The following is a 57,671-nucleotide window of genomic DNA, read 5'->3' as shown; positions in this document are numbered from 1 at the left end:
TTTGTGCCGTGATGATAGGTTTTACTCCACAGGAAGCAGGTGCGCTGGGTATTATCGGTGGTGCCGATGGTCCGACGGCTATCTTTACTACGATTAAGCTGGCTCCTCATTTGTTGGGACCGATCGCTATTGCCGCTTATTCTTATATGGCTTTGGTGCCGGTGATTATTCCGTTGGTAGTAAAACTGTTCTGCTCCAAAAAGGAACTGATGATTAATATGAAAGAACAGGAGAAACTTTATCCTTCGAAGACGGAAATCAAGAACCTGCGGGTGTTGAAGATTATTTTCCCGATTGCAGTTACTACGATTGTAGCTCTTTTTGTGCCTACTGCGGTACCTTTGATCGGTATGTTGATGTTTGGCAATTTGATTAAGGAGATCGGTTCTGATACCAGTCGTTTATTCGATGCTGCTGCAAATAGTATCATGAATGCGGCAACTATTTTCTTGGGGTTGAGTGTGGGGGCTACGATGACCAGCGAAGCGTTCTTGAATTGGACGACTATCGGTATTGTAATAGGTGGCTTCCTTGCATTTGCTTTGTCAATTACGGGGGGGATTTTCTTTGTAAAGCTGTTTAATCTGTTCTCTAAGAAGAAGATTAACCCGTTGATTGGTGCAACCGGGTTGAGTGCCGTACCTATGGCGAGCCGTGTTTGTAATGATATCGCTACGAAATATGATCCGAAAAATCATGTGTTGAATTATTGTATGTCCAGTAATATTTCGGGTGTTATCGGTTCGGCTGTGGCAGCTGGTGTGCTGATCTCGTTTCTCGGGTAAATAAGTTTGCTGAATAATATTTTTAGGCACGGATTACACGTAATCCGTGCCTAAAATTTATAATACTTTTTCTGAACAGGCATTTTTTATTCGCTAATAACTTTTCTATATTCAGCCATCGCCATTTTAGCGGCAAGATGAGCATTGATTAAATTTGTTTGGGCCTGTGTCCATGACAGTTGTGCTGAAAGTACATCGACCATACTGGATTTTCCCTCATTGTAGGAAAAGGTAACAAGATCAAGGTTTTCTTCCGCAAGCTTTGTATTTTCTTCCGCGGTTTTTACTTGTTGTTCTGTTTCCGCCAGTTTGGTGGTGGCGGCAGATAGTTCTTCCAATATATTATCAGTGACATAACTTTGTTGCAGTTTCTGAATACCGATATAGGCTTTCTGTTGGCGGTTTGTCTTGAAACGGGCACCCCATCGGAAGATAGGTATGTTAAGATTGATCCCGGCAATGGGAGTATGCGGTACATCCAATCCCATGTATGTAATTCCCGTATCCCAACCTGTAGCGAGAAACATGTTGAGTTGGGGATTATATTTACTTAGGGCGGCTTTTCGTTGTGCTTCGCTCTTGGCTATATTGACGAATGTACCGGTATAGTCGGCACGGCGTTCTAAAACTTCATCCAGATTGAGAGGAGTGACCGATGGACAGGCAACATTGATCTCATAAAGACTGTCTACTGGTTCATCCGGTTTTGCTCCCATCAGTATATTCAATTGCTGTAGGGCGAGAGTGTGGTTTTGACGGGCCTTGATGAATTGCAGTTCGGCTTCTTTCTTGCGGGTAGATATCATTAGCAGATCGGTACGGCTGATGGCGCCATCGTTGAACCGGTCTTGGATGATGTTATATTGTTGGTCGATAATCTCTTCGAACTTTGCGGCAGCTTTAAGAATGGCCCATGCGGCAGAAGCATTCCAATAAACGGCGTCGCTCTGATAGTGAATTTGGTCTATAGTCAGTTCGATGGCAAGTTTGTCCAACTCTTCATCAGCTTTAGCTATTTTTTTTTGAGCAATCAATGCGCCTCCCGTATATAAAGGTTGGCCTAATGTAACCAATGCTTGATAAGTGTAAGGACGATATTCTCCTTTCGGACTGTTCCACTTGTCCAACCGATTCAGGTTGGCAGTACCCTCACCGGTAATGTCTATCTGTGGCAGAAAACCGGTAGCGGCTATTTTTCGCGCTTCGATACTTGCAACAGACTTCAATTGTTGCTGTTTCAAAATCTGACTGTAGGCTTCTACTTTGTCACGATAGGTTTCTCGGCTCAGGTATTGTTGTGCTCCGGCATTCAAGCCGAAACATAGCCAGAATAGAATAAATATATTTGTTTTCATCATTCAAACGATAAATAGTAAATCATCAAATAGTAAAATCATTTTATCCTTTAATCTTATGTATGGCGCAATATGCTACAGGCAATACGAACAGGGTCAATGCCGAAGCCACTAATAGCCCTCCCATGATTGTGGCTGCCATACCACCGAACATGGCATCGAACAATAATGGGAGCATACCTAAAATGGTAGTACCGGATGCCATCGCTACCGGAACAATACGGGTGATGGTTGCGCTGATAACCGCTTCGCGCGGTGTTTTTCCGGTAGCAGTTTCTGCATCAATCTGATCTACCAATACAATTGCATTCTTAATATTCATGCCAATTAGTCCCAGTAAACCGAGGATAGCGAAGAAATCGAACGTTTTACCCAATAATAATAACCCCGATACAATGCCGATAAAGATAAGCGGCAACATCAGTAAAATAACAATCGGTTTACGATATGTCTTGAATAAGAATAACAGGGTGACAAACATGAGAAAGAACGTCAATGGCAAATTGGCGGCTAAAGCAGCATTAGACTCTGCCTGGCTTTCTTGTTCACCGAAAAACTTCATTTTATATCCCTCGGGGATATCAATCTCTTCCTGCACTTGTTTCCATATACGGTTGAAGGCGGCGATGGCATTCACGCCACGGCGAGGATCGGCTTGTGCCATCATTACCATTTGACGGTTGTAGTTCTTTATATTAGAGAATTTATATTGGAAATCGAAATTACTGACTACCTGTTCCAGTGTCGTCGTTTCAGGTGTAGTACCGAATACAGGCAGAGTACGTAGATCGTTGATGTGGAAAGAACCTGTAGTGTTGTTTTTCAGTAGGATAGGAAGAACTTGGTCTCCTTGACGATATTCTCCCAACGTCATTCCATTTGTTCCGATCTGAATACTCTGTGCCATACTTTGGCGGGATACTCCTAACGGCTGTGCACGTTCTTGGCTATATATCGGTTTCCACACAGGTATCTTATTTCCCCAAGAATTGCGTATATTGATAAGCTCATTATCATGGTGCATTATTTCCAATGCTTGATTAGTCAGTTGTACCAGTGTGTCTACATTGTTACCGATAAAACCGATTTCAATAGCGGCATCTACCGCAGGAGATAATTTAAACAGCGTGGTACGAGTGATGGCATTGGGATAATTCACCTTCATGTAGGTATCTAACTTTTCCTCGTATTCTTTAGTGTATTTACTTTCTGTCAACTCTACCAGAAGATTGGCAAAGTTGGGCTTTGGACCAACGGAGGTCGATGCCAGATAATAACGCAACGGAGTACTTCCGAAGGTAACGGAAACTCGTTTCACTTCCGGTTGCTGCATTAAATGAGTTTCCACTTTCTTCATTTCTTTTTCCACATCATTGATACTGTAACCATCTGGATATAATACATCTGCACGGAAATAGGGTTTGTCCAATGATGGGAAAAAATTTTGAGGCATTAATCCCATGATGACAAGGGAGAGGATAAATAAAACGACCATGCTTCCCAATGTCAATACTTTCTTTCGTATCAATACGCTGAGTATGGAGGCAAATTTGTGATAGAACGGTTTGTCATACGGATCTTTGATAATATTACCGGTTTTAGCTTTCAATATGAAATTACCGAAAGTTGTAGTCTGCGTCAATGCCAGTACCCAACTCAAACCCAGCGAAATAGCAAGAACTATAAATAAAGGTTTTACGATTTCGGCAACAGAAGAGGGAGCCAGATATAACGGTAGAAATGAACAGATGGCAATAAAAGTTGCACCCAGCAATCCCCATTGTGGCCCGGTAGCCCCTTCTATCAGGGCTTTCCGTCTGTTTACGCCACGGGCTATGGCTATTTGGGCATTATCCGTCACCACGATGGCGTTGTCTACCAACATACCCATTGCTATGATAAATCCTGCCAGTGAGGTTCGATTCAAACCAACCCCCAGAAACGACATGATAAGCAATGTACCTCCGATGGAGAATATCAGGGAAGAACCGATAAGCAAACCTGCACGCATTCCCATCACCAACATGATGATGACAATTACAATCAGGATAGATTCTATCAAATTAATGATGAAACCATTATTCGCTTCTTTAGCTATGACGTTTTCAGGATAAAGACTTTCCAGTTCTAATCCTACGGGGATGAGAGGCAATAGTTCGGCAAGCTTTTCATCAACCAGTTCACCGGTTCTCACTACATCTTTTTGCGGGTCGGTAGAGACTCCGATTCCAATGGCGCGTTTCCCGTTTACGTGCATGATGGTACTTGGAGGATCTATATAACCTTTTTCAATGATAGCTATATCACCTAGTTTGACCTGTCCGCCCGGAGTAGTGATTATCTGATTACGGATATCGTTGACAGTTGTATATGTACCATTTGCCACAATACGCAGTTGCTGTTCACCTGCACTGATTTCACCGGTATTGATAATTTGGTTTTGAGATTGCAGTAAACTTGCCAGTTGTTTAGGGTCAATACCCATCCCTGCCAGTTTGCTTACGGAAATAAAAATGTTGATTACTTCCGTCTGTGTACCGAAGAGGGCTACTTTCATTACACCGTCAGCGGTGATGACCTGAGTCTTGATACGTTCGGCCCAGTCGCGCATTTCTTCGTATGAGAAACCGTCATCGCCAACCAAACCATAATAGATACCGAACACATCACCAAAGTCATCCGAGACGGTTGGGATAGAAGAACCGACTGGTAATTGAGGTTGTATATTGAGTACTTTACGGCGTAGTTCATCCCACTTTTGCGGTATAGATGCGGCAGAAAGTGACGGTTGCAACTCGAACGTAATTTTTGAAAGCCCGTACATGGACTCTGATTTTATTTTATATACTCCACTCATACTCTGTATTTCGCGGGAGATAGGTTCGGTGATGAGTCGTTCCACTTCGGCCGGTTCGGCTCCCGGATAGCGTGTCATGATGACCGCCGTCTTGATGACGAAGGGCGCATCCTCTTTCTTTCCCAAACGGCCGAATGAGAATATACCGCCGATGAGCAATACAGCGAGGAAGAAGTAGATAATCTTTGTGTTTTCTAATGAGTATTTGGCTAAGTTCATAATGAATATCGTTTAGTTAATCACCTTTATAGTTTGTCCCTCTACCAGTTGGTGAACTCCGGCTATAACAATGGTTTCTCCCGGTTTCACTCCTTTGGAAATGAGTAGATTTGCTTCACCTGTCGGTGAATATACGGTTACTTCACGACGACTGACTTTATCATTGTTTATTATCCAAACATATGTCTTTTTATCTCCACTCTCGCCAAATACCGCACTGAGGGGAATATTCATCATTTTTTCTTCTATAAACGGAGCGATATCCGAAGCCAACTTGATGTTACACGTAAATCCCGGTTTAACATCATATATGCTACGGTCGAAGGTAGGGTCATCGATTATGATGGTAACCGGAATGCCTGTACCGTCTGTCGATATATCAAGATACTCTTCTAACCTGGCATTGAATATTTTCCCTTTATAAGTGTCGAATTCCACTTTAAACGTAACATCTTTGGCACGGAGCAGATAGAGATAATCATCGGGTATGGTAAATTTGATACGTAACTTTTGGGTATTTACCAGCTGTACGATACTTTCTCCAGAGTTGACACGTTGGTAGTTTTCTACCAAACGTTTTTCGATGGATCCATCGAAAGGAGCAGATAATTTCGTATCCCGCATGTTGTTGGAAGACAATTCGTAAGCGGATTTTGCTTTTTGGTAATTAGCTACACTGATCTCATATTCTTGCAAGGAAATGGCTTGGCGACCCAACAGGCGCTTGTTACGCTCTACTTGGGCAGCCGCCGTTTCGTATGTAGCTTTGTCTGCTGCATATTGTAAGGCAATATCCCGTGGATCGATGGCGGCAATCAGTTGTCCTTTTCTTACCCGCTGCCCTTCTACTACCGGAAGATTAATGATTTGTCCACTGACACGAAATGCCAGTTTTACATATTCTACTGCTTCCACCATACCGGAGAAATCTTTGTGAATAACCGACTGTGAGCTGACAGTAGCGTTTTTTACAGGTCGGATGAGAGGGGGATCTTCCCCCTTTTTGTGCCCACAAGACGTAATTACAAGCGTCGTAATCAGGGCGAAGAGATACATTCTTTTCATTTCCTTTTGGCTAAAAACAAGTATTTTATTGTTCTATTAGGGTATAAAGGTCTAAGCTTGAAAAACGAAAACGATTTTCAAGTTTATAATTGTACTGTCCAAACAATGTATATAAGTTTATTCTACTGTTTTGATAGTCAAATCTAACCCTTGTCTTAGCTCATAAACGTTTTGGTAGACCTGTATGTTCAGTTTATTTCCAGTAGTAAGAGAGATTTTTATTTCTTTCCCAATATGTATATGTAAGGTGTTTCCTAAGTAATTTACTTTGAATGAGTAACTATCCCATTTTTGGGGTATGACAGGGGAGAATTTCAGTATGCCGTCTAGTATTTGCATACCGGCAAAACCACGTACAATGGCGAGCCAGCTACCCGGCATACTGGTGATATGTAGTCCCTGATCGGCTTCATTATTATAATCATCCAGATCGAGACGCGTGGTATGCAGGAAAAGTTGATATGCTTTTTCTACTTTACCGATACGTGCTGCCAATATGGCGTGAATATGAGGAGAGAGTGAGGACTCATGTACGGTCATAGGTTCGTAAAACTCAAAGTTGCGGCGAACAGTATCCGTATCGAAGTTAAAATAATAAAGGTATAGGCCAAGTAAGACATCACTTTGTTTGATGTAACATGAACGGAGGATACGATCCCATGACCAATGCTGGTTAATAGGACGTTCTTCAGCGGGAATGGTGTCTGCACTTTGTAACACTTTATCCATATAACCATCATTCTGTACAAAAATACCCTGCTCTTTATCTTCGGGTAAATACATGTTTTCGATGATATCTTTCCAGCGTTCACTTTCTTCCGTATACTTGAAGTTGGTGATACGACGTATACGTGTATATTCGTCGGGGTATTCCCGAGCGATGATTTCAATGTATTCAAGGGTCGTTTTGAGACATTGTATACATGAATAATTAGTGTACCAGTTATTGTCTACATTGTTTTCGTATTCATCCGGACCGGTGACTCCCAAAATTACGTATTTCTGTTTCGGTGTTGAGAAAGACACCCGTTGGCTCCAGAAGCGGCAGATGGCAATCATCACTTCCAAACCATAGTGTGCTATGTAATTCAACGAACCATTTATTGCTGCATGTTGGATAATGGCATAAACAATGATATTATTACGATGGATTTCTTCGAACGTAATTTCCCATTCGCTATGACATTCTTCTCCATTACTGGTTACTTGTGGAAAAAGAGCTGCACCATTATTAAAACCTAGTTTCTTGGCATTCTCTATTGCGTTGGGAAGCTGGTTATAGCGATATATCAACAGGTTTTTCACAATTTCCTTAGGAGTGGAAAAGAGAAAGAACGGCACACAGCATAGTTCGGTATTCCAATAAGTATTACCACTATATTTCTCCCCTGTGAAACCTTTCGGACCGATATTCAGGCGCGGGTCATCTCCTCGGTAGGTTTGGTAGAGTTGGAAAATATTGTAACGGACACCTTGTTGGGCTTCCGGGTCGCCTTCGATAATGACATCGGTTTCATTCCAGATTTCCTGCCAGGCTTTTTGGTGTTCTTCCAATAATGTATTCCAGCCGATGAGCTTGGCTTGCGATACTTCTGAAACGGATTGTTCAATCAAGTTATGCCGTTCGTAATAAAGTGAAGATGTGATAGCTACATATTTGATAAGCGTTATAGTATCATCAGGTTTTACATCGACACCTACACTGAAACCGGTTTGTTTACCCTTCTCTATCCGTATAGGGTTATGAGTGGCTTCCTTATTATTTTTTAGTAGTTGATAGGTCATTGCATAACATATTTGCGCATCTTCCCGTCGTGTTTGCGTCCAAAGATATGCACAATCATGGGTACCTCCTGAACGGAGGATATTCCAGATTTTTTCGCCCGGTTGTTCATTATCATCTACTATATGTCCGTCAAGAATGGGAACAAATGATATCTTACCACTATAATTGAGTGAAGTAACGCTGTATTTGATGAGGCATAGATTGGGATGTGCCATATCCGTGATATGCTCCACATGTAGGCGTAGTTGGTTACCTCGTGGAGAAGTAACCTCTACGTCACGATATGAAATACCGGCTTTCATGTCGAGCCTGCGGTAAAAACTATTCACATCCCATTGGGCGAGATCCAATTCTTCATCGATTAACCGGAGACTGATACGGCTCCAGTCGGCTGCATTGGGAATACGGGTAAAAAATTGGGGAAAACCATTTTTCCACCAATTTACCCGGGTTTTATCTAAAAAAGTGATGCCCCCGACAAAGCTCCCCCGGTAACTATCACTACTATAAGGCTCCTCAAAATTTCCCCGTTGGCCGAAACGACCGTTCCCGAGACTGAATATACTTTCCGACATCCGTAGGTGATCGGCATGAAAACTATCTTCGATGATATTCCATTCATCAATTTTGAGGTATTTCTTCATGGCATGTGTTTTCTGTAGTTGTCGCCGTAAAGATAAGCAATACACAGAAATAAAAAAGAAAAGCGAGGACAAAATAAATATCAGTCTACCCTTTCTCCTTTGGTCTCTTTGATGAGATACACACAAATCGCTCCGATAATCAACATTACACCTGCCATTACCAGCATGTTGATTTCAGGAGGGAGCATACCTTTGGGGGTGAACTGGGCGAGAATAGTTCCACCTAAAGCTGCCGCTACAATTTGCGGGATACAGATAGTACCGTTGAACAGTCCTAGATAGATACCCATGTGACCACCGGAAAGTGCATTTGTCAGGATGGTGAAAGGTAGTGCCAACATTGCTGCCCATGCGCAACCGATAAGCAGGAAGGATACAAACAAGACATATTGATTGTGCACGAAGAAGGTGGATATAAAACCGATACCTCCCAATACAAGGCTGAGAGCATAAATAAAGCGGCGATCCTTGAACATCGGGATACAGATAGCCCATATTACGGAACCGATAGCTTGTACGGCAAACAGTACGCCTACCCAATTGGCAGCTTCCTGATATTGAAGACTCTTGGTGTCGAGAACTATTTTACTGATACCGTTTGTGATATGTTCCACAGTAGGAGCATCGAATACATTGGCGGCAATGCTTCCGTTCGTATAAGTCCACATGAACATGAAGGCGAACCAACAGAAAAACTGTACCAGTCCTACTGTCCAGAAAGCTTTGGGAGCTTTGATGAGTAGTCTCAGCATATTCGTTTTTTCATGTTCTTCTTCTTTCGTAATGCCGTGGTACTCTGCATATTCGGCAGGTGGCATTTCTTTTACCTTGACAGAAGTATAGATGACGCACAATATCAATATGGCCGCTCCGATATAGAATGAATAAATTACAGAGTCGGGAATTACTCCTTGCGGAGCCGTATTGCTGAGGCCTATCCAAGCAAATATGAACGGGAACAAATAACCCACTAGGCTGCCGGCGTTGCATAAGAAACTTTGGATGGAGTAGGCTAGTCCTTTTTGTTTTTCATTTACCATGTCGCCCACCATCATTTTGAAAGGTTGCATTGCCATATTGATGGAAGTATCCAGAAACATTAAAGATACCAGTCCGAAAATCATTGCTGTACTTACCGCCATGCCAAAACTTCCTGCGTTGGGTAACAAACACATTACGATGACGGCAACCAGCGAACCGATAAACAAATAGGGGATACGACGTCCGAAGCGAGTCCACGTCTTATCACTGGCAGCTCCTACAATAGGCTGTACCAATATTCCCGCCAATGGTGGCAATATCCAGAAATAACTCAGATCATGTGGGTCGGCACCCAATGTTGAAAAGATACGGCTGATATTTGCACTTTGCAAGGCATACGCAATCTGTACGCCGAAAAAACCAAAGCTGATATTCCACAGCTTCCAGAAACTTAAATCGGGTTTTGCTTTCATGGTTCTAGTATGATATTAGATATTAACTTCTTTACTTCGTCGTTCCCCTCACCACAAGATTGGTTTTCACAATTTTATTATTATTTTTTTCTTCGCCTTCCAACTTATCTATCAGGATGTCGAAAGCGCTTTTACCAACTTCTTCCCCATGTTGTTCTACGGTAGTCAGTTTAGGATCGGTATTTTGAGCTATCGCTCCGTCCGTGAAGCCACAAATAGAAACTTCATCCGGAACTTTTATTCCTACCAGTTTGCAGGCGTAGAGAATACCCGATGCCGTTTCATCGTTAATGGCAAAGAAACCATCCGGACGTTTGTCTTGTTCCAGCAGATCGGGTGTGATGGCGATAGCACGTTCTCTCGTATCACAGAACTTTATCATACTGTCATCCACCGGAATTTTATATTTCTTCATGGCATCCAGATATCCGTTACGACGATTTTTAGTGATTTCCAGATGAGGGGCGGCACCGTAGAATAAAATGCGTTTACATCCTGTCTGAATCATATATTCCACTGCGGCAAATGATCCGGCATAATCATCCACAACCACTCGTTCCGTTTTCAGTCCGGTACAGATTCGGTCATAAAATACGATAGGTATGTTATTGTTCAACAATTCCTGATAATGGTCGTATTGAGAAGTATCTTTAGCTAACGATGATATTACACCACAAACACGGGCGGCAAGGAAAGAATGCACTATTTTTACCTCCTGTTCGTAGGACTCATTACTTTGTGCTACTATTATATTATAGCCTGCTTTAGCTGCCGCAGTCTCTATCCCGCTCAATACACACGAAAAGAAATGATGTACCAGTTGCGGTACAATCACCCCGATAGTATTGCTGCGGCTTGCTCGTAGGTTGACTGCCAGCACATTCGGCTTATAATTATGTTCACGCGCGTATGCATGGATAAGATTACGAGTTTCCTGACTGATGTCCGGATTGTCTTTGAGGGCTCTTGACACAGTAGAAGGGGAGACATTCAGTGCACGGGCAATATCCTTGATAGTAATCTGTGGTTTATTCATGGGTTAGATTTTATTTTTCAGCTTCCAAAGATAATGCAAAAATAGGAGTATTGGTAGATATAGCCCTCTTCATTGATAGTTATTAAGTTAAGTTGTAATGCAAACGATTGCGTATATGTCCATTAAGGTATGCTGCTCATCAATGACCCAATGGTTATCGTTTCCTATAGGGGGGAACTCTCGTTCCCTTTCGCGGAAACGCCAGTTCCCTTTAATGGAAACGCTGGTTTCTTTTAACGGGAACGTCGGTTTCTTCTAATGGGAACGAAAGTATCTCATTACGAAAACGGAAATACTAGGAAATAGGGAGAACGGAGTGAAAAGGTTTTCAATTTAACTGAGAGGGTCTCTAATGGGTGCAATCGTTTGCGTACTAACAATTGCATATTTTGTATCATTCCTATTCTTTACTAATTTATTAAATCATATTTTTGTTGCATCACACTGTGAAGAATAAGAGCTAAACGAAACTTAGATTTCGAAGTATATATAGGTAATTAATATTGTTAACTTTAATTTATTAAATGCATGAAGCAAGTTAATCTTAGAATCTATCGAACGATTCTTCCCCTTTTATTAGGGTTATTCTTGTCTGTAGGCGCTTATGCACAGAACATCACTGTGAAAGGTAATGTAAAGGATGCAATGGGTGAACCCATTATCGGTGCTAATGTACTACAAAAAGGTACTACAAATGGAGTCATTACTGACATTGACGGTAATTTTTCACTGCAAGCTCCTAAAGGAGCAATGCTCGTCATCTCTTTCGTAGGATATGTTTCAACAGAAGTACAGGTTGCTCCAACACTCAATGTAATTTTGAAGGAAGACAGTGAAATACTGGATGATGTGGTTGTAATCGGTTATGCCACTGGAAGTCAACGTACTGTTTCGGGAGCCGTGCAAAAAGTAGGACGTGAAGAAATGAATGCCGGTGTGGTAGTAAATCCATTGGCGGCGATTAAAGGAAAAGTGGCCGGAGTCAATATCCAGAAGAGTGGTAGTGACCCGACGGCATCACCTGCCATTCGTGTGCGTGGTACAACTTCTTTGACCGGCGGTAATGATCCATTGGTTATTATTGACGGTGTTTTCGGCGATCTGGGTATGTTGAATGCGATATCTCCTGCTGATATTGAGAATTTCACAGTGTTGAAAGATGCCTCTGAAACAGCGCAGTACGGTTCACGTGGTGCGTCTGGTGTTATTGTTGTAACTACCATTAAAGGTAAAAACGGTGTGAAGAGCTTGAGTTATGATGGTAGTTTCGGTATTGAAACCGTTTATAAGAATTTGGATATGTTGAGTGCCGATCAATATAGAGCAGTTGCCGAAGCACGAGGTATCAATATTTTGGATAAGGGTTATAGTACCGATTTCATGGATGAAATGCAGCAAGTAGGATATACCCAAAACCATCGCGTTTCTTTCTCTAATGGTAATGACGATTCTAATTATCGTGCTTCCATTGGTGTTATTGATCAGAAAGGTATCATCAAGAACAATACTATGCGTAACTATACGGCTAAATTGGATGCTGTACAGAATATGTTCAACAATAAATTGAAACTGGAATTCGGCATGTTCGGTTCATTGAAGCAGAGCCGTTACGTAAACGACTATCAAAAGACATTCTATTCTGCAGCTTCTTATAATCCCACCTTCCCGAGTTTTAAGAATCCGGAAACCGGTACTTGGGATGAGAATGCTGATGCCAATGAAGTACAAAATCCATTGGGACGTTTGGATATTGATGATCGTGAGACAAATGCTTACATTAATACTAATGCCCGTATTACTTATAGTTTCACGGATGATTTGAAATTAAGCGCATTCGGTTCGTATACTTATAATGTCAAGGAAAATAAGAAGTATATTCCTACTTCCATCAAGGCAGGTATGAGTAATCGTGGTGAGGCGTATCGCGGTGATAATAAGTCACAGTCTGTTTTGGCAAACTTGATGTTGACTTATAAGAAAGCCTTCGGTAAACATTATATTAACGCTTTGGCATTAGGTGAAATACAGCGTGTCACTAATACGGGGTTTGGTGCTACGGTACACGGATTTAGTTCAGACGATTTCATGTACAATAATCTGCAAGCTGGTGCAGTACTGAAGTGGGGGGACAATACTTCTTATTTCAACAATCCAAGTTTGGCTTCCTTCATGGCACGTGTCAACTATTCGTATGCCGATAAATATATCGTGACAGTGAATGCGCGTACCGATGGTTCGTCCAAGGTGGGTGCCAATAATAAATGGGCATTTTTCCCCTCTGCTTCTTTGGCATGGGTACTGAAGGAAGAAGGTTTCTTGAAAGATGTAGATCTTGTTAGTAATTTGAAGTTGAGGGCTGGTTATGGCTTAGCGGGTAATCAGGATGCCATCAGTTCCTATAACTCTCTTTCTTTGTTGAGTCCTAATGGTGTGACTACTGTGAACGGTGTTCCTGTGGTGACTATGGGTGTTACTCGTAACTACAATCCAGATTTAAAGTGGGAGGTTAAGAAGACTTTCGATGTAGGTGTGGATTTCGGTATGTTTGACGAACGTCTGACGTTGACCTTGGATTATTACAATTCAAAGACCACTGATTTACTCTACAATTATGATGTGAAGGTTCCTCCTTTCACTCATCCCACATTACTTGCCAACATGGGTGCCATGCGTAATACCGGTTTTGAAATAGCATTGGGTATTACTCCTCTGAAAACAAAAGATATGGAATTGAATATTAATGCCAACGTCGCTTTCCAAAAGAATAAGTTGCTTTCTTTGAATGGTACATATATGGGGCAGGAAATGACTGCCAAAGAATATATGAATTTAGGAGGAATGAATGGTGCAGGTTTCATCGGCGGTTATAATCAGATTATTTATCAGATGGTTGGTCAGCCTGTAGGTGTATTCTATTTGCCCAAATGTGATGGATTGGTAGACAATGGTTTTGGTGACTATACTTATCATATCCAAGATATTGATGGAGTGGAAGGAGTTGACTTGGCAGACGGAAAGGATCGTTATGTGGCAGGTCAGGCTATGCCGAAGGCTTTGTTGGGAGCTAATGTAAGTTTCCGCTATAAACAGTTCGATATTCAGGTACAGATGAATGGCGCTTTTGGACACAAGATTTACAACGGTACTTCATTGTCTTATATGAATATGAGCCAGTTCCCTACTTACAATGTAATGACTGAGGCTCCGGCAAAGAACATCAAGGACCAGACCGTTACCGATTATTGGTTGGAAAAGGGTGACTACCTGCATTTTGACTATGTGACTTTAGGTTGGAATTTGAATACCAAGAATTTAAAGAATATCAATTCTTTACGTTTAACGTTCTCTGTGAATAATTTGGCCACAATAACAGGTTACTCCGGCCTCTCTCCAATGATTAACAGCACAACGGTAGGTAGTGACCTTGGTATAGACGATAAACGTTTCTATCCGTTGTCTCGTACATATTCATTAGGACTTAGTGTTAATTTTTAATTCAAGGAAATTATGAAAAGAAGAATATTATATAGCATGCTGATTGCAGCTGCAACAACACTTGGCTTCTCTTCCTGTGACGACTTCTTGGGAGAAAACCCGAAAGATCAGATTACGGAAGAACAGGCTTATTCCAATTCTACATTGGTATATTTAAATACGGTGGCTACACTTTATACACAAGTGGGTGCTAATGGTGGAGGTTCCGGTTTACAAGGAACTGACCGAGGACTTTATGACTTGAACACTTTTACTACGGATGAGGCCATCCTTCCTACACGTGGGGGGGACTGGTATGACGGTGGTTTGTGGCAAGGTTTGTTCAAACATGACTGGGGTACTAAAAATGATTTGGTAAAGGGTTCTTGGGATTATCTTTATAGAGTAGTGGCACTTTCTAATACTTCTTTAGATAAACTAAAAGAAATATTGGAGAATGATCCGCAAAATAAAGTTGTACCGGGCTATATATCAGAAGTTCGTGCATTTCGTGCCATGTATTACTATTATCTGCTCGATATGTTTGCTCGTGTTCCGTTGGTAACTTCATCTACCATGGCTATGGAAGACGTGAAACAGTCTGAACGTTCTGCTGTATTCAATTTTGTATGGACCGAACTACAGGAATCTGTTACTGATTTAAGTGATGCACACAGTAATTTAACTGGTGAGTATTATGGTCGTATGACAAAACCGGTGGCTTATTTCCTTTTAGCTAAACTGGCTTTAAATGCAGAAGTTTATATGGATGACAACTGGATAGATGCTACAAAATTGGACGGTAAGAATATTAAGTTGATTGTGGATGGTACTGAAATGAATGCATGGCAGGCTACTATTGCTTACTGTGATAAAATAAAGGCTCTTGGATATGATTTGGAAAAAAAGTTTGAAGCAAACTTTTCTTTAAAGAATGAGTCTTCGGTAGAAAATATTTTCACCATTCCAATGGATGCGAATTTATATAAAAATGAATTTTATAATTTAATCCGTTCCCGCCACTATAATCATGGTAATGCTTACGGGCAAGGTGGGTGGAATGGCTCTTCTGCGACAAAAGAAGCTTTGGATGCGTTTGGATATAATACAAATAAACAAGATCCGCGTTTTGAATTAACTTATTACGCAGGTAAAGTTGAAGGTCCGAATGGAGTGATAAAGATGGATGATGGTTCGGATTTGGTATATGTACCGGAAGATGTTACTTTAGATTTGTCTAACAAACCGAATGAAAAGACTGCTGGTGCGCGTATGAAGAAATATGAGTTGGATGCTTCTGCTACCAATGACGGTAAGTTGCAAAGTAATGATATTGTCCTATTCCGTTATGCTGATGTGTTATTGATGAAAAGTGAAGCGAAGGTTCGTAATGGTGAAAGTGGACAAACTGAGTTGAATGATGTGCGTAAACGTGCTGGGGCTTCTTTGGATGTAGATGCTACCTTGGATAATCTACTCGCTGAACGTTTGAGAGAGTTTGCTTGGGAAGGTTTACGTCGTCAAGATTTGATACGTTTTGGTAAGTTCACTCGTGCTTACACAGATAGGCCACAGTTGAAAGAAGAGGCAAATGGATATACTACTGTATTCCCGATTCACGAAGATGTATTAAGCTTGAACACTAAGCTGACACAAAATTATGGTTATTAAAAGTTGAACGATTTAACGGAAAATAATATGAAAAAGATATTTCAATATGTGACAACTCTTCTGTTGCTATTAGTGATAGGAACAAGTTGCGAAGAAGGTAATGATAACTGGAAAATCATTACAGAAGCACAGACGGGAACATATATCACAGGAGATGCTACTATATATAGCGCAACGGCAACTTCTTCTCAACTAACTACTGCTCCATTAGATAATGCACCTGATGGTACTAATGTAGTAGGTATTTATACATGGCTGAAGGCAAGTGGTAGCTTCAATATTTTGAATGTAGATGCTGAAGGTAATCAAACTGTTTATGGCAGAGGGGAAGTAATATCTTCTACACCTGCTGAGACAGTTGCATTATCTGCCAACGGTGAGGCTTTTAAGGTTGCAACTGATGGATTATATTATATAGCTATGAGTATGGCTGATAAGCAGTTGACTATTATTCCTGTAGGTTTTGGAATTATAGGTGATGCTACTCCATTGCAGTGGAATGGTGAAACTTCTATGGGAACAGCTTCTTATGATGAAGCTCAGGCTTCTGTGATATTTAGTTTGGAAGGTGTGACTTTGGACAAAAAGGAAATGAAGTTTCGTTATTCTGGTGATTGGGGGATGTCTATTCCTTACCAAGGGGCTACTGTCAAAATTCATACTAATATGGGGGGTACTGGCGATGCTGCAACCTCAATTTCGGAATCTTTTAGTGAATGTAAAGGTGGAGGTCAGAATTTTAAGATTGATAAAGCCGGTATTTATACTGTAACATTAAAGTTGGATTTACGTACCGGCAAATTCTCAGCCAAGGCTGTATGTACAGCAGAGGATACAACCACTGCTGAACTTCCAGAAAAGATGTATATTAACGGTGATGCATTTAGTGAGGGATGGAGTTGGGATGTAGCTCCTGAAATGATACCTGTTCATAGTCATGATGGTATGTTTTGGGGGATTTATTACATGAAAGCCAATAATAAAATGAAATTTAATCATGAAAGAAGTTGGGACACTGGTGAAAACTTTGGTGCGGAGAATGAAGATCCTAAAGGATTTGGTGAATATAATACAGGAGGAAGTAACTTGGTAGTAGACCATGACGGTTATTATATGATTATTGTTTCTTGTACTCTTTCTGCTGATAAAAAGTCTGTAAATAGAAAGGTGATATTGGTTGAACCGCAGATTTATTTGGTAGGAGGATGTGCTGGCAGTTGGGAACCATTGGCCAAAGTATCTTTCACATTAGGTACAGATGGTACATATCAAGCTACGACTGTTGGTGCCGGTGATTTGCGTATTTATGCAGAAACAGGTATTGATGGTGTTGACTGGTGGCAATCTGAGTTCGTTATCAAAGAAAGTAAGATTGAATACCGTGGTAAAGGTGGAGATCAAGAACCGCGTGTGCCCATTGAAGGTGGTAAAGTTGTAAAATTGGACTTCAGAAACGGTACAGGCAGTTTCTAATATTAAATTGTGTAAGATAAGTATGGCAAGGCTGTTTGGACGTTACTGAACAGCCTTGTTTTCATGCAAACGTTTTCGAAACCTCTTTATAACTTTAGGTTTCAAAGTTCACTCTATATTTCGGTTTCTTCTCTATCTTTGAATAAAGATAACTAATGAAAAAATCTAATAACATGAAGAAGAATAAGTTTATCTCTTTTCTGATGTATTGTTTGCTGGTATGTTTCATGCTGGCATGTAGTGATGATAATCCGGCATCGCCTGTTCCCGAACCAGATCCCGAACCTTCGGGAGAATGGGAGAATTTAGTTGCTACTCCTATAGAGTGGGATGGACAGAAGCGTGCAGATATTTCTTATCAATTGCTGGTATATTCGTTTGCCGATAGTAACGGGGATAAGTGTGGCGATTTTAAGGGGATTACTGATAAGTTGGAGTACCTGAACTCGTTAGGTATAAACGCTATCTGGTTATCACCTATTCATCCAGCAATGTCTTATCATGGATATGATGTAACAGACTATACGACTGTAAATCCTGAATATGGAACAATGGGCGACTTTGAACAGCTGGTAACCAAAGCACATAGTCTGGGTATTAAGATTTATCTAGATTATGTAATGAATCATACTAGTAAAGATCATCCTTGGTTTTTAGACGCGAAAGCGTCTGCTGAGAGCCCATATCGTGATTACTATATTTTCTCACAAAATCCACAAACTGATATTGCTGCTGGTAAAATAGCAATGATAAGTAAAGAAGGTGGGAATGGATATAATAAAGGTGAGTGGTTTTCTGTAAGTACGGCTTTTAAAGGATGTTATAAATTTGTACTTGATTGGTCTGATTCTTCTAAACCGACAGTAACAGTAACGGAAGCTTCTGTTGTCGATAATGATAATCCGGATACAAGTACGAAGGAAGCTAAATATCTTTATTATGGAAACGGGGTCTGTAAGAAATTCTATGATAAAGGTAATAATAAATATGAATTAACGGTTAATTTGGATACAGACTGGGGCTTTCTGATTCGTACAAGTAATACCACTTGGGATGGAGGTACAAAATATGGTGCATCTTCTCTTTCTTCCAAAGTAAAACTGGGAGAGGCTTTTGCTATAACCAATTCTTCACCTGAAAATATTTTATTTGACTCAATGAGTTTATGGTACTATCATTCTCATTTCTATACCGACTGGTTTGCAGATTTAAATTATGGTTCGATAGAGAATGCTGCTAATTCCCCTACATACAAAGCTATTGCTTCGGCTGCTAAAGGATGGATTGATAAAGGGGTGGATGGTTTCCGTTTAGATGCCGTGAAACACATTTATCATAGTGCTACTTCCGATGAAAATCCTCGTTTCCTGAAGATGTTCTATGATGATATGAATACATATTATAAGCAAAAAGGAAATACAGATGATATTTATGTAGTGGGAGAAGTTCTTTCAGAGCATAATGAGGTAGCGCCCTATTATGCAGGACTTCCGGCATTATTTGAATTTTCATTCTGGTATCGTTTGGAGTATGCGATAAATAATGGCCAGGGTTGTTATTTTGCAAATGATATTCTTTCTTATCAACAAGAATATATGCAATATCGTCAAGATTATATCGAAGCTACTAAGTTAAGTAATCATGATGAAGATCGTGCTGCTTCCAAGTTAGGTAAATCAGAAGCTAAGGAAAAATTGGCTGCTGCTGTATTGTTAACTGCACCGGGGCATCCCTATATCTATTACGGTGAGGAGCTGGGGCTTTATGGAACAAAAGAAAATGGTGATGAATATGTACGTAGTCCGATGTTATGGGGAGACAACAACTACACTACTGCTTATACTGATAAGATTGATGCAACCTTAGCTTCTAATATAAAACCTGTGACCGACCAGAGGGAAAATATCAACTCTTTACTGAATACATATCTTACCTTCACAAAGCTACGTAATACATATCCTGCTTTAGCCGAAGGGGCAATGACGAAACATAGTACTTATAATGAGAGTAATACAACTACAGGTAAAACCATTGCTGCATGGTACATGACTAAAGGAAACGAAAAGATGCTGGTTGTTCATAACTTTGGAAACTTATCTGTAGAAATTTCACTTTCTGATAAGATAGAGAAAGTAGTAGGGGTATCCGGTACAATTCAACAAAAGAAAGATACACCTTCTTCTATAAAAATGGGTGCTTACAGCTCAGTCGTTTTTAAAATCATCCAGTAAATTGAATAATAGAGATTACTCATACATTTTGATCAGCATCCGATTCAGCCATTCCCATTTAAAGCGGAACCAGCGACGGGTGCTGATTTGTTTTCCACCAAAACGAAGTACAAATTCCCGATAACCATGTTTACGGAACGGTAAACCTACGTCCATAAATTCCAGATGGTGATATCCACGTTGTTTGGCGTCGTGCAATGCATACCATACGGCAAGAATACCGGGATATTGCAGTGCATACGTTTTTCGCATTCCACCGGAAAACCATAGATATGCACTTTTATCTGAATAGATACAAGCGCTTCCACCGATAATTTTATCTTTATAAGTCACGATAAAGATACGACTTTGGCGGCTCCTCATCATTTGTTTTTCAAGTTGCTGGAAAAAATCTTTGCTTGGAAAATGGCGGCGTATCTTGGCTGAATATACTTTGTGAAGCATATGAGCGAAGTCTCTGATTTCTTTTGCTGTATGTGCCTCGCGTACTTTAGCTCCATTCTTTAAACCTTTCTTTATTTGACGGATGCGTGAAGGACTAAACCATTCTTCTGCCTGTGCAACAAGGTGTAGTGAGTTACGTACACGTAACCAATTGATGGCAAAATAATGATTTTCACGAAAAACTTTATAACCGAACTTGGCATTATCCAAATTACGAAATTCGATAAGAAAGGCTTCTCGCAAAGCTTCGTCTGTAAGTCGTTGTAGCATATCACTAAAGATTGTTTCCCGATCTACTAGGTTATCAAAATACTCTCCTGTACCATAGACTTCACACCGCTTAATGATACCCGGTGGAAACAGACGTACACTTTTTCGTATTGCAGCAAGTAACTTGGCTATAGGTTTCCCTTCTTCGGAAGCGACAATGAGCAGAGGAGTATATCCCGGTGTCGCTTCGTAGATACGAAACAATTCGGTGGAGTGGAACGTGTTTGTACCCGGTAATTCGGGTATTAGGCTTCCTCGGTAATATGTAGTCAGTTTCAAGGGCATTACTGCAAATTTAGAAAATAATCTCGTATCTTTGCATACATTAATAAAGTATTCACACTAAAACAGTATACACAAATGGAAAGTTTCAGCGAATTGATAAAAGTCCGTCGCAGTATGCGTAAATTTACGGAGGAAGAATTGACGCAAGAACAGGTCGTTACACTAATGAAAGCAGCGTTGATGGCACCTACCTCAAAGCGTAGCAATTCTTGGCAGTTTATTGTAGTGGATGATAAAGAGAGTCTCAAAAAATTATCTTTTTGTAAGGAACAGGCATCACAATTCATTGCGGATGCTGCGTTGGCAATTGTAGTCGTTGCCGATCCGTTGGTTAGTGATGTGTGGATTGAAGATGCTGCTATTGCATCTATTTATTTGCAACTTCAGGCTGAAGACATAGGCTTAGGAAGTTGTTGGGTGCAGGTTCGAGAACGGCTTACGGCTTCCGGTATATCTTCTGGTGAATATGTACACGATATCCTTGATATTCCATTACAACTGCAAGTACTTAGTATCATAGCTATTGGACATAAAGGTATGGAACGTAAGCCTTTTAATGAAGATAATTTGCAATGGGAAAAAATTCATCTTAATAAATATGGAGGGAAGTAACGGTGAGTGCGGCGAAAGCAAACAATAATCGGGATACATATAGAGCCACCGCTATCACGCTGATTGTTTTCGGTATTCTTTATATGATAGATAAGCTTATACATTTTTCGACATTGGGGTTACCTTGGGTGATGAATAAGGATAATTTCTTGCTTTATACGGCAGTGGTTTTCTTGTGTTTCAAGCGTGATAAGTCCGTAGGGCTGGTACTCATAGGATTGTGGTTGATATTGAACTTTGGGTTGATAACAGCATTGCTTGGTACAATGTCTGCTTACCTTTTGCCTGTGGCATTGTTAATAATCGGTGGTATATTATATTTAATTTCAACTAGGTAAGATGAAAAGAAGTATAGAAGACACCTCCATTGTCTTTATTGGTGCTGGAAATCTAGCAACTAATCTGGCGAAAGAACTTTATTATAAAGGCTTTCGCATAGCTCAGATTTACAGCCGGACAGTAGAAGCAGCGCAGGTATTGGCGCAAACCGTTGAGGCGGAGTATACAACAGATTTGTCTACTGTAATCAATAATGCACGACTTTATATAGTTTCCTTGAAGGATACGGCTTTTGTGGAACTGCTTCCTGAGATTATTTTGGGAAAGGAGAAAGGTTTGTGGGTGCATACAGCTGGTAGTATCCCGATGAATGTGTGGGAAGGACAGATTGAACGATATGGGGTGTTTTATCCCATGCAAACCTTTAGTAAACAACGTAAAGTAGATTTTAGCGATATACCTATTTTTGTAGAGAGTAATTCGGCAGAAGATACCCGTTTTTTGAAAGATATCGCCGCTGTTCTTTCCGAAAGAGTATATGAAGCAACTTCTGAGCAAAGGAAGAGCTTGCATTTGGCAGCAGTATTTACTTGTAACTTTACAAATCACATGTATACTCTTGCCGCTGATTTATTGGAGAAATATGAACTGCCTTTCGAGGTGATGTTGCCATTGATAGACGAAACAGCCCGTAAGGTACATGAACTGAATCCTCATCTTGCACAAACCGGTCCTGCTATACGTTACGATAAGAATGTAATCAATAATCACTTGCAGATGCTTGTCGATGAACCCCAAATACAGGAACTGTATCGGTTAATAAGTGAGAGTATACATCGTTTGTCCTGAAAAAACTTTATTAAAAAGATACAGCATGAGTACAATCAATTACGATTTGCAGAAGATAAAAGCCCTTGTTTTTGACGTGGATGGCGTGTTGAGTGCCAATGTTATTTCCATGAGTACAGATGGAGAGCCATTGCGTACAGTGAATATAAAAGATGGTTATTCCTTGCATCTGGCTGCTAAGTTGGGTATTCCATTGGGTATTATTACAGGTGGACGTACCGAAGCTGTACGTAAACGTTTCCTTGCTTTGGGGCTGGCAGCGGAAGATATTTACTTGGGATCTTCCGTGAAAATTCATGATTATCGGGATTTTCGTGATCGTCATGGTCTACGTGATGAGGAGATTTTGTATGTGGGTGATGATATTCCCGATATTGAGGTGATGACTACGTGTGGATTACCTTGTTGCCCTAAAGATGCCGCTCCGGAAGTAAAGGAGGTAGCACGTTATATTTCCCATCAGAAAGGAGGATATGGTTGTGGGCGTGATATCGTGGAACAAGTTCTAAAGGTGAAGGGACTCTGGATGGCAGATGAAAGGGCTTTTGGGTGGTGATACCGATACAATACCGTAAATTGAAAAGTAATAATTAGTGATTTGTAATCAGCAAATGTTGTTATGCTAGATATTTTAAAGAAATACAAAGTAATACTCGCTTCTAATTCTCCTCGCAGGAAGGATTTATTGGCCGGATTGGGTGTGGACTATGAAGTACGTACTTTACCAGATGTAGATGAGACATATCCTGATACACTGAAAGGGGCTGATATACCTCTCTTCATTGCTAAAGAAAAGGCAAATGCCTATCTGAATATGATGAAGCCAGGAGAGTTGATGATTACCGCCGATACTATTGTTTGGCTAGATGAGAAAGTACTTGGAAAGCCTAAGGATAGGGAGGATGCCATGTGTATGTTAAGAACAATGTCTGGCCGTACCCATGAAGTTTTTACAGGTGTTTGTCTCACTACGACAGAATGGCAACGTAGTTTCACTGCACAGACAGAGGTTCGTTTTGCAGAACTAAGTGAAGAAGAAATCACATATTATGTAGATACTTACAAGCCTATGGATAAGGCTGGGGCATATGGTGTACAGGAGTGGATCGGTTTTATCGGCGTTGAAAATATCTCGGGGAGTTATTATAACATAATGGGACTTCCGGTACAAAGACTTTATAAAGAACTTGTTCAGTTGAAAGTTTAAATCTTAAACTTTCAACTAATCAAATCCAACATCAACGGCATATCTTTTTCATCTATGCCTTGCTTGATAAGCGTTTTCTTATCTTTGTCAAACATTTCGAGGAATGTTTCCCTGCTTCCACTTTCAATAGCAACTTTTCTATACAATTGGGTTGTCTTCTCCAAATTGCCCAACTTCCATGCCACATGTCCTGCATTGAGAAAATCGGTTACAATGGGTTTTAATTCAAGTACCTTGTCGTAATACCTCATGGCTTGTTCATGCTTTCCGCTGATAAAAGAGCACCACCCTATAGCGCGCCATGCTTTGACACAATTATTCTCCATCAGATCCAATTTGAAGAAATATTGTAAGGCTTCCTCATATCGTTCCAATTCTGCCAAACAATTTCCAATATAAAACAGTATGTTGCGATTATCAGGTTGAATACTTTCCGCTTTTTTGTAATATTCGAGGGCAGAGTTGAAGTTACGCATCTGGCGATAACATGTAGCAAGATGGCGGATAGTCCATACATGGTCGGGTTTCAGTATATCTGCTTTGCGATAGGCATCGATAGCTTCCTTATAGTGCTTTTCTTTCTGCAAACAATAACCTGTTTTTTGAAAAATATCAGCATTGGCAGAATTCATATCTATTACTTCCTTATAAATCTCCAATGCTTCAACAGGGTGTTCCTTATGGAAGTGGAAGTCGGCAACAGCAACCAGTAATTCTGGCTTCTGCAAGATATTTTTTAATGCCGGGATACGATGTAATGCAATTTCTTCCTTGAAAATATCACGAAACTCATGACGGCGCTGACTCAGTTTGAAGAAACGATATAGATCGTGGATATATTGATTACTGATAACATCTGGCCGTTGGGCATATTGTCGTAAACCAGATGATTTGTTTTCATCCATCAGTTCGTTTAAATCCTGCGAAGTCATTTGACTTAGCATCATGTTACGTTGGGCTTGAGGAATGTGTGCCATTGTAAAGCAAAGCGAATATTTATCACTGTTACAGAAAAATCCCGATTGCAATATTAGAGATAAAACAGCATTGTCATTCGTTGGTTTTAACCCGAATTCATGGATAATGCTGGAGTGATACATATCGAATGGATAGAACCAATTATGTGGGTTCTGGAAAAATGGATAACTCTTGAGTTGTGCAAAAGTACTCATGTATACATCGGCACCTTCTAACTGTAATTCATTCATTTCTCGTATTTTATCTCCTAATCCCGATTCCTCAAAGGCCTTTTCCCAGTCAGGGTTACGGTCATTCTCTTCAGCAATTTCCTCAAAACCAAATTTCATATTACGCATGATACCTACGTTTTTCATCATTTCTGGAATGATTTCTTCACGCATTTTTTTGTCAATCTTTTCTGTCTCCTGGCTACGAAGTAGTTGGATGTACACACGATTTAACTGTTTACCGAAACTTCCGTCTTCATTGAATAAAGAAAGACGTGCCATAAGTTCCGGGTAAAGAGATAGTCTGTAAGGATGTACATGCAATATGATGGTAATTGCCACTAATGCGCGTTGGCTGACCTGTGTATCTGCATGGGTGGTTGCATCCAGCAACCATAGAAATTTACGAGAGTCGAAACATTCCATCAAACTAAGCATGACAGCGCCTATGAACATACATAGATCATTGACAGGTAAAAGTTCCGAATCTAAAAAAGCTTTAGCCTGTTGCTCGTTTTCCATGGTCCAGCTACTGTTTCCCCATGTGGTGAGGAATAAATATTGCCCGGTTTCCTCATGACGTTGCAAAACATTATCTAGTCCTTGTCTATTATCGGGCATCAGTTGGCAGACAGCCAGATCATCAGGAAATGACTCCAATATTTTCAGCCAGTCAAGTATGGAGTAATCTTTTGTCATATTTATCTTGTTCTTATGAAGAGCATGATAATAACGAATTGAAACTCCGTTGAGCAAGCTGATACGAGTTTGATCGGCAATCTCCCAGGTATCGGCGAGAAGTTGCCGGTAGAGTTTTTGTCGTTCAGGATCTTTTATTCCTTGTCGCATATATTGTAGCATATACTGATAGGAGACTTTGGTCTGTTCCAATCTGGTACGTAGCGTCCAGTCGCTACAATTCCAAAGGAAAGCTTCCAATTGAGACTGTGCCTCTTTCAACCGCTTCTGTTGCAACAGGATAATGATTTGTTGATATTGCTCTTGTATGGCTTGCTCATTCATAAATTCGTATTCTTTTAAGTATATATTCTACAAATATACAAAAAGGATGCCAAAAAGTTCGATACTGTTTTGTTTTTTAAAATCTGACTTGTAACTGTGTCTGTAACAAATTAGAATGTCCTCCCTTGTGGGAGTCGCAGTATGTATATTGTGCTTGTATACGGCACTTGGGGTAGAACCACCACTGTACGCCGGTTATATAATTGTTTTGCTTGTCGGCTATTGACTTGTTTTTGTTGAGGTAGTCGTACGATATCACTATATCAAATTTAGGCAATATGTGTACGGAAGCTGTGGCATAATATCCGTCGCTCTTTACATGTCCATCCTTACCGGCAAGATATTCGGTACGCAGGCTGATGGGCTTTGTTTGGATAGTTGCACCTGCTGACCAACGGTTACGTGTGTAATTTTCACCTACAGTGATATCGGGATTAATGGAAGAAGTTGCTATGGCACATCCTTTTCCTTTAATGAAAGAACCACCTACTGATAACCATTTCATAGGATTAACCATTAAACTACCTACTATATCTTTTTGATTGTTTTTGTCTTTCAGATTAATACCTTGTCCGTTCATTACAGCAAGATTATAACTTATGAGTTTCTTGAAAAGATTACCGTAAATCAATATACCCATATCACGACCACTATTGGAACCATATAGTGGATCGCTACCATTGATACCTGCCAGATAATTGACTGACTGAGAATAACAGTTAATTAATTCTACAAAACAAGGAGACATTGGGTTTTCGATGGTGTACATTGTTTTGAACTGTCCGATACGGGCGGTGAGTTCTGGAAGAAATTTATATTCGGTATAAGCTTCCAATATCTTTCCGGTATTGGCAAAACTATACATAAAGTAGCACGACCATTTATCGGTAATTTTACCCCGTGCCATGAAAATTACTCTCTTTATATCGAAAGTATTGGTGTTCTTTTCGTTGGTATTTTCGTAGGTATACCCTACTTGTGCATATCCAGCAAGACTGATGCGTTCTTTCAAAGTATTGACTATATCATTCAGACAAGCATCTTGTGCTTTTAGCATAAAAGCAAAGAGAAAAAGAAAACAGGATAGTAGAATTCGTTTCATGTGTTGGAATTATGATTAAAAAAGGCAACTCTTTTTTCAAAGAATTGCCCTTTTGCATAATATTAATTCTTCTTATTCGTTGATAGCAGCGATACCTGGAAGAACTTTGCCTTCAATGGCTTCAAGCAACGCACCACCACCGGTAGAAACGTAAGATACGCCATTTGCCAAACCGAATTTGTTGACGCAAGCTACAGAATCACCGCCACCTACGAGTGAGAATGCACCGTTTTTAGTAGCTTCGACAATAGCTTCACCTACTGCACGTGAACCATGAGTGAAGTTTTCAAATTCAAATACGCCAGTAGGACCATTCCAAAGGATAGTTTTGGAATTCTTAATAACATCGGCAAAAATCTTTTCAGTTTCAGGACCGATATCCAGACCTTCCCATCCGTCAGGAATTTGATCTACCGGGCAGAATTTAGTATTAGCATCGTTCGAGAATGAATCTGCGATTTTTGCGTCAACAGCCAAAACAAGGTTTACACCTTTTTCTTTAGCTTTTTTTACGAGGTCGAGAGCCAAATCCTGCTTGTCATCTTCGCAGATAGAAATACCGATTTTACCTCCCATAGCCTTGGTGAAGGTATAAGTCATACCACCAGCAATAATCAAGTTATCAACCTTGTTCAATAAATTCTCGATAATTTCAATTTTAGAAGAAACCTTGGAACCACCCATGATGGCTGTGAATGGACGATGGATGTCATTCAACACCTTGTCAACAGCTTTCACTTCTTTCTCCATCAAGTAACCAAACATCTTGTTGTCTTTATCGAAATATTTGGCAATCAATGCCGTAGAAGCATGTGCGCGGTGAGCGGTACCGAATGCGTCATTTACATAGCAATCAGCGTAAGAAGCCAATTTTTTGGTAAATTCCTTCTGACTTTCCTTTACGGCTTTCTTTGCAGCAGCTTTTTCTTCGTCTGTTGCATCTTCTGCTAAACCACGTGGTTTTCCTTCTTCTTCAGCATAGAAACGAAGATTCTCGAGCAACAGCACTTCACCTGGTTGCAGAGCAGCAGCCTTTACTGCAGCTTCTTCGCCCATACAGTCATTAGCAAACTGCACCTCGATACCCAGCAACTCTTCAAGATGTTTCAAGATGTGTTTCAAGGAAAACTTATCAGCGGGACCTTTCGGGCGACCGAGATGAGAGCCAATGATAATACTACCGCCATCAGCCAAAATTTTCTTTAGGGTAGGAAGAGCGGCACGCATACGGGTATCATCTGTAATGTTGAAGTTTTCGTCCAAGGGTACATTAAAGTCCACGCGAACGAATGCCTTTTTTCCGGCAAAGTTAAATTGATCAATTGTCATAATACTCTATATTATTTAAAAGTGTTACTGAATCTTTTTTGTGAGCGCAAAGTTAATGTTTATTTCTTTTTTTCGCTATGAAATAGTCATTTATTCTTCTGTATCACTACTCTCTTTACTTACTTTATATTTCCGGCAATAATATTTGCACAGTAATTGTAAACCACAGTTGTCACATTGAGGTGTACGCGCCTGACAGATATAACGTCCATGTAGGATAAGCCAATGATGCGCGATGGGAATATCTACAGCTGGGATGTGTTTTATTAATTCTTTTTCTACACTGAAAGGAGTGGTACACTTGTCTGAAACCAGTCCCAAACGATGGCTGACGCGGAATACATGTGTGTCTACCGCCATTGCAGCCTTGTTGAAAACGACAGACTGGATGACATTGGCGGTTTTACGTCCCACACCGGGTAACTTGATGAGTTCTTCTAATGTATCGGGTACCTGGCTGTTAAAGTCTTTCACTAATATCTTTGCCATTCCCACTAAATGTTTCGCTTTGTTGTTGGGGTAGGATATGCTACGGATATATTCATAGACTACTTCGGGAGTAGTGGCGGCAAGTGCCTCCGGGGTAGGGAAATCACGATAGAGAGCGGGAGTTATCATATTTACCCGCTTGTCCGTACATTGAGCCGAAAGGATTACTGCGATTAGTAATTCAAACGGATTATCATAATGTAACTCGGTTTCTGCCACAGGACGGTTTTCTTTGAACCAAGCAATTATTTTCTCATAACGTTCTTTCTTTCTCATCGTAATTTGTTTTTATGATAATGGGGGGCTACTTTATAATTGAAATAAAGCATGGAGAGGATGGTGAGGCAAGCTCCGAAAAAATATGCTTTGTCGAAAGTACTGATTTCTGCGATATATCCTCCAGTCAGCATACCGATACCGATACCCACATCCCATGAGGTGAGATAGGTGGAAGTGGCTGTACCACGCTGATTGTTAGGGGCAAGATTGACAAATAGGGTATTGTAAGCCGGAAACATGATACCGAAACCGATACCTAACAATAAAGCAACAGTGAAAAAGGTGACATTACATATTCTGGTATCCCATTGTATGATATACACGCAAGCCGATAACAGGAAAAAACTGACAACAACGATGTATAGTCCAGTGGAAATGACTTGTGTTATTTTTCCCTTATCCACAATTTTCCCTGAGAAGATACGCGAGATTGCCATACCAACCGCCATAAAGGTAAAGAAGAAACCGGTAGTAGCATTGATACCGATTTCTTTGGCGTACATAGCTACATAATTAGTCGTCATGCTGTATGGGATAGAAAGCAACAATAGGCTGATGCCTGCAGGTATTCCTTTTAGCAGGATAAAACGGTCAAGTGATATTGGTTCCCGCTTTACAGGTGGTTTGTAGGGTGTCTTCACAAGCATGGCACAGAAAAAGCCCAATAGGCATGCCCCCACTGAATAGCAAAAAATGGTGGTATAGCTCATTCCGGCATCGTGCAGAAAAAGCCCTGACATGGGACCTACCGCCATTGCTATATTATTGGATAGACCATAATAACCCAGTCCCTCACCGCGTCGGGAGGAAGGCATGATATCAATGACTATCGTATTACCGCCTACCGTTACCATTCCGAACGATATTCCATGAATAATACGAAACAAGATAAAAAGGGTCAGTGAACCTGCGATGATGTATCCTGCGAACATACTCATAAAAATAAAGTAAGCGAGCAGGTAGAGTGGCTTACGGGCGAAACTGTCCAGTAGATATCCTGAGAACGGGCGGATGCATAAGGCAGCCACAGTATAGCAGGAAAGGATGATGCCAATGGTAGAATTTCCGGCTTCAAACACCTCTGATAGGTAGAAAGGTAATACCGGAATCAATAGCCAGAAACCGAAGTACAACAGAAAGTTTGCTGCCAGTATGAAGCAATAATCGGAAGTGACAAGCCTATCTTTCATGATGCTGGATTTTGATGTAGGGAATAATTAAGAAAAAAGAGGTGTGTTAGAACGAAATGATAAAATCCACTTCATTATGACACACCTTCTCTTATTTTATTAATAGGCGGCTTCGAATTCTTTCAAGAAACGCGTATCGTTTTCTGAAAAGAGTCTTAAGTCGTTGACACGATATTTCAGGTTCGTAATACGTTCAATACCCATACCGAGAGCATATCCACTGTATATTTTGCTGTCAATGCCGTTCAACTCCAATACATTCGGATCTACCATTCCACAACCTAGGATTTCTACCCATCCTGTACCTTTACAGAAAGGACATCCTTTCCCACCACAGATATTACAGCTGATGTCCATTTCGGCACTCGGCTCTGTGAAAGGGAAATAAGAAGGGCGGAGGCGTATCTTGGTATCGTTACCAAACATCTCGCGGGCAAAGAGCAACAGTGCTTGCTTTAAATCGGTAAACGATACGTTACGGTCTATGTATAAGGCTTCCACCTGATGAAAAAATGCATGTGCACGATAGCTGATAGCTTCGTTACGGTAAACACGTCCGGGGCACAATACACGGATAGGTGGCTGTGAGGTTTCCATGACACGACTTTGTACACTTGAGGTATGTGTACGCAGAATGATATTGTGTGATACGTTTTCTGCATTATTTTCAATGAAGAAAGTATCCTGCATGTCACGTGCCGGATGATCTTCGGCAAAGTTCATGGAAGAGAATACATGCCAATCATCTTCTATTTCCGGACCGTCAGCGATGCTAAAACCCATACGGGCAAATATGTCGATAATTTCGTTCTTTACGATGGTGAGCGGATGGCGTGTACCCATTTTAATGGGATAAGCCGAACGAGTCAGATCAAGGTCATCACAACTGTTGTCCTGGTTGTCAAACTGCTCTTTCAGAGCAGCTATTTTTTCTTGTGCCTTGTTTTTGAGTTCGTTTAGACGCATGCCTACTTCCTTCTTTTGGTCGGCTGCTACATTACGGAAGTCTGCCATCAAGTCATTAATGGCTCCCTTTTTACTAAGGTATTTAATGCGGAGTGCTTCCAGTTCCTCTACATTAGCGGCTTTCAGTGTTTCTACTTCTTGCAGAAGCTGATTGATTTTAGCTATCATATCTTTCCTTTATTTATTTTCTAAGTGCATAAAACGGTGCAAAGATACAATTTTATCATTGTTCTGTGGTTAGTCGTTTCATATTATTTTCCCAATTTGTATAGAAAATACCATACAGGTGAATTTAAAATGGATTTCAGATCAAGGTGTTATTTAAAAACATAGCGATTTAGTAGTTACTCTGTAAAAATACGATCTATGGAAAGTATGTGTAGAGTTCTAATATCGCTTAACTTCTTAATAATACATAAGTATTCTTTTTGTTCATGGAAAAATCATAAATATACATTGCTTTGTAACTTTTAAAACATACTTTTATTATCTTTGCGCCCCATTATTATTCTATAGGAGGTAGAATAAATGTCTGTTTATGCTTTGTTGATAAAGCGATTAAGAAGAGAATTGCTGACAGACAGGAGTTTATATTATAAAGATAGATATTGTATTGATGAGATTGAAAACATTCCTGCCTATTATGGCTGCTACAGGTGTCCTGATGTGTGGACCCGCTGTATTTTTACGTGCCGGACAAACTGATTTTGCATCTCCCGAGACAACGGGATGGTTCCGGAAGAAAAAGAAAAATGATACAAAAGACAGTATTCCATCTAAAAGTGCTTATGAAAAGTTGACGGGTGACGGGGCTGTTGTTCGCAAGGGTATGTTTAATGTTTACCAAAAGAAAAATGATTATTATTTCGAAGTGCCTGCAAATTTGTTAGGGCGCGATATGTTGGTGGTAAACAAGTTGCAACGTGTGCCTTCCGAACTGAATGAAGCGGGTGTCAATCGTGGCACGAATTATGAAAACCAGATGGTACGTTTCGAATTGGATAAGGCCGCCAATAAATTATTGGTACGCCAAAGCCGTCCTTTGCCTTTGGCTCCTGATGAAGATGCTATACGTCAATCGGTACTAGACAATTATATTTCTCCGTTGATAGCAGGTTTCAAAATAGAAGCGTTCAATAGTGATTCTACCAAAATGGTAGTGAAGGTGAATGATATCTATGATGGTACGGAAACCAGTATCAACAATGTATTTACCAATATAAACTTGGGCACTTCTGCCATAAAGAACCTGTCGCGTATACTTTCTATTAAGTCTTTTGAAAATAATGTGGTGGCAACGTCCGAACTGACTACAAAGGTGACTGAGGGAACCACAACAGTGTTTGTCACGGTCGAGGTGAGTTCTTCCTTGTTATTACTCCCCGAAAAACCGATGATGGGGCGTCTGGACAGTCCGCGCGTAGGTTATTTTACCAACCCGCTGTTGAACTATAGCGACGGACAGCAACGTGTGGATAAGAAACCGTTTATTACCCGTTGGCGTATGGAGCCGAAGCCGGAAGACAGTGAACGCTATCTTCGTGGTGAATTGGTGGAACCCGCCAAACCGATTGTATTCTATATAGAAAATTCCACTCCCCGTCGTTGGCGGAAATACATTAAGCAAGGTATTGAGGATTGGCAGGTTGCTTTTGAGCGTGCCGGATTTAAGAATGCCATTATAGCCAAAGAACTGACGGACAGCATGAACGTGGATAAAGATGACGTAAATTATTCCGTCTTGACATACGCCGCTTCTACCAAAGCCAATGCAATGGGGCCGTCTATTCTTGATCCGCGTTCGGGAGAAATATTGGAGGCGGATATTATGTGGTGGCACAATGTCCTGAGTATGCTTCAGGAGTGGATTACGGTACAAACGGGAACTGTACGCTCCGGAGCTCAAGGGGTGAAATTATCGGACGAACTGATGGGGGATGCCATGCGTTTTGTGGCCTGCCATGAGGTGGGGCATTCGCTGGGATTGCGCCATAACATGATAGCCTCTTGGGCTTTCCCGACAGATTCGTTACGTTCCAAAACATTTACGGATCGTATGAACAGTACCTCATCTTCTATAATGGACTACGCTCGTTTTAATTATGTGGCACAACCGGAGGATGGCATTACGGCACTTTCCCCACATATCGGACCCTACGATATGTTTGCCATAGAATATGGTTATCGTTGGTATGGAAAAGAGACTCCGGAAGCGGAAAAGGAATTGCTTGCCGATTTTTTGGGGCGCCATACGGATCGTCTGTACAAATACAGCGAAGCGCAGGATGTTCGTGATGCGGTTGACCCTCGTGCGCAGATTGAAGATTTGGGGGATGATGCCATTCTCTCGTCTCTGTTGGGTATCGAAAATTTAAAACGTATTGTGCCTCAGATTATTCAATGGACTACTACCGGAGAAAAAGGACAGACCTACGAGGAAGCATCTCGCTTGTATTATGCGGTAATCAATCAGTGGAACAATTACCTCTATCATGTGCTTGCCAATATCGGTGGTATCTATTTGGAGAATACCACGGTGGGCGATGGACAGAAAACCTATACTTTTGTGGAGAGAGAAAGGCAGCAGGCGGCTTTAAAGTTCTTGCTGGATCAGGTGCTGACGTATCCGAAGTGGTTGTTTGATACAGAAGTGGGGGAGTACACTTATTTATTGCGTAATACTCCGCTGGGAGTGGTAGAGAATGCCCCTACTCAGGTATTGAAGAATGCACAGTCATATATCCTTTGGGATTTGTTAGCTAATAATCGTCTGATACGTATGTTAGAAAATGAATCGGTCAATGGCAAGAAAGCTTTTACGGTAGTGGAGTTAATGGATGGTTTGCATCGTGGTATCTTTGCCACCACGGAGCGAGGAACAGTGCCGGATGTTATGACACGTGCCTTGCAAAAGAATTTTGTGGATGCTCTGATTACGGCCGCTTCCGAGAGCGAAGGGGTAAAAATAAACAAGAAGTTGATGGAGGGGCATTTCTTGTTGGATAATCGTCTCCCTCTTTGTAGTTGCGATGAACATGCGCGCCGCGCATTGAATTCCGACCGCATGGGTGCTCCCCGTGAACTTAACTTTTACGGTTCGCAGATAAACCGGGTATCGGATGCGATATCTGTGAAACGTGGTGAGTTGCTGCGTATCAAGGATTTGCTGCAAAGCCGCTTGGGAATATCGGATATAGCGACGAAATATCATTATAAGGACTTAGTTTTGCGCATAAATACGGCGCTGGGAATTAAATGATAATTTAGGGGCGTAGCATAAAATCCGTATCATCCGCGCCTAAAAACACTGTCATCCGAGAGGAGACCTTGTCAGAGCGTTACGCCCCTAAATTTCCATTTATATAATCAATTTCAATAGAGTATTAATTTTTTTATTGTAACACATGGAAAAACGTTTATTAATCGTTTTACTATGCCTTGTGGGAGTTTTGTCTTCTGTTTTTGCTACAGACAGGCAGGTACAAGGTGTGGTAATATCTTCAGAAGATAACCTTCCACTCATTGGTGCTTCTGTCTATATAGTGGCAGAAGACTTGAAGAAAACAGGAAGTGCTCAGGCTGCAATTGGGGTTATTACCGACATAGATGGTAAATTTTCTATTTCAGTTCCTTCCGGAATTACCCGTTTGTTTTGCAGTTATTTGGGCTATGATGTTCAGGAAGTGAAACTTGTTCCAAATAAAGATCGGTACGAAATCACCCTCCATGTCTCTGCTCATATGCTGGATGCAGTAGTGGTGACGGGTTATCAAACCGTGGAACGTCGTAAATTGACAGCGGCTGTTTCAAAACTTGATATCTCGGATGAGACTATCGGTGCGGTGAAAAGTATCGATCAGGCACTTGCCGGACAAGTTGCCGGACTTGCTGTTACTCCGACTTCCGGTGCTCCGGGTGCTCCGGCAAAGATACGCATTCGTGGTACTGCCTCTTTGCATGGAACACAAGATCCTCTATGGGTATTGGATGGTATTCCCCTTGAAGGAACGGATATTCCCCAACAAGAGGAATTAAGCGATATAACTAATATGCGGCAATCTTCTATCGCTGGATTAAATCCCGCCGATATTGAGAATATAACCATCTTGAAAGATGCCGCTGCTACCGCTATTTACGGTGCACGTGCTGCCAATGGCGTTATTGTGATTACTACGAAAAAGGGTAAGGTAGGTAAACCGGTCGTTAATTTCTCTTCCAGATTTACCTATACACCTACATTGAGTTTGGATAGGCTGAATTTAATGAATGCATCGGAAAAAGTGGGATTGGAATTGGATATGATTCGCAATAACTACTCACCCGAGAACAAAAAGGGAGGTGTATATAATATCCTTTCTAAATACAATGAAGTGTCTGCTTTCCAATCTGGCGGATGGGATGCGTTGAGTGTAGATGCACAGGCGGATATCAATCGTTTGAAGGGTATTAATACGAACTGGAGTGATATTCTTTTCCGGGATGCTTTTAACCAGGAATACAATTTGAGCCTTTCCGGAGGTACAGAAAAAGTGACGTACTATACTTCTTTGGGATATTATAAAGAAAATGGAAATATGGAAGGTGTCAGTATGGATCGTTTCAATGTTGTGGGTAAAACATCCTATAAGGTGAACCGTATGCTGAAACTGGGAGTTTCTCTGTTTGCCAACCGTCGAAAGAATACCGATTATCCAACAGATAAGTTTGGTATGTCTAATCCGGTTTACTACTCACGTAAGGCCAACCCTTATTTCGAACTTTACGATAAGGATGGAAATTATAACTATGACTATGATATCCAGAATAATACGGATACCGATTTGAAATTCAATATATTTGAAGAGCGGCGAAATACATCTCTTGAGAGCGTTGTGAACTCTTTCTCTTCCATATTCGATGCTGAGTTGCGTTTTAATGATAAGCTGAAGATAACATCCCAGTTCGGTTATCAGCTGGACAAGGCTTCCAAAGAGGAAATTGCAGACTGGGACAGTTACGCTATGCGTTCTCTTTATAAAAAGAGTAATTATGATCAAAACGGTGAAACAAAGTATTTCCTGCCTCAGGGTGGAGTACAGAAAAAGTACGAGAACAGCAACTCCCAGATTACCTGGAAAACTATGGGAGAGTATCGTGACAGCTTTAATGATATTCATGAGCTGGAAGTGATGGTGGGTACCGAGTTGCGTAAAACCTGGTATGAAACTTTGTTCTCTGCTGGATATGGTTTCGACCGTAGAACGCTGACTACGAAACCGGTGGTATTTCCTGATGAGAGTTATGCCAGTTCTTTTCCGCTCCATGAGACTACTTATAAGGAAAATGCCTACGTATCATTCTACTCTACGGCATCTTATTCATTGCTGAATCGTTATACTGTTGGTGGAAGTATCCGTTTCGATGGTTCCGATCTCTTCGGGGTAGATAAAAAATATCGCTATCTGCCTTTATATTCGGTCAGCGCTTTGTGGCGCCTGTCTCAAGAACCGTTCATGCAAGAAGCAAAGTGGATTGATAACCTGGTGTTCCGTGCTTCATACGGTTTACAGGGAAATATCGACAAGAACACTTCGCCTTTTTTATTGGGTAAATATAGGGTAGAAAGTATCTTGCCCGGTATCTCGGAAGATATGATTGATATCAATTCTGCTCCTAATAAAAAATTGCGTTGGGAAAAGACTCAGTCCGTGAATGTCGGTTTTGACTTCTCAGTATTAAATCAGGCCATCAACCTGGGGGTAGATTATTACTATCGCAGAGGTACCGATTTGATTGCTTTACGTATGCTTCCCCTTGAAACCGGTTTTACTTCCATGAACGTGAACTGGGCGAGTATGGAAAACAAGGGTGTGGAGGTGAGCTTGTAAGGGGGGAAAAACGAAGCGTGTCAATATGTGATTGGCCTGAAAATACTTAATTGCTTTGGTTGTCAAAGTGTTATGGTAGAGTAGGGGAGAGTGGACAGGAAAAACGAAGCGTTTACATCGCTTTACATTAGGCTTACATTTGAGTCTCGTTTGAACGCCGTTCAAATGAAATGCTTTACATTGAACGTAGGTTAGGGGAGAAATTGGACATTGTGCTGTCGATTTACTCTCCTGATTTGTTTCCGATCGGCTCTTATGTATAAAGGTAGGTAAAAAGATCGGTTTATACAAGTGGAGTAGGGGAGTGCATACTACTCTCTCCTATTTTTTTATTAAAATTATTCTATATAAATGATATTTGGTATATTTGCAGAAAAGTAAATGCAATATAATATGACTAAAGTTATCCATGTACACCTGATTTATGAGAAAAAGAACCTCTATTTCGGTAGTATTTCTGCCATATTTGATACTTTAACAGAGAGCCAGGTCGGCATCACCAAGAGCAGCCTGTTACATGCCGGTTTGACCGATGGAGCCGTAAAATACACGAAACGTGCGATGATTATCCAGTCGCACTTGATAAAGACTACCAGAAAGATTTAAAACAGTCTTAGAACGTCTATAAAGCCGCTTTTGCGGCTTTTTTTGTGTCCTTTGGGTGATATCCTTTTCAAATAGTACATTTGAAAGAAGCTACTACTTATTTGAACGGTTTGAACGATTGGAAAAACAGAAAGGACGGACATTTGGACGGACACTTGGATGGACATTTTGGGCGTTGGAAAAACGAAACGTTTCGATTGGACGGACATTTGGACGGACATTTTTTTCTTGTTTTGAGAGTATTTTTCTATGAATATTTCTTTTTAGTACCTTGTTTTCCTTTGTTTATAAACTATTGCAGGGGGTAAATAATATTTCATATATAATTATTTACTCCCCTATATTTTAGTTTATTGCTCTAAAAAACAATATATTACTATGTTTTACCCCCTTTACCCCATAAAACTCGTTTTATCCGACACCTGCAAGTGTTGAACTCCTTGCATCCGAAACACGCCCCGCACTTTCCTGTTTGAGTTGCACGATTGTTTGCTTAAGTACACCTATTTCCTCGGCCATCTCTCGGATAGTGGCATCTTTATCTGCTATAATTGCTAATAATTTGTCTTCTATTCCCGTACTTTCTTTTTGTGGCAGGGTAGTTTTATTATTAAAAGTGGCAGTTTGTATGTTAATCATCTCTCCCCTACCAGTCAAAAGCCATTCTGATGATATATTTTCGCATTTTGCAAAAAGAAGATCGTAGTCAAGTGTATCCCGCGACAGCCACGAGCTTATGGTTGAGGGAGCAACCCCTATTAACTTTGCAAAAACAGAGGGCTTTCCGTCACTATAATGCTTTATAATAGCCTCTAATCTTTCTTTTTTATTCATTGTTTTTTATATTTTGCGAAATTATTTCGCAGATTGTTTTGCAATTTGCGAAAGATGATTTATATTTGCCACGTGTTCAAAGTGTGAACACCGCCCCAAAGCTACAAAAAAGGCTTGAGGTGGCAATGAGAAATATAAAAAGAAGAAAATGAAAGCATTGAAAGTAACTGTTGACTGGGCAGAAATGGACCTGTTTTCTGCCACTCTTAAAGAGTTGAATGAGGACGAAAATATTTTCGCCTATCAGGTTGATGCGTTGACCGGCATTGTAGTCTGCGAGAACGAGTGCGGGTTGGCTTATTGCCGTTCCTGTTTTGATTACCGGATTACCCCTACGATAGAAGAACTTAAATAGAAAGTTATGAAACGGTACTATTTTGAATTGACAGATCGGAGTTATAATGACCTGGGGGCTTTTATTCCGGATGGATACAGCAAGGAAGTGGCTGTTAGGCAAGCAAAGAGGTGGATGGCAGAAAACAGTATAGTATTAGCCACCCTTGTCGTGAATAGCCTAAGAACATCTAACGTGTTGGATATAATTGATATTGATATACTTTGAAACGAAGATGTAATGGAAGCAAAATTTAAAAAGGGACAAAGTGTAAGAATCACCAAGAGAAACGGTGAAGTTATTGATGGCGTAATCCGCGACTGGGACTATAACATTTGTACTTTCGGTCGTGAATATAATGTCGATTATATGAAAGATGGCCAGGTTTGGACTGTGATATGTGTTCCGGAGGATGCCATACAAGAACTTCGATAGATTTTCCGGGCGGTTAGTTCAGTTGGTAGAACACACCAAGCTCCTGCAAGGGAGAGGTCATGGTCCGCGGTTCGAGTCCGCGACCGCCCGCTATAATAATTTAATATCAGTGAATTATGAAAGAGCGAATAGTCGTAGAATACAGTGAGGTGGGTAAAATAGCCGGTTTGTTGGGTTGTTCCCGAGAAATGGTTTCCCACTCCCTTGCGTTCCGCAAGAATAGTAAGTTGGCCCGTTCTATCCGTAAGCTCGCTATTGAGCGCGGTGGAACTAAGGTAGGTGGTAACCCTCAAAAGAAGGACAGCGATGAAAAGTGAGTTGATGGCATTGTTCGGTGACCAGTTGCGCTGGTTTATGCAACTGAGTTGTAAGCAGCGCCTTTGCGTGCTTTACTTCTGTCTGAGTTTCGGGATCCTGCTTTCCCTGGTCTTTGAGCACCCGTTGATGGAGCTTGCCCTCGTGCTAAACTTCGGGGCCTCAGTACGACTGGTAAAGAAGCATATCCCTTTGAATGATTTGGAGGAGTGATAATCGAACAGGGAGATGGGATATTACAAGAAAACATTGCACGTAACCTATCAGGAACTGACTTGTGGAGTTGATCCGGTGATCACCAGGGGCGCTCTTGACAAACAGTTACAACGTGGTACTATTGAACGCTCCCATCGTGGAGGTGGAGAAGGTTCCCATGCACAAATCATTTATTCCTCCCTTCCCGATAAATACCAGAAACGTTTTGTTGCCAAGTACGGTGACCCTGAACAGAAAATGATACGTGAAATGATTTTGAGCAAAGTGAAAAAAGACGAGAATGCGGAGCGGTTCTTCGAGGAGTACCGCTATGACAAGAACGGCGAGGAAGTTCCCCTTCCCGAACGGATCCAGACTGAGTATGTATGGAACGCTTCCGTGCTTAACGCGCTGATCAGTGAGCTGGACACGCTTCGCCCGAAACGCAACATGCTGGGCAGCAGCCGTAATGTATGGGAAACGTTGCTTCTTAGGGTTGAGGAATGGCGTGAGGAGTATGCGCATACCCTTCCGGGCAGCGAGGGCCGCCTGAAGAGCCTTATGAAGCAATACAGGCCGCAGAACTACGCGATACTGGTCAGCGGTAAATATGGTAACAGGAACACACTGAAGATCGAAGAGGAAGCCGGACGTTACCTCGTGGCGCTGAAACGGAGCCGCGTCCCTGTCTATACCGACATGCAGATTTTCGAGGAATACAATCGTGTTGCTCCGGAGCGTGGCTGGAAACCCCTGAAAAGTGCCCGCAGCCTGCGTGAATGGCTTAACAGCCCCCGTATCGAGCCTTTGTGGTATGATGCGGTCTATGGGGAGATGAAGGCGCACCAGCGTTACGGTCGTAAGCACAAGACCGAGCTTCCCTGCCGCCGCGACAGCCTGTGGTACGGTGATGGTACGAAGCTGAACCTCTACTATAGGGATGAACACGGCAATGTCCGCACTATCGGCGTGTACGAGGTCATGGATGCCTACAGCGAGGTGCTGTTGGGCTTCCATATCAGCGAGAACGAGAACTATGAGGCGCAGTACCATGCTTACCGCATGGCACTCCAGACAAGCGGGCACAAGCCTTACGAGCTGGTCCATGACAACCAAGGCGGTCACAAGAAACTGGAGCGCGTGTCGGACGGTCTGCTGGCAAAGATCAGCCATATCCACCGTCCAACCGCTCCCTACAGCGGTCAGTCGAAAACAATTGAGTCGGCTTTCGGCCGTTTCCAGAGCCAGGTCCTGCATAAGGACTGGCGGTTTACCGGGCAGAACATCACCACCAAAAAGGCATCCAGCCGCCCGAACCTTGAGTTCATCGAGGCTAACAAGGACAAACTTTATACCCTTGCCGAGCTGAAGGAGAAATATGTCGAGGCACGCCGGGAGTGGAACGAGATGAAGCATCCGGCCACCGGCATTTCCCGGATCGAAATGTACAGTACCAGTGTGAACGAAGAGACGGAAGCGGTGACGGCACGTGACATGGTGGATATCTTCTGGGTGATGACTTCCCGCCCGAGCACGTTCACTTCTTCCGGTATCGAGGTCACGATCGGAGGAAAGCCCCGTACCTATGAGGTATATTCCTCCCCAGGCGTTCCTGATCATGAATGGCGCCGCCGGAATACTTACAAGCAGTTCTATGTCAAGTATGACCCGTATGATTTCAGTAGTGTCCGGCTGTACTGGAAGGACAAGGGCGGCGAGTTCCGTTTCGAGCGTGTTGCTGAACCCTATATGGTCATCCACCGTGCAATTCAGGATCAAGGGGAAGGCGAGGCTGCCTTCATCCGCCGGGAACAGGAGGTCAACATACAGGATCGCGTGGAACGTCAGGTGGTCGCCAAGGAAATAGAGTACGAGCATGGAGTGGCACCCGAACAACATGGTCTGAATACTCCGAAACTGAAAGGTATCACGGCCGAGGTGCAACGGCAGATAGACCGTCGTACAAAGAAATACAGCCAGCCCCCGGAAGAAATCGCCCTGGGGCGTTCCACCAAAGTGATCAGCAATATAAGCTGGGACCAACTCGGTCGTCGTGAGGTGGACAAACGGAAAATCGTCGGAAAATTTTAAAGAAAATTGATTATAAAAATAGGATTGATTATGGAAATTACAATGAAAGAAAAGAATGCCATCAGTGAGCGTCTTCGCGCTTACGTGGCCAAATACCCGAGCCAGACGAAGGCTGCGGGTAGTCTGAAAGGTGTCAGCGTGGGCACTGTCAGCAATATCCTGAACGGTCGTTTCGAGAACATCAGTGATGAGATGTTCCGTAACGTGGCCTCCCAGGTGGGAGGTGTGGGCACACCCGGCTGGCAGGTCGTTGAGACTGGTGCGTACCAGGAGATTACCGAGGTGCTTTCCGATGCGCAGCGCTGGCGCAACGTCCGCTGGGTAACCGGTGAGGCCGGCTGTGGTAAGAGTACTACCGCCCGAATGTACCTTCAGGACCACAAGGAGGTTTTTTATATCCTTTGCTCCGAAGACATGAAGAAAGGTGACTTTGTCCGCGAGATTGCCCGCACAGTCGGTATCCGTACCGAAGGCTGCAATATCCGCGAGGTCTGGGGACTTATCCTGGATGACATCATCCAGATGGACGTGCCCCTGCTTGTGTTTGATGAAGCCGACAAACTTACAGAACCGGTGTTCCACTACTTTATCAGCCTGTACAACAAGTTGGAGGAGAAATGCGGTGTCGTTTTCCTGAGTACCGACTATATCGTCAAGCGTATCAGTAACGGGCTGAAATACCAGAAACCCGGTTATAAGGAATTTTTCAGCCGTATCGGACGCAAGTTTTTCACGTTGGAACCAACGGACCAGAACGATGTCTATACCATTTGTACGGCAAACGGGTTGACTTCCCGGCAGGATATTGATATCGTGATGAAGGAGGCTGCCGCTTGCGATTATGACCTTCGCCGCGTGAAGGATTCCATCCACAAAGTGAAGCGCATGAGTGATTTGTAACCCGTTCAAATATCGTTCAAACGTAATTTTAAGGATATGGAAAATAAATTTGAATACCTGAGGATAGACGGTCGTGGTCAGCTTCCTGTTCCCTGGAGTGACTATCCTGTTCTGACAGAGTACGAGACTGTGTCCGTTTACCGGAACGGTCGCGATTACCTGGATGTTCTTGTGGGGCAGCAGGACGGCTGGTGGACTTCCGGCGTACACATGCAAGTGAACAATTTCGGCGGCGGCTTCAATCCAGGACGCAAATGGGGGCAGTTTTCAACCCGTAATAATGCCCTTCTGTGGGCGCTCGGCTGGATGCTCTGCCAGAGGAAGATGCAGGGTGCCGCCCGCCAGGCCGTTCTTGACAAAATTGACGATATCCGGCAACTTAAACTTTTCTGACCATGGAAGAGGGAAAAAAGGATAATAAGAGGGCCGGTATAAAACGCGCATTGAGTGTAAAGGACATCCTCAGCAAAAAGTATGAGGTGTTCCCCTTCGAGGGGAAGTGGAAGGAAGCCTTCGATACCCCGGAACGTACCGGAGTGTGGTTTATCTGGGGTAACAGCGGTAACGGGAAGACTTCTTTTGTGATGCAGTTGTGCAAAGAGTTGTGCAAGTATGATCGTATCGCGATCGATTCCTTGGAAGAGGGTACGCGTCTGACGGTCCAGAATAACCTGAGGCGCTTTGGTATGGCGGGAGTGAGCCGTCAGCTGGCTTTCATCAAGGAGGATATCCCGACGCTCAGGGAGCGTCTGCGTCGTCACAAGAGCTATAATATCATTGTAATTGACAGTTTCCAGTATACACGGATGACCTACGGTGACTATATCCAACTGAAAGAGGAGTTTCCTGACAAACTGTTCATCATCATCAGCCACGCGCGTGGTAAAAACCCCAAAGGTGACGCCGCCACGAGTGTGATGTATGATGCTGACCTGAAGATATGGGTGGAGGGTTATGTGGCGTACAGTAAAGGGCGGTACCGCGGTTCCACCAGCAAATATGTAATTTGGGAGCTGGGGGCTCTGGAGAATGGCAGTAAATAAGATAATTAAAAAGACGACGCGATGAGTAAGATCGAGAAACAATTGGATATCTGCCCACCTGCTTATATGGGTAAGGGTATGAACCGTGAGAACTTTGTCAGTACCGGTCACAAGTGTGGTTACTGTAAGGGTAACGGCTGGTTCTGGGGAACGGAAGAAGGCAGCCGCGAGGATGTGCGGAAACCCTGTCCGGTCTGTGAAGGCAGCGGTGAACTGGATGCGATCATAACAGTGGATTGGAAACCAACAAATAAATAATCATCATGGGAAAGAAGAAAACAATAGAAAATTGTGTGGGTACAGTTACTGTTTCCACCAGGATCCAGAACGGTGCCGTAACGACCACTTACCAGTTCAAAGCGGGTTTTGCCGCTCATGGCTGGACTGATAAAAGGGCTAAGGACGTTGTCCAGCAAATGAAGTCCGGTGTGAAAAAAATGATTTTTGCGGATAAAGAACATTTCGGTATCACTGATACGTCCAAAGTGACATTTTACGGTGGTGTCAAAGTTCTTGAGTGCGATTATATTCTTGAAAAATAACATATTGTCAACTATTAAAATTTAACTAAAATGATTACAGAAAAACAGAAAGAGGCAGTAAAGGAACTTTGCCAGTACGTGGATAACTTTTGTAAGGAAAACGATCTTAGCGCTTTTATGATCGTTGCGGCAAGTAAGGATCATCCGACCGGGCTTGAGCAGATTGCCGGTTCAATCGTGACCGGTAAAGGTGATCATGTTATAGGTTCCATATCCGGAATTGTTAAGACTGACAAACGTGTCTGCATGTTGCTGTCCATGGCGCTGATGCAGGCCCAAGTGAGAAAGGCGGATATCAATATTATCCCGTATTGGGGAAATTAGAATATGAACTGATGAATGTAGTATAAATAGCTATGAGTGAGAATAACAACAAGCAGAAACGTAAACGTGTCTGTCCGCATTGCGGCCGAAAGTTGTGGATGCATGAGTTCTATCCGTTGAAGAATGGGGGACGGAGTTCCTGGTGTCATGAATGTGTGCTGGCGTACAAGCGTGAACAGTACCGCAAGCACCGGAAGGTTGCTGACGGTACTTTCATGCACCGGACACTGGGATGGCTCGTCGAGCATAAGGGATATTCCACCCGTATCTTTTGGAACGGTAATATGCTTTCCATCATGCGTCGCCACTATCACAATACCCTCAACCGGGAGCTGGCCGAAATGCTCGGTGTTTCCGAACGCAGCGTCACCCGGAAGGCCCGAGAGATGGGACTGGAAAAGGACAAAGGTTTTGTAGCCTCCCTTAGCCGGGAACATTTGTTGCTGGCAAACGCGAGAAGTAAGGAACTGGGATATCCGGGCGGCTTCACCAAGGGGATGAAGTTCCGGGGAAACCAGTACACCGGAAGGATAAGAGTTGAATAATTCAAAGTAAATCAAAAAGGAAATAAAATATGGGATACGATTTAATGCCCAAAAACAAAGAAGCTGGTTCCCCACATGGAATGTTATTCACATGGCCGCTCATATTGAATGAGACAGGTGCTTGTTATCTTTTGGGATATGGAAATAATACAGTTGATATTGGTAGTTATGTTTATAACGGTTCTCGTGGACCGGGTTCTCCTGTTTCAAACGATGGTTTTAAGGTTACAGCATCCGAAGCTAAAGTTATGGCGAAGCTATTTAGAGGGTATGTTTTCGTTAAAAGATTTATCCGGGAAGAATGGGATAAAAAGACAGAGGATGAGAAAAATAGGATTCTATCTTATAAAGTTTGTAAAGAACCACCGAGTAAAGAATTTATAGATAAAGTAGAAAGTCTTGCTGAGTTCTGCGAGAAATCAGGGGGATTTAGGATAAAATAATAACTCAAATCAATTTAGTTATGAGTAAAAAAATGCTAATTGTGACCACTGCTGCGGGTGTCCGTAAAGTGGTGGAGAAATGGCTTGGAGAGAATATGACTTGCGAGCTGGTCGTGTCGCGTAACGCACGCCACGAGTGTTGTGTGGAAGTCATCTATGATAGCGGAAACCCTTCGGTTTTGCGTACTCTTCTACGCTCTGCCGTGAGTGAAATCATAGAGTTGTGCTGATGTGGTATGAATAGTTTGAGTTAATGAAAATCTGAAAAGAATGGGCATACTTGAATTTTTCGACCAGTATAAGTGTACAAATAATGAAAAAGAGCATCTTCTTGATTATTTGTGTACTATCAGAGTAAAGAGAGTGATTAAGGGAATCAATGACCTTAAGATAAACAATAAAAGAACAGCATCATCATGCAGATAGATATCAACAGCCGCAAGCAGTTAAATAAACCCGAGAATTATGCGGTGTTTTATAGTCTTTTGAACCGCCTTCCGACATCTGACCGCGATACTTTGAAGGAAAGCGTAGTTTCCCAGTACACGGACGGACGTACCACGAGTCTGCGCGACATGACACTGAAGGAATACAGTGCGGCCATAGCCGGGATGCGTAAGCTGGTGCCGCCCACTCACCAGGAAGAACTTCGGAAGATTCTTCGCCAGAAGCGTTCCGCGGTACTGCACCAGATGCAACTGCTGGGCATTGATACGGCCGACTGGGACAAGGTGAACGCTTTCTGTTTGGACAGCCGTATCGTCGGCATGGAGTTCCGAGAACTTGACTGTGAGGCGTTGGACACATTACAGGTGAAGTTGCGTGCCATCCGCCGCAAACGTGAGAATGAACAACAGTAACAACCATTTAATTTTTTAGTTATGGACTTGAAAGAACAATTAAAAAGCCTGTCCGCCCAGGACAGAAAAGAACTGCTGAAACAGCTCCAGCAGGAAGAGAAGGAAAACAAGCGCAACCGTCGCGATGCCTACGAAGGGCTTCGTGCGCAGTTCATGCTTGAAGTGAAGAACAGGCTGTTTCCGGTTGTGGATGACGTGAAGGCCTTCCGTGACTGGGTAGAGAAAGAAGCCGCCTCTTTCCGTGACCTGATGCGTGACTATGGGCAGCTCCGCAAGGATGACCAGGCGAGTTTCACCATCGTGGACGGTGACATGAAGCTGGAAGTAAGGAGTAACAAGGTGAAGAGCTTCGACGAGCGCGCCAACCTCGCCGCCGAGCGTCTGGTGGATTACCTGAAGCGTTACGCCATGAGCCGGGAGCTCGGTACCGACGATCCGATGTACCAGCTCGGTATGACCATGATCGAGCGTAACCGTCAGGGTGATTTGGACTACAAGTCGGTGAGCAAGCTGTATGAGCTGGAGGACCGTTTCGACAGTGAATACACGGAGATCATGGACCTCTTCCGTGAGAGCAATGTGGTGTACAAGACCGCGGTGAACTACTATTTTCATAAACGTGACGAGAACGGTGTCTGGCGCCGTATCGAGCCTTCATTCTGCCGGTTGTAGTTATGGAAAAGACGAAGAACATCGCGCCGCACGTCATGGCCTGCAAGCGTTGTGAAGGCAAGGGACGTATCTTTTACCTGGACCAGGGAGGAGCTCCTTTATCCGCAAAATGTCCGGTCTGTAATGGCAGCGGACGGGTGAAGGTACAGAGCAAGGTGATCACCCGCATCGAGCCGTTTGTCCCGGGTGAGGATGACACCGAACTGATGACCATGTGATTTTGTTCACACTCTAAACAGAAAAACGCCGCATTCATACACGATGCGGCGTTTTTTTATTAACATCCCCGGTTAAATGCCTAATTTTGCAGCATATACCTGAACTTATGGCCAAAGGACGAGACAAAAACCTGATAGAACTCCGTGATGAAGCCCTGTGCCGCCGTTACTATTACTGGACGGAGGTGCAGCGCCTACGTTTTGATGATGCCCTGAAAGTGTTGTCCCGCCAGGAGTTTTTCATTTCCGAGGAGCGGATCATGTCCATTATCCGGCGCAAGTGCCGGGAGCTGAAGGACTTGGAGGTGAAGCCCGTCCCGAAAGTGAAGAAGCCCCGCCTGACAGCCGTCCAGCTCTCGCTCTTTACGGGAGAATAAACCTTGCCGCGCCTTCCTGCATGGCCGATTCGTCATGCAGCGTGAAGGAGTAAACCGTCTCGTACACTTTGATGTTTCCGGGCATGGAATAGTCCCGGTTCTTCACCCTGACCAGCGGGCTGGCTTCTTCCGAACACTGGAAACCCTGGAGTATCCTGTACAGCTCCTTCGCCTTCAGCAGACGTTCCTTTGCTTTTTGATAGGTTCCGGAGGTGTAGTGGGTGTCATCGTAACAGTCGATGGCCAGGCGTATGGTAATGAGTGACTCGCTTTTCTGTACCCCGTATCCGAGGTCGTTCCAGTCCGATTCGGTATTTCCGATCAGCACACAGGGGAATGTGACTGGGTAGTGGTCCTCTTCCGCCCCCGCTTCAAGTTGCCCGTAATCCTCGTCTATGCAGGAGAGTTCCAGCATCATTCCGGCGATGCGTTCCATGATCGCGATGAATATTTCTTCCATATCCTTATAAGTTTAAAATGTTTCTGATTTCATTTTCTGTTTTTTCCGTTATCCTGTCGGACAGTTCTCTGCTTTCTCCGATGAACTGCCGTTGCGGTATTCGGATCCGGAGTTTTTTCTTTTTGGTGAGCGCCAGTCTTTTCCATTTCAGCGCCTCCGGGTTCTCCTGCGGTTCGTTACTTGCGGCAGAACCCTTCTTTTTGCCTTTTTTTTTGCCCGTAGCGGCTTTTTTAGCCTTGCCTGAAGCCTGGTAATACTTCGCCCACGCAAAGCGCCGCATTCGTGGCGTAACGGTCGGATGCACTTCTCCTCCCCAGTTGTTGACAGGTGCGTATATGAGGTCATTGCCCACTCTCACTCGGTAATCCCCCGGCACGTATTTGACGGAGCTGAAGAGGTGGTTCCTTCCGGAGAGCAGCGTTCCGTACTGTCCTGCCGCATCAGTCCTTCCCGAGGACAGCCTTTTCGCTTTCGGCCACGGGTGTAATCCTCCGTTTACGAAACCTTCCCGGCGGAAATTGTCCTGGAAATGGTCTTTTGCCATTCGTCCGGCTATGACCGGCATCTTCCGTTTCATCAGGTCATCCAGTTCCTTGCGTTTGGCTTTTATCAGCTTTGAATATTCTTTTATGTCCATAAATGACTGATTTAAAAAATAATTTTATACTTTTGCAAACAAGGCGTTTTATGTGCCTTTTTGCGTTATGGAAATACCTAAACAAGTGTCGGAATTAGCAAACAGTAACGGTTACAACTCCGTTGTCTTATCAGCCAGTTCCCCTGAGGGAAGCATCTATTCCGTGGGGTGTGTTGATGGGAATGGTTTTGAGTTGCCTGTCGGTCTTCCCGCCTTTATTCTGTTCGACGGTCGGTCCTGCCGTCTGATGAACGGTGAGGAGGGGCTGGCACTTTCTTCCCGTTTATTTGGTGATGAATAGTCCCATGATTTTGGGATTTACCAGTTTGTTGTCTATTCTTATCACTCCCACGCGGTTGGCTTTCATGCTCTGTATGTAATTGCTTGCATCATCCTTTCCGGTTTGCGGGTCGAAGAACCTTGCCTTCCCTTCAGCCACCTCCGCACAGAATACGTGTGCGGAACCGCCCTTCCAGGCACAATATATCTCGTATATTCCGTCCTCTTTGAATTTTTCCCTGAAGTATTCCTTCAGTCGGTTTGCATTCATTACTTGATATCCCTTTCTGACCTGCCATTTATAGGTATAGTCATAATCCGGTTTTGTTCCGTCCCGGTTCAAGAAACGTTCTTCCCATGTGATGCCTTGTTTTGCCATTTCGTTGTATGCGCTTTGCCGGATGTTGGGTTTTGCCTCGGTGTCGAACCCTAACCTTCTGAGCATGTGTGTTACGGTGCAGGTCTGGCAATTTACGCGGTATCCTTCCTCTTTCCCGAATTTCGGATTTTCCTTTCCCTTGTTCGCTTGTTCGTATGTCATCGGTTTGCCTTTGGTGATACCGAGGGCCTTTTCTATCCTGAGATTGTTGTGGGCGATGTCGGTTTTCTCCTCCAGCGTCAGGTTGTCCGGCATTTCGGCTATCATCTCGTTGATGCGCCTGGTCAGTGCGTCCACGGCTTTTCTGGCTCCCGGGTGCGCCTCAGTAATGTAGGGATGTTTGTTTGAAAACAATTTGCCGTCTTTTCCCGGATTGTTTTCCAGACCGTTATGTGCCTTGTTTCGCCCGTTCTCGTCCGGTACCGTTGTCGGCGCTTCATCCGTTGACGAGAGCGTACACTTGCAGTTCCACCGGTCCCCCGGCCTGTGCACGTTCCAGAACGGATCATCGACGGGGCGTATGGTTCCCCAGAAAATTTTGTGGTCCGCTCCCGGGTGTACTGATGTCGATGGCATCCATTTGAGGTTCGGCAGGATATCCTTCTCCCGCTCGAACTGTCTCCAGTCGGCTGCCTGATGCGCCCGTATGACTGCCGTGTCGTATTCGGTACGCAGCCAGTCTATCATCTGGTGGTCCGCTATGGGCATGACGAGTTTCAGCCACTGTTCAAACGGCCTTAAATTGCCGTTTTCGTCCAGCAGTAGTGCCGCCATGTCGTTTTGTGCCCGATGTACCTTGAAGGCGGCAAATACGGCGTTGTTCGTCCGTATTTCGCGGTAGAAGTCATAATCCGGATCATCGGGCTTTCGTGCCCCGAACCCCTTGTCGGTGGCTTTGTTCATTGTTTTCCACGTGGCCTCGAACAGGTTCTCCTCGATGTCGGTCATGGGATGGAAGTCCTTGCTGTATATGTTCTTCAGGGCTTTCCCCAGTACTTCCTCATCAAAAGAAAACACGTTTTCCACCTGCTTGTTTTCCAACCGGTAGAGGTCGTTCATCACCACTCTAAAGCTGCCCCGTCTTTCCCCGGGGCTTTCCCGAAAAAACGTTTCAGCCAGTTATACGCGTTTTTAAGTGCGTTTTTCTTCTCTTTGGGAGTCTCTTTTCCGGTCTCCGGTATTTCCTCCTCTTCATCCTCCCGCTTCCCGGCGGTTGCCGCTTTTTCTTTCGCCTTCTGTATTTCGGTCGCTCCGGCTTTCTGTCGTTCTTTCAGTTCGTTGTAGTCTGCCGGTTTCTCGACACCGAATTCCTCGTACAGATAGTCGTCTCCCACCGGCAGGTTGAAGTTCGTGCGTAGCTGTGTGAGGATGGCCATCTTCTTCTCCGGTTCGATGACTTTCTTTTCCGGGTAGCAGAACTCGCCGCCGGTGGTGTCTATCCCGAGCATGGCGAATATGTCGGTCATGTTGTAGTTGAGCACATCCAGGATGTCCTGCCGGTCCGCAAGCGTGACTTTCTCCTCCACGTCCTTGTGAACGGTCCCGAGTGCCTGTGTTCCCTTGTCCGATGCCTCGGTGGTGAGCGTGTTCCCGAGGAACAGTTTCGATATCTCGCTGTTGCACCGTTCGCAGAGCTTTTCGTAGAGGTCTGAGCTTCCGGTCTTGTTCGCCGCTTCCCTGAGTTCCATCATTGTTTCTTGGGCGTGCACGAATACCGACATACTTCCGGTACTTTCCGCATCCGCCAGTGCCCTCTGTCGTGCCTCGTCGTCATCCGTGGGATATGTGTATTCCCGGATAGGTGCGCCGAACACTTCCGCGAACTGCGCCCAGTCCGCCACGTCGTTCCGCTTGTATATCACCCATACGGCCGCCTTTGCGAGCATCCCGAGCTCTTCAGGTTCCCCGATGAAGAGCAGGTCGGGGTATTCGTCCCAGGATGTTCCGGTGGTGTCCGTCTGGTGGCGCAGTATGAGTCTGCGTACCGGATCCACATGCTTGCGCGGTACCCGGTCGTAGTTTACCCATTCCCCTTTGCGGTAGAACTGCACGAGCGTGAACCCCCAGAATTTTGCGTCCAGGATATCACTTATGAGGCGCCGGAACCACGGTGAGCGTATCTGTTCGTTTACTGCCTTGTCAGGCTTTCCGTTACGCCGGAACTCGATGACGGAGGAGAGCACGGCGTTTTTCCGTTTCTCGATGACGCTTGTCAGGTGCGTGTCCATGAGAATGTCGTCATACAGGTCATACAATTTGAACCTTCTGGAGTAATCCACGTTCTCGAAGGCGCGTATGGCCAGCATATAATCCGCTATGTCTATGCCGAAGCGCTTAGGTTGTGTCAATATGATGGTTGCGGGACCTTTCTGCCCGGGCCTCGGCAGATTTCCGCTTTTGGTTATCTTTCCGGCCCTTTTCTGTCTTTTACTCATGTTACCAGTGGTTTACGCGTTTACGGTTGCTTTTGATAAGAAAATTAGATTTTTCCGCCCTTGTCTCTTCGGGAAGCAGGGGCAGGCCGTTCACGGATATCTCTTCGGCCGCTACCGCCTTGAGCCATTCGACGGCCCTTTCGTAACGTTCCTTGCGCAGGGTTGAAAGGTTCCTCGGGTTGTGGATGCTGAAAATATGGTACACTGCGATGTCTATGGCCATCATCAGCACGAGCTGGCTCCGTCTGTCTCCGGTCTGGGTGAATATCCTGTCACAGTCATAGCGCTTGGAGAGGTAGCACCGCATCTCTTCGATGGCCCGGTCCTCGCATATCTCCACGACGGCATTGTCCTCCCTTGTCAGCGCGTCCAATATTTCGCGGTGGATGCTCGCGTCGTAATCTGTAAGTTCTATAAATTTGCTCATTTGGGTAAAGTATTAAAGTTTACAGTCTGTACTTGTTGTGCGCCCGCATCTTCCTTGTGGAGATGACGGCCGGCTTTTCTGCCTGGTACGTCTTCCTGTCTATGATGCGGTTTCCTCCCTCCACGCAGTCGGGTCCGTCAGCCGGATATGTCAGCATCAGGTTGAAGAGGCTGAACTGGTCGGTGAGCAGCTTCATGTGCGGATTGTCCTTTTCCGCCTCGTTGAAGATGAGGTTCCCCTCACTGTTGAGCGGCTCCAGGTTCGTCTCGATACGTGTGGCCTTGTCCGTTTTCTTCTCCTCGTCCCCCTGGATATAGAGGGCTATCTTCCTTTGCCGCCGTATGCGCCTGATTATGGGTTGGAACACCTGCTGGAAAAAAGGGTCCTGCAACTTGTTGTTCTCCATGTAGCAGTACACGTTCGTTTTCCCGTTCACGAATTCCAGCAGTTTGATGTACCATTCAATGAACGTGGCGTTCGTCTCCCTTCCGAGGAACCCCTTGATGACATAGAGCTTCCCGGCCAGTTTTCCGAGCAGGAACGCTGCTTTCGTGGAACTCTTCTTCGTCTTGTTCTCCCCGGGTGCGGGGTCACCGTAGATGACCAGGAACTTGAACTTCGATAGCGCCGGCACTTTCCCGTAGATGATGTCCTTGAATATCTCTCCCTCCGCCACGGGGTTGTTGAAGAATTCCTTCTGGCGTGCCGCCGCGCTGACCATTGAGAGGAAGAGGTCTATATCCTCTTCCGAGTTTTTTTGCGGCCATACGGAGAGTCCGTTTTTGTCACGTATGTTGATGATGTCCACGTGTCCGATGCCCTTTCCCTTCAGTTCGGTTGCCTTTTCAATGGCCCTTTTTATGCAGCAGTCCGCGGCGATGATGTTCCCGTTGAAGAGTATGCGGTAGTTTCCCGATACGGACATGGTCGGTATCAGGGCTTCCTCCAGCCATTTCCATTTGGTTTTGATACGTTCCGGGTTCCGGCATTCCTCGTCGGTGTCGATATCGTCCACCAGTATGAAGTCCGGCCGGAAGTTCTTGTTACGGGTACCGCGCGGTGACTGCCCGGCTCCGATGGCGCGGAAGGAACATCCCGCCATGATAGTGAATTCCCCCGTTTCCCAATACCCGGGTTTCTTCTGCATTCCGTAGTCCTGGATGATTCTCTGGTTCTCCTCGAAGTTGGCCATGAAGGGCAGCAGGAGCCTTTGGGCGTTGTCCTGCGAATTGGATATCAGCAGTACGTTGCGCACCTTTCCGGTAATTGCCAGTTTTGATATTTCCATCATGGACCGTGCGGACTTCGCCAGCTCCCTCGACCATGCGCGCACCTCGTACCACCGGTTGTTCTTTATCAACCTTCCGGTAGCTTTCTTGTGGAAGTCCGCCGCCTCGCATGAATAGTACATGGCGAAGTAATACCGGAACCATTCCTCGTCATCCTTTTCGAGGCTTTCCCTGCGTGCACGTATTTCCGCTTCCGTGTCCGAAGGGTTGATGTCCGAATTTTCGCGTATGGATGCGATCAGCTCCTCCCATTCGACAAGCGCCGTGCGGTCTTGCGGTGTAAGTCTTTTCTTTGCCATGGCTATGAAACTTTTGATTTAACGAACGCATCAAGCAGCGGTGTCACTTCCTTCGCCTGTGTGGGGTCGGATGCGCGCAGCCATTTGAGCAGGTCTGAGAATACCGATATGATGTCCGAGAGCCCGACTTCCGTCTCCATCTTCTTGATGGCGTTGGACAGTTTGGATATGGTGTCCGCCTCCGCGGTGTTCGGGAACCGTTCCCCTGCCGGTCTTGCCATGATGGCGTTGTTTAGTTCTGCCAGCTGCCTGTACAGGCTTTTCAGTTGCTCCTCGCGTGTGATGGTGATGGATGTCTTGAGCATCTCCCATCCGTTCTTGCCTATCCAGTTGTTCACCGTGATGCGTGACACCCCCACACGCTCGGCTATTTCCTGCTGCGTGAGGTTCTCTTTCAGGTAGAGCGTCTTCGCCCATTCCCTTTTTTGTTGCATGCTTAGTTCGGTCATATTGCCTCCTTTTTTACGTGCAAAATTGATAAGGAAAAGGGGCGGAAAAAAACGCGTGCCGCATGATGACACTTTAAAACTCCATGACAGCGTTTTAAAGTCCGCATGATAAATACGCGGTTTGAAAAACGGCTTTAATCCCCCTAATTTCGCACCGTAAACTTCGCGGGGAATACCCGCTTAAAAGACTCTATAAACATGAAAAAGTTTTTCAACATCATACCCGGGAAAGACGCCTGTTGTATCCTTCTTTACGGTGACATCGGTGATTATGACGACAATGTGCGCAGCGGGGATATCGCCCGCGAGCTTCTGGAGGCCGAGGCTTTGTCCGGTAGGATTGACGTTCGTATCAACAGCAACGGCGGCGAGGTGTATGCGGGCATCGCCATTTTCAACGCCCTGAAAAACAGCAAGGCCGACATCACCATTTATGTGGACGGTATCGCCGCCAGCATGGCCTCCGTCATCGCCCTTTGCGGTAAGCCGGTGCAGATGAGCCGTTATGCCCGTCTGATGCTTCACAGTGTCCAGGGAGGCTGTTACGGCAACAAGGAGGAGATGCGCGGGTGCATCCGCGAGATTGAATCGCTGGAGGACACCCTTTGCGAGATGTATGCCGCTCGCATGGGAAAGGACAAGGAGGAAATCCGCTCGTTGTATTTCGACGGGAAGGACCACTGGCTGCGTGCCGACGAAGCTCTGGCGCTGGGCCTTATCGATGGTATCTATGATGCCGACCCACTTCCGGAGGACAGTACCCCCGAACAGGTATTTCAAATATTCAATAACCGGCTGCACAAGCCACAAAACAAGAGTAACATGAATTTAGACGAACTGAAGAAACGTCCGCGGTTCAAGAACTGCGTGACAGATGACGATTTCCTCCGTGAAGTCGGGCTTCTGGAAACGGAGGCCGGGAAAGTTCCGGGCCTTGATGCCGAAGTCACCCGCCTGAAGGGTGAACTTAAAGTGTTCCAGGATAAAGCGAAAGCTGACGAAGAGAACTCCCGGAAAAAATTGTTGGATGATGCCCAGGAAGATGGCCGTATTGATGCGACCACTCGTCCCATCTACGAAAACTTGTTGGTGAAAGACCGTGAAAACGGTGAAAAGGCGTTGGAAAAACTGGCTCCGAAACGCAAGGTGATGAATGACCTGCATGTGAATCCTACAGATGAAAGTCCGTGGAACAAGCGCCAGCGTGAAATCAAAGAAAAGTTGAACCGTAAATAACAGTATGTTATGGCAATAGTAGTAAGAAATACCAATTACAACGGTGAGGTACTGGAGAAGATCCTGACGCTCGCCGCCACCGGAAATGAAATCGTAGAAAAGGGAATGATCTATGTTATTCCCGGTGTGGAGAAAAAAATCAGCCTTCCGCGTATCAAGAGCGGTAAGATGTTACAGAAACGTAAGGAAAATCCCCAGATTGAAGACTCGAAAGGTAACTTCAATTACAGTGAGAAATCATTGGACCCGGTGGATTTTATGGCTTTCACAGTGTTTAATCCCCGAGCCTTCGAACATATCTGGCGCAAATGGCAGCCGAAAGGAAATCTGGTCTTTGCCGAACTCCCTCCGGAGGGACAGAATGCGCTGTTGGAAGAGTTGATCAAGCAGGTGAAATTCGAGTTGGGTGATCATTACATCAATGGTGAGTTCGGTGACGATGATGACCATTTGATGAATGGAATTTTGACGCAAGCCGCCAAAGATACCGAATTGATCATCGTTTCTACCAGTAAGACCACGATGCTCGATAAATTGAAGGCTGTCCGTAAGGCTATTCCCAAAGCCCTGCGCAGCAATCCGAACCTCCGTCTTGTGATGAGTGTCGACGACTTTGACAAATACGATGACGAACTGACCGAACGTGAGAGTAAGAATGCTTCCGAAACGGATGTAAACAGCAAACGTTACAAGGGCATTACTATTGAGACACTGGCAGCATGGCCGGATGATCTGATTGTGGCCACTCTCTGTTCTCCGGATGCAGACGGTAACTGGTTCGCCGCAGTCAATCTACAGGACGATCAGGATGTGATCCAAATCGATAAGATTGCCAATGCGAGTGAACTTTATTTCTTCAAACTGCTGATGAAAGCCGATACGAATATCGCATTCGGTGAGGAAATGGTGGTTTTGGATACCCGTACATCTCCGGTGTTCAAGTCTTCGGAAAAGACTCTCGCTTCGGATGTGGAGGAACTGTCATTCAAGGCTGCCGGAGAAAGCAAGGAAGTGACAATTACAGCATCCGGTGAATACAGTGTCAGTGCCGCTCCGGCCGGTTTCACAGTTGTTGGTACCGATGACGGTTTGAAAGTTACCGCTGAAAAGAATACCGGCGGCAAAGCGAAAGCAGGAAACCTGGTTGTGACACTGGATTCCGACAAGACGAAGAAGGTGACCATCGCATTGTCACAAGTAGCAACTGACGTAGAAGCTGAATAGCAATGGCAAAGCTGAAGTATCTTGTAATTCACTGCACGGCCACGCCTGAAGGGCGCGAAGTCAGCGGTACTGAAATCCGTGCCTGGCACACGAACCCGGTATCAAAGGGCGGCCGCGGCTGGAAACAGGTGGGTTATACTGACTTGTTCCATCTGAATGGCGGCGTGGAGCGTCTGGTGGACAACAACGAGGACGCGAACGTGGACCCCTGGGAAATCACCAACGGCGTGTCTGGCTACAATTCCGTGAGCCGCCATATCGTGTATGCCGGCGGTTGTGAAAAGGACGGCCGGACTCCCAAGGACACGCGTACGGTGTGCCAGAAGCGTGCGCTTGAGAAGTACGTGAAAGACTTCCACCGCCGTTTCCCTGATGTCCGTATCGTGGGGCATAAC

Annotated in this window: 56 protein-coding genes, 1 tRNA gene and 1 pseudogene (2 of these 58 running past the window's edge); 37 read left to right on the top strand and 21 right to left on the bottom strand. The window is 43.8% G+C overall.

All coding sequences use genetic code 11. The features are described from left to right. Positions 1 to 785, top strand: the 3' portion of a protein-coding gene (locus tag DXC10_RS09845) for a sodium ion-translocating decarboxylase subunit beta (RefSeq protein WP_101544979.1). Its footprint begins 451 nt before the window's first position; 785 of the gene's 1,236 nt are visible here — the last part of the coding sequence; the start codon falls outside the window, past its left edge; it ends in the stop codon at positions 783 to 785. Positions 786 to 871: 86 nt separating this feature from the next. On the opposite strand, the gene DXC10_RS09840 is transcribed toward DXC10_RS09845, so the two are convergent. The 6 genes from DXC10_RS09840 to DXC10_RS09815 form a co-directional block, all read right to left on the bottom strand. Next, the gene (locus DXC10_RS09840) at positions 872 to 2,143 is read right to left on the bottom strand and encodes a TolC family protein (RefSeq protein WP_117737787.1); all 1,272 of its coding nucleotides are present in this window, start codon (positions 2,141 to 2,143) and stop codon (positions 872 to 874) included. A 40-nt stretch (positions 2,144 to 2,183) separates the two neighbouring features. After that, the gene (locus DXC10_RS09835) at positions 2,184 to 5,216 is read right to left on the bottom strand and encodes an efflux RND transporter permease subunit (protein WP_117737786.1); all 3,033 of its coding nucleotides are present in this window, start codon (positions 5,214 to 5,216) and stop codon (positions 2,184 to 2,186) included. 12 nt (positions 5,217 to 5,228) lie between these two features. Continuing rightward, positions 5,229 to 6,281, bottom strand: a complete 1,053-nt coding sequence (locus DXC10_RS09830) for an efflux RND transporter periplasmic adaptor subunit (protein ID WP_117737785.1) — start codon at positions 6,279 to 6,281, stop codon at positions 5,229 to 5,231. A gap of 117 nt (positions 6,282 to 6,398) precedes the next feature. After that, positions 6,399 to 8,711 carry a family 65 glycosyl hydrolase domain-containing protein gene (locus tag DXC10_RS09825; RefSeq protein ID WP_117737784.1) on the bottom strand — a complete coding sequence of 771 codons (2,313 nt, stop codon included), beginning with the start codon at positions 8,709 to 8,711 and terminating at the stop codon, positions 6,399 to 6,401. An 80-nt stretch (positions 8,712 to 8,791) separates the two neighbouring features. Beyond that, positions 8,792 to 10,165, bottom strand: coding sequence for an SLC45 family MFS transporter (locus DXC10_RS09820; RefSeq protein WP_117737783.1), 1,374 nt, complete (start codon positions 10,163 to 10,165; stop codon positions 8,792 to 8,794). 31 nt (positions 10,166 to 10,196) lie between these two features. Then, positions 10,197 to 11,201, bottom strand: coding sequence for a LacI family DNA-binding transcriptional regulator (locus tag DXC10_RS09815; protein WP_117737782.1), 1,005 nt, complete (start codon positions 11,199 to 11,201; stop codon positions 10,197 to 10,199). 528 nt (positions 11,202 to 11,729) lie between these two features. Here DXC10_RS09815 and DXC10_RS09810 point away from each other — a divergent pair. The 4 genes from DXC10_RS09810 (at position 11,730) to DXC10_RS09795 (ending at position 20,050) form a co-directional block, all read left to right on the top strand. Continuing rightward, entirely contained in the window at positions 11,730 to 14,696 is a 2,967-nt protein-coding gene (locus DXC10_RS09810) for a TonB-dependent receptor (protein ID WP_101544992.1), read from the top strand. Positions 14,697 to 14,708: 12 nt separating this feature from the next. Continuing rightward, entirely contained in the window at positions 14,709 to 16,346 is a 1,638-nt protein-coding gene (locus DXC10_RS09805) for a RagB/SusD family nutrient uptake outer membrane protein (protein ID WP_117737781.1), read from the top strand. A 27-nt stretch (positions 16,347 to 16,373) separates the two neighbouring features. Beyond that, positions 16,374 to 17,819, top strand: coding sequence for a SusF/SusE family outer membrane protein (locus DXC10_RS09800; protein WP_101545136.1), 1,446 nt, complete (start codon positions 16,374 to 16,376; stop codon positions 17,817 to 17,819). 173 nt (positions 17,820 to 17,992) lie between these two features. Then, entirely contained in the window at positions 17,993 to 20,050 is a 2,058-nt protein-coding gene (locus DXC10_RS09795; protein WP_117737813.1) for an alpha-amylase family glycosyl hydrolase, read from the top strand. Positions 20,051 to 20,065: 15 nt separating this feature from the next. Here DXC10_RS09795 and DXC10_RS09790 read toward each other — a convergent pair whose 3' ends face one another. Continuing rightward, on the bottom strand, positions 20,066 to 21,049 hold the full coding sequence (locus DXC10_RS09790; RefSeq protein ID WP_101544995.1) for a GNAT family N-acetyltransferase: 984 nt from the start codon (positions 21,047 to 21,049) through the stop codon (positions 20,066 to 20,068). A gap of 75 nt (positions 21,050 to 21,124) precedes the next feature. Here DXC10_RS09790 and DXC10_RS09785 point away from each other — a divergent pair, with 75 nt between their 5' ends. The 5 genes from DXC10_RS09785 (at position 21,125) to DXC10_RS09765 (ending at position 23,996) form a co-directional block, all read left to right on the top strand. Beyond that, positions 21,125 to 21,661, top strand: a complete 537-nt coding sequence (locus DXC10_RS09785; RefSeq protein ID WP_101544997.1) for a nitroreductase family protein — start codon at positions 21,125 to 21,127, stop codon at positions 21,659 to 21,661. 2 nt (positions 21,662 to 21,663) lie between these two features. After that, positions 21,664 to 21,999, top strand: a complete 336-nt coding sequence (locus DXC10_RS09780; RefSeq protein ID WP_101545000.1) for a hypothetical protein — start codon at positions 21,664 to 21,666, stop codon at positions 21,997 to 21,999. A gap of 1 nt (position 22,000) precedes the next feature. Next, positions 22,001 to 22,789 (top strand): Rossmann-like and DUF2520 domain-containing protein, encoded by a 789-nt coding sequence (locus tag DXC10_RS09775; RefSeq protein ID WP_101545002.1) that lies wholly within the window; start codon positions 22,001 to 22,003, stop codon positions 22,787 to 22,789. 25 nt (positions 22,790 to 22,814) lie between these two features. Beyond that, the gene (locus tag DXC10_RS09770) at positions 22,815 to 23,345 is read left to right on the top strand and encodes an HAD family hydrolase (RefSeq protein ID WP_101545004.1); all 531 of its coding nucleotides are present in this window, start codon (positions 22,815 to 22,817) and stop codon (positions 23,343 to 23,345) included. Between the two features lie 63 nt (positions 23,346 to 23,408). Continuing rightward, positions 23,409 to 23,996: a Maf-like protein gene (locus DXC10_RS09765; protein WP_101545006.1), complete on the top strand. Its 588-nt coding sequence runs from the start codon at positions 23,409 to 23,411 to the stop codon at positions 23,994 to 23,996. Between the two features lie 11 nt (positions 23,997 to 24,007). Here DXC10_RS09765 and DXC10_RS09760 read toward each other — a convergent pair whose 3' ends face one another. The 6 genes from DXC10_RS09760 to pheS all read right to left on the bottom strand — a co-directional run bounded on the left by DXC10_RS09760 (position 24,008) and on the right by pheS (position 31,729). Further along, on the bottom strand, positions 24,008 to 26,206 hold the full coding sequence (locus DXC10_RS09760) for a tetratricopeptide repeat protein (protein ID WP_117737780.1): 2,199 nt from the start codon (positions 26,204 to 26,206) through the stop codon (positions 24,008 to 24,010). Positions 26,207 to 26,282: 76 nt separating this feature from the next. Continuing rightward, entirely contained in the window at positions 26,283 to 27,308 is a 1,026-nt protein-coding gene (locus DXC10_RS09755; protein WP_101545010.1) for a porin, read from the bottom strand. Between the two features lie 72 nt (positions 27,309 to 27,380). After that, on the bottom strand, positions 27,381 to 28,640 hold the full coding sequence (pgk, locus tag DXC10_RS09750; RefSeq protein WP_117737779.1) for a phosphoglycerate kinase: 1,260 nt from the start codon (positions 28,638 to 28,640) through the stop codon (positions 27,381 to 27,383). An 87-nt stretch (positions 28,641 to 28,727) separates the two neighbouring features. After that, on the bottom strand, positions 28,728 to 29,402 hold the full coding sequence (gene nth, locus DXC10_RS09745) for an endonuclease III (protein ID WP_101545013.1): 675 nt from the start codon (positions 29,400 to 29,402) through the stop codon (positions 28,728 to 28,730). Further along, positions 29,399 to 30,595 (bottom strand): MFS transporter, encoded by a 1,197-nt coding sequence (locus tag DXC10_RS09740; RefSeq protein WP_117737778.1) that lies wholly within the window; start codon positions 30,593 to 30,595, stop codon positions 29,399 to 29,401. Before DXC10_RS09740 ends, nth begins: the two co-directional genes overlap by 4 nt. Before the next feature lie 99 nt (positions 30,596 to 30,694). Further along, positions 30,695 to 31,729: a phenylalanine--tRNA ligase subunit alpha gene (gene pheS, locus DXC10_RS09735; RefSeq protein WP_101545016.1), complete on the bottom strand. Its 1,035-nt coding sequence runs from the start codon at positions 31,727 to 31,729 to the stop codon at positions 30,695 to 30,697. Positions 31,730 to 32,177: 448 nt separating this feature from the next. Here pheS and DXC10_RS09730 point away from each other — a divergent pair, with 448 nt between their 5' ends. The 3 genes and pseudogenes from DXC10_RS09730 to DXC10_RS09720 all read left to right on the top strand — a co-directional run bounded on the left by DXC10_RS09730 (position 32,178) and on the right by DXC10_RS09720 (position 38,034). Then, a complete protein-coding gene (locus DXC10_RS09730; protein WP_101545018.1) occupies positions 32,178 to 34,820 on the top strand; it encodes a zinc-dependent metalloprotease in 2,643 nt (880 codons plus the stop codon). 145 nt (positions 34,821 to 34,965) lie between these two features. Then, positions 34,966 to 37,425 (top strand): annotated as a pseudogene (locus tag DXC10_RS09725) (SusC/RagA family TonB-linked outer membrane protein); the annotation flags it as partial. Positions 37,426 to 37,821: 396 nt separating this feature from the next. Beyond that, positions 37,822 to 38,034 (top strand): hypothetical protein, encoded by a 213-nt coding sequence (locus DXC10_RS09720; RefSeq protein WP_117737812.1) that lies wholly within the window; start codon positions 37,822 to 37,824, stop codon positions 38,032 to 38,034. Positions 38,035 to 38,445: 411 nt separating this feature from the next. On the opposite strand, the gene DXC10_RS09710 is transcribed toward DXC10_RS09720, so the two are convergent. After that, entirely contained in the window at positions 38,446 to 38,868 is a 423-nt protein-coding gene (locus tag DXC10_RS09710; RefSeq protein ID WP_117737776.1) for a helix-turn-helix domain-containing protein, read from the bottom strand. A 148-nt stretch (positions 38,869 to 39,016) separates the two neighbouring features. On the opposite strand from DXC10_RS09710, the gene DXC10_RS09705 reads away from it, so the two are divergent. From DXC10_RS09705 to DXC10_RS09610, 20 genes are all read left to right on the top strand, one after another. Beyond that, positions 39,017 to 39,223, top strand: a complete 207-nt coding sequence (locus DXC10_RS09705; protein ID WP_117737775.1) for a hypothetical protein — start codon at positions 39,017 to 39,019, stop codon at positions 39,221 to 39,223. A 6-nt stretch (positions 39,224 to 39,229) separates the two neighbouring features. Further along, on the top strand, positions 39,230 to 39,430 hold the full coding sequence (locus tag DXC10_RS09700; RefSeq protein WP_117737774.1) for a hypothetical protein: 201 nt from the start codon (positions 39,230 to 39,232) through the stop codon (positions 39,428 to 39,430). 12 nt (positions 39,431 to 39,442) lie between these two features. Next, entirely contained in the window at positions 39,443 to 39,637 is a 195-nt protein-coding gene (locus DXC10_RS09695) for a hypothetical protein (RefSeq protein WP_004325640.1), read from the top strand. Between the two features lie 7 nt (positions 39,638 to 39,644). Next, positions 39,645 to 39,727: transfer RNA gene (locus DXC10_RS09690), tRNA-OTHER, on the top strand. 26 nt (positions 39,728 to 39,753) lie between these two features. After that, positions 39,754 to 39,954 (top strand): hypothetical protein, encoded by a 201-nt coding sequence (locus tag DXC10_RS09685; protein WP_005943989.1) that lies wholly within the window; start codon positions 39,754 to 39,756, stop codon positions 39,952 to 39,954. Then, a complete protein-coding gene (locus DXC10_RS16730) occupies positions 39,944 to 40,165 on the top strand; it encodes a hypothetical protein (protein ID WP_117737773.1) in 222 nt (73 codons plus the stop codon). Before DXC10_RS09685 ends, DXC10_RS16730 begins: the two co-directional genes overlap by 11 nt. Positions 40,166 to 40,180: 15 nt before the next feature. Then, the gene (locus DXC10_RS09675) at positions 40,181 to 42,238 is read left to right on the top strand and encodes a kinase (RefSeq protein WP_117737772.1); all 2,058 of its coding nucleotides are present in this window, start codon (positions 40,181 to 40,183) and stop codon (positions 42,236 to 42,238) included. A 30-nt stretch (positions 42,239 to 42,268) separates the two neighbouring features. Continuing rightward, on the top strand, positions 42,269 to 43,138 hold the full coding sequence (locus tag DXC10_RS09670) for an AAA family ATPase (protein WP_117737771.1): 870 nt from the start codon (positions 42,269 to 42,271) through the stop codon (positions 43,136 to 43,138). 36 nt (positions 43,139 to 43,174) lie between these two features. Continuing rightward, positions 43,175 to 43,531 (top strand): hypothetical protein, encoded by a 357-nt coding sequence (locus DXC10_RS09665; RefSeq protein WP_117737770.1) that lies wholly within the window; start codon positions 43,175 to 43,177, stop codon positions 43,529 to 43,531. Positions 43,532 to 43,533: 2 nt separating this feature from the next. Then, positions 43,534 to 44,181: an ATP-binding protein gene (locus tag DXC10_RS09660; RefSeq protein ID WP_005943980.1), complete on the top strand. Its 648-nt coding sequence runs from the start codon at positions 43,534 to 43,536 to the stop codon at positions 44,179 to 44,181. Between the two features lie 21 nt (positions 44,182 to 44,202). Further along, positions 44,203 to 44,439: a hypothetical protein gene (locus DXC10_RS09655; protein WP_005943978.1), complete on the top strand. Its 237-nt coding sequence runs from the start codon at positions 44,203 to 44,205 to the stop codon at positions 44,437 to 44,439. 5 nt (positions 44,440 to 44,444) lie between these two features. Continuing rightward, on the top strand, positions 44,445 to 44,723 hold the full coding sequence (locus tag DXC10_RS09650) for a hypothetical protein (RefSeq protein WP_117737769.1): 279 nt from the start codon (positions 44,445 to 44,447) through the stop codon (positions 44,721 to 44,723). Positions 44,724 to 44,753: 30 nt separating this feature from the next. Next, on the top strand, positions 44,754 to 45,047 hold the full coding sequence (locus tag DXC10_RS09645; RefSeq protein WP_117737768.1) for a hypothetical protein: 294 nt from the start codon (positions 44,754 to 44,756) through the stop codon (positions 45,045 to 45,047). 32 nt (positions 45,048 to 45,079) lie between these two features. Continuing rightward, positions 45,080 to 45,592 carry a hypothetical protein gene (locus DXC10_RS09640; RefSeq protein ID WP_117737767.1) on the top strand — a complete coding sequence of 171 codons (513 nt, stop codon included), beginning with the start codon at positions 45,080 to 45,082 and terminating at the stop codon, positions 45,590 to 45,592. 29 nt (positions 45,593 to 45,621) lie between these two features. Further along, positions 45,622 to 46,035 carry a hypothetical protein gene (locus DXC10_RS09635; protein ID WP_117737766.1) on the top strand — a complete coding sequence of 138 codons (414 nt, stop codon included), beginning with the start codon at positions 45,622 to 45,624 and terminating at the stop codon, positions 46,033 to 46,035. A gap of 20 nt (positions 46,036 to 46,055) precedes the next feature. Beyond that, positions 46,056 to 46,265: a hypothetical protein gene (locus DXC10_RS09630; protein WP_233519905.1), complete on the top strand. Its 210-nt coding sequence runs from the start codon at positions 46,056 to 46,058 to the stop codon at positions 46,263 to 46,265. A 186-nt stretch (positions 46,266 to 46,451) separates the two neighbouring features. Continuing rightward, positions 46,452 to 46,895 carry a hypothetical protein gene (locus DXC10_RS09625; protein WP_117737765.1) on the top strand — a complete coding sequence of 148 codons (444 nt, stop codon included), beginning with the start codon at positions 46,452 to 46,454 and terminating at the stop codon, positions 46,893 to 46,895. A gap of 21 nt (positions 46,896 to 46,916) precedes the next feature. After that, positions 46,917 to 47,567 (top strand): DUF3164 family protein, encoded by a 651-nt coding sequence (locus DXC10_RS09620; protein ID WP_057099463.1) that lies wholly within the window; start codon positions 46,917 to 46,919, stop codon positions 47,565 to 47,567. A gap of 2 nt (positions 47,568 to 47,569) precedes the next feature. Beyond that, the gene (locus tag DXC10_RS16410) at positions 47,570 to 47,785 is read left to right on the top strand and encodes a hypothetical protein (protein ID WP_008652655.1); all 216 of its coding nucleotides are present in this window, start codon (positions 47,570 to 47,572) and stop codon (positions 47,783 to 47,785) included. A 107-nt stretch (positions 47,786 to 47,892) separates the two neighbouring features. Beyond that, positions 47,893 to 48,162 (top strand): hypothetical protein, encoded by a 270-nt coding sequence (locus DXC10_RS09610; RefSeq protein ID WP_007750722.1) that lies wholly within the window; start codon positions 47,893 to 47,895, stop codon positions 48,160 to 48,162. On the opposite strand, the gene DXC10_RS09605 is transcribed toward DXC10_RS09610, so the two are convergent. Both DXC10_RS09605 and DXC10_RS09600 read right to left on the bottom strand, forming a co-directional pair. Further along, the gene (locus tag DXC10_RS09605) at positions 48,149 to 48,622 is read right to left on the bottom strand and encodes a hypothetical protein (RefSeq protein WP_117737764.1); all 474 of its coding nucleotides are present in this window, start codon (positions 48,620 to 48,622) and stop codon (positions 48,149 to 48,151) included. The genes DXC10_RS09610 and DXC10_RS09605 overlap by 14 nt on opposite strands. A gap of 4 nt (positions 48,623 to 48,626) precedes the next feature. Then, positions 48,627 to 49,259, bottom strand: coding sequence for a hypothetical protein (locus DXC10_RS09600; protein WP_117737763.1), 633 nt, complete (start codon positions 49,257 to 49,259; stop codon positions 48,627 to 48,629). A 67-nt stretch (positions 49,260 to 49,326) separates the two neighbouring features. On the opposite strand from DXC10_RS09600, the gene DXC10_RS09595 reads away from it, so the two are divergent. After that, positions 49,327 to 49,560, top strand: a complete 234-nt coding sequence (locus tag DXC10_RS09595) for a hypothetical protein (RefSeq protein ID WP_117737762.1) — start codon at positions 49,327 to 49,329, stop codon at positions 49,558 to 49,560. Here the strand turns inward: DXC10_RS09595 and DXC10_RS09590 are convergent. From DXC10_RS09590 to DXC10_RS09570, 5 genes are read right to left on the bottom strand one after another with little or no spacing between them, the layout of a single operon-like run. Beyond that, on the bottom strand, positions 49,543 to 50,958 hold the full coding sequence (locus DXC10_RS09590; RefSeq protein ID WP_117737810.1) for a toxin glutamine deamidase domain-containing protein: 1,416 nt from the start codon (positions 50,956 to 50,958) through the stop codon (positions 49,543 to 49,545). The two genes, DXC10_RS09595 and DXC10_RS09590, sit on opposite strands and share 18 nt — an antisense overlap. 17 nt (positions 50,959 to 50,975) lie before the next feature. Further along, positions 50,976 to 52,352, bottom strand: coding sequence for a DUF935 family protein (locus DXC10_RS09585; RefSeq protein WP_117737761.1), 1,377 nt, complete (start codon positions 52,350 to 52,352; stop codon positions 50,976 to 50,978). Between the two features lies 1 nt (position 52,353). Further along, positions 52,354 to 52,779 (bottom strand): phage protein Gp36 family protein, encoded by a 426-nt coding sequence (locus DXC10_RS09580; RefSeq protein WP_117737760.1) that lies wholly within the window; start codon positions 52,777 to 52,779, stop codon positions 52,354 to 52,356. A gap of 19 nt (positions 52,780 to 52,798) precedes the next feature. Then, a complete protein-coding gene (locus DXC10_RS09575) occupies positions 52,799 to 54,367 on the bottom strand; it encodes a hypothetical protein (RefSeq protein ID WP_117737759.1) in 1,569 nt (522 codons plus the stop codon). Positions 54,368 to 54,369: 2 nt separating this feature from the next. Beyond that, on the bottom strand, positions 54,370 to 54,816 hold the full coding sequence (locus DXC10_RS09570) for a helix-turn-helix domain-containing protein (protein ID WP_008762178.1): 447 nt from the start codon (positions 54,814 to 54,816) through the stop codon (positions 54,370 to 54,372). A 198-nt stretch (positions 54,817 to 55,014) separates the two neighbouring features. Here DXC10_RS09570 and DXC10_RS09565 point away from each other — a divergent pair, with 198 nt between their 5' ends. The 3 genes in view from DXC10_RS09565 to DXC10_RS09555 are tightly spaced (at most 9 nt apart) and all read left to right on the top strand, a layout consistent with a single transcriptional unit that may run on beyond the window. Continuing rightward, positions 55,015 to 56,052: a head maturation protease, ClpP-related gene (locus tag DXC10_RS09565; RefSeq protein WP_117737758.1), complete on the top strand. Its 1,038-nt coding sequence runs from the start codon at positions 55,015 to 55,017 to the stop codon at positions 56,050 to 56,052. A gap of 9 nt (positions 56,053 to 56,061) precedes the next feature. Next, positions 56,062 to 57,276 carry a BACON domain-containing protein gene (locus DXC10_RS09560; RefSeq protein WP_117737757.1) on the top strand — a complete coding sequence of 405 codons (1,215 nt, stop codon included), beginning with the start codon at positions 56,062 to 56,064 and terminating at the stop codon, positions 57,274 to 57,276. Between the two features lie 2 nt (positions 57,277 to 57,278). Then, positions 57,279 to 57,671: the 5' portion of an N-acetylmuramoyl-L-alanine amidase gene (locus DXC10_RS09555; protein WP_117737756.1), read on the top strand. The gene runs 72 nt beyond the window's last position; the window shows 393 of its 465 coding nt (coding positions 1–393); the start codon lies at positions 57,279 to 57,281; the stop codon falls past the right edge of the window.

Origin of the sequence: Bacteroides sp. OM08-11 (genome assembly GCF_003438665.1) — a bacterium.
Taxonomy (GTDB): domain Bacteria; phylum Bacteroidota; class Bacteroidia; order Bacteroidales; family Bacteroidaceae; genus Bacteroides; species Bacteroides cutis.
This window is presented reverse-complemented; position numbering and strand designations above follow the sequence as displayed.

What these genes read in the sequence shown, in the direction of transcription:
- DXC10_RS09840 (WP_117737787.1), bottom strand. Translation starts at nt 2,143, where the DNA reads ATGATGAAAACAAATATATTTATTCTATTCTGGCTATGTTTCGGCTTG.
- DXC10_RS09835 (WP_117737786.1), bottom strand. Translation starts at nt 5,216, where the DNA reads ATGAACTTAGCCAAATACTCATTAGAAAACACAAAGATTATCTACTTC.
- DXC10_RS09830 (WP_117737785.1), bottom strand. Translation starts at nt 6,281, where the DNA reads ATGAAAAGAATGTATCTCTTCGCCCTGATTACGACGCTTGTAATTACG.
- DXC10_RS09825 (WP_117737784.1), bottom strand. Translation starts at nt 8,711, where the DNA reads ATGAAGAAATACCTCAAAATTGATGAATGGAATATCATCGAAGATAGT.
- DXC10_RS09820 (WP_117737783.1), bottom strand. Translation starts at nt 10,165, where the DNA reads ATGAAAGCAAAACCCGATTTAAGTTTCTGGAAGCTGTGGAATATCAGC.
- DXC10_RS09815 (WP_117737782.1), bottom strand. Translation starts at nt 11,201, where the DNA reads ATGAATAAACCACAGATTACTATCAAGGATATTGCCCGTGCACTGAAT.
- DXC10_RS09810 (WP_101544992.1), top strand. Translation starts at nt 11,730, where the DNA reads ATGAAGCAAGTTAATCTTAGAATCTATCGAACGATTCTTCCCCTTTTA.
- DXC10_RS09805 (WP_117737781.1), top strand. Translation starts at nt 14,709, where the DNA reads ATGAAAAGAAGAATATTATATAGCATGCTGATTGCAGCTGCAACAACA.
- DXC10_RS09800 (WP_101545136.1), top strand. Translation starts at nt 16,374, where the DNA reads ATGAAAAAGATATTTCAATATGTGACAACTCTTCTGTTGCTATTAGTG.
- DXC10_RS09795 (WP_117737813.1), top strand. Translation starts at nt 17,993, where the DNA reads ATGAAGAAGAATAAGTTTATCTCTTTTCTGATGTATTGTTTGCTGGTA.
- DXC10_RS09790 (WP_101544995.1), bottom strand. Translation starts at nt 21,049, where the DNA reads ATGCCCTTGAAACTGACTACATATTACCGAGGAAGCCTAATACCCGAA.
- DXC10_RS09785 (WP_101544997.1), top strand. Translation starts at nt 21,125, where the DNA reads ATGGAAAGTTTCAGCGAATTGATAAAAGTCCGTCGCAGTATGCGTAAA.
- DXC10_RS09775 (WP_101545002.1), top strand. Translation starts at nt 22,001, where the DNA reads ATGAAAAGAAGTATAGAAGACACCTCCATTGTCTTTATTGGTGCTGGA.
- DXC10_RS09770 (WP_101545004.1), top strand. Translation starts at nt 22,815, where the DNA reads ATGAGTACAATCAATTACGATTTGCAGAAGATAAAAGCCCTTGTTTTT.
- DXC10_RS09765 (WP_101545006.1), top strand. Translation starts at nt 23,409, where the DNA reads ATGCTAGATATTTTAAAGAAATACAAAGTAATACTCGCTTCTAATTCT.
- DXC10_RS09760 (WP_117737780.1), bottom strand. Translation starts at nt 26,206, where the DNA reads ATGAATGAGCAAGCCATACAAGAGCAATATCAACAAATCATTATCCTG.
- DXC10_RS09755 (WP_101545010.1), bottom strand. Translation starts at nt 27,308, where the DNA reads ATGAAACGAATTCTACTATCCTGTTTTCTTTTTCTCTTTGCTTTTATG.
- nth (WP_101545013.1), bottom strand. Translation starts at nt 29,402, where the DNA reads ATGAGAAAGAAAGAACGTTATGAGAAAATAATTGCTTGGTTCAAAGAA.
- DXC10_RS09740 (WP_117737778.1), bottom strand. Translation starts at nt 30,595, where the DNA reads ATGAAAGATAGGCTTGTCACTTCCGATTATTGCTTCATACTGGCAGCA.
- pheS (WP_101545016.1), bottom strand. Translation starts at nt 31,729, where the DNA reads ATGATAGCTAAAATCAATCAGCTTCTGCAAGAAGTAGAAACACTGAAA.
- DXC10_RS09730 (WP_101545018.1), top strand. Translation starts at nt 32,178, where the DNA reads ATGAGATTGAAAACATTCCTGCCTATTATGGCTGCTACAGGTGTCCTG.
- DXC10_RS09720 (WP_117737812.1), top strand. Translation starts at nt 37,822, where the DNA reads ATGACTAAAGTTATCCATGTACACCTGATTTATGAGAAAAAGAACCTC.
- DXC10_RS09710 (WP_117737776.1), bottom strand. Translation starts at nt 38,868, where the DNA reads ATGAATAAAAAAGAAAGATTAGAGGCTATTATAAAGCATTATAGTGAC.
- DXC10_RS09705 (WP_117737775.1), top strand. Translation starts at nt 39,017, where the DNA reads ATGAAAGCATTGAAAGTAACTGTTGACTGGGCAGAAATGGACCTGTTT.
- DXC10_RS09700 (WP_117737774.1), top strand. Translation starts at nt 39,230, where the DNA reads ATGAAACGGTACTATTTTGAATTGACAGATCGGAGTTATAATGACCTG.
- DXC10_RS09695 (WP_004325640.1), top strand. Translation starts at nt 39,443, where the DNA reads ATGGAAGCAAAATTTAAAAAGGGACAAAGTGTAAGAATCACCAAGAGA.
- DXC10_RS09685 (WP_005943989.1), top strand. Translation starts at nt 39,754, where the DNA reads ATGAAAGAGCGAATAGTCGTAGAATACAGTGAGGTGGGTAAAATAGCC.
- DXC10_RS16730 (WP_117737773.1), top strand. Translation starts at nt 39,944, where the DNA reads ATGAAAAGTGAGTTGATGGCATTGTTCGGTGACCAGTTGCGCTGGTTT.
- DXC10_RS09675 (WP_117737772.1), top strand. Translation starts at nt 40,181, where the DNA reads ATGGGATATTACAAGAAAACATTGCACGTAACCTATCAGGAACTGACT.
- DXC10_RS09670 (WP_117737771.1), top strand. Translation starts at nt 42,269, where the DNA reads ATGGAAATTACAATGAAAGAAAAGAATGCCATCAGTGAGCGTCTTCGC.
- DXC10_RS09665 (WP_117737770.1), top strand. Translation starts at nt 43,175, where the DNA reads ATGGAAAATAAATTTGAATACCTGAGGATAGACGGTCGTGGTCAGCTT.
- DXC10_RS09660 (WP_005943980.1), top strand. Translation starts at nt 43,534, where the DNA reads ATGGAAGAGGGAAAAAAGGATAATAAGAGGGCCGGTATAAAACGCGCA.
- DXC10_RS09655 (WP_005943978.1), top strand. Translation starts at nt 44,203, where the DNA reads ATGAGTAAGATCGAGAAACAATTGGATATCTGCCCACCTGCTTATATG.
- DXC10_RS09650 (WP_117737769.1), top strand. Translation starts at nt 44,445, where the DNA reads ATGGGAAAGAAGAAAACAATAGAAAATTGTGTGGGTACAGTTACTGTT.
- DXC10_RS09645 (WP_117737768.1), top strand. Translation starts at nt 44,754, where the DNA reads ATGATTACAGAAAAACAGAAAGAGGCAGTAAAGGAACTTTGCCAGTAC.
- DXC10_RS09640 (WP_117737767.1), top strand. Translation starts at nt 45,080, where the DNA reads ATGAGTGAGAATAACAACAAGCAGAAACGTAAACGTGTCTGTCCGCAT.
- DXC10_RS09635 (WP_117737766.1), top strand. Translation starts at nt 45,622, where the DNA reads ATGGGATACGATTTAATGCCCAAAAACAAAGAAGCTGGTTCCCCACAT.
- DXC10_RS09630 (WP_233519905.1), top strand. Translation starts at nt 46,056, where the DNA reads ATGAGTAAAAAAATGCTAATTGTGACCACTGCTGCGGGTGTCCGTAAA.
- DXC10_RS09625 (WP_117737765.1), top strand. Translation starts at nt 46,452, where the DNA reads ATGCAGATAGATATCAACAGCCGCAAGCAGTTAAATAAACCCGAGAAT.
- DXC10_RS09620 (WP_057099463.1), top strand. Translation starts at nt 46,917, where the DNA reads ATGGACTTGAAAGAACAATTAAAAAGCCTGTCCGCCCAGGACAGAAAA.
- DXC10_RS16410 (WP_008652655.1), top strand. Translation starts at nt 47,570, where the DNA reads ATGGAAAAGACGAAGAACATCGCGCCGCACGTCATGGCCTGCAAGCGT.
- DXC10_RS09610 (WP_007750722.1), top strand. Translation starts at nt 47,893, where the DNA reads ATGGCCAAAGGACGAGACAAAAACCTGATAGAACTCCGTGATGAAGCC.
- DXC10_RS09605 (WP_117737764.1), bottom strand. Translation starts at nt 48,622, where the DNA reads ATGGAAGAAATATTCATCGCGATCATGGAACGCATCGCCGGAATGATG.
- DXC10_RS09600 (WP_117737763.1), bottom strand. Translation starts at nt 49,259, where the DNA reads ATGGACATAAAAGAATATTCAAAGCTGATAAAAGCCAAACGCAAGGAA.
- DXC10_RS09595 (WP_117737762.1), top strand. Translation starts at nt 49,327, where the DNA reads ATGGAAATACCTAAACAAGTGTCGGAATTAGCAAACAGTAACGGTTAC.
- DXC10_RS09585 (WP_117737761.1), bottom strand. Translation starts at nt 52,352, where the DNA reads ATGAGTAAAAGACAGAAAAGGGCCGGAAAGATAACCAAAAGCGGAAAT.
- DXC10_RS09580 (WP_117737760.1), bottom strand. Translation starts at nt 52,779, where the DNA reads ATGAGCAAATTTATAGAACTTACAGATTACGACGCGAGCATCCACCGC.
- DXC10_RS09575 (WP_117737759.1), bottom strand. Translation starts at nt 54,367, where the DNA reads ATGGCAAAGAAAAGACTTACACCGCAAGACCGCACGGCGCTTGTCGAA.
- DXC10_RS09570 (WP_008762178.1), bottom strand. Translation starts at nt 54,816, where the DNA reads ATGACCGAACTAAGCATGCAACAAAAAAGGGAATGGGCGAAGACGCTC.
- DXC10_RS09565 (WP_117737758.1), top strand. Translation starts at nt 55,015, where the DNA reads ATGAAAAAGTTTTTCAACATCATACCCGGGAAAGACGCCTGTTGTATC.
- DXC10_RS09560 (WP_117737757.1), top strand. Translation starts at nt 56,062, where the DNA reads ATGGCAATAGTAGTAAGAAATACCAATTACAACGGTGAGGTACTGGAG.